This is a genomic window from Saccharothrix longispora (genome assembly GCF_030852425.1).
Taxonomy (GTDB): Bacteria; Actinomycetota; Actinomycetes; order Mycobacteriales; family Pseudonocardiaceae; genus Actinosynnema; species Actinosynnema longispora.
Window position 1 is genome coordinate 279,068 of the sequence record NZ_NSDM01000004.1, and the last position, 56,464, is coordinate 335,531.

Here is a 56,464-nt window from a genome sequence, read left to right on the forward strand (position 1 = left end):
GGCTCGTGCTGCGGCCCGAGCAGGTGCCGCACGGCGCGCTGGTGGTGGTGCTGTCGACGTTCCTGGACGCGGACGCGGTGGAGCTGGCCGTGCACGCCGCCCGGCGCGGCAACGTCGTGCTGGCGGTGGACGTGCTGCCCTCGCCGCTGCGCGCCGACCGGGACTCCCCGTGGGGCGAGGCCGCGGCGGCGGTCGTCGGGCTGGAGCACGAGGTGCGGCTGGAGGCGATGCGGCGGCACGGCGTGGCCGTCGTCGCGTGGGGCGCGCCGATCGCGGACGTGCTGCGGCAGGCGCGCGGTGCGCGGAGGGTGGCGCGGAGGGTGGCGCGGTGAGCGCACGGGAGACGGACCCGGGGGAGACGAGCCCGGGGGAGGGCCGCGGGGCCGACCGGGGGCGACCGGTCGCGCGGCTGGGGCGGGGCCTGCCGGGGTGGACCCTGCGGGCGGCCGTCGTCGCGGTCTGCGCCGCCGTGGCCGGGGTGCTCGCCGCGAACGGCGTCGAGGGGCTCGCGCTCGTCCTCTACCTGGTGCTGGCCGCCGCCGCGGCGGCGATCCCGGCGTCCGCGGCGGTCGCGCTGCTGATCGCCTACCCGGCGGCGGCGATCGTGTTCGTGTCCGACGAGCCGCGCTGGCCGGCGGTGTTCGCGCTGGTCGTGCTGCTGCACCTGCTGCACCTGCTGGCGGCCTACGCGGCGCTCGTGCCGGTCCGGTCCCGCGTTCACCCGGAAGCGTTGAGGGCGCCGGCGAGGAGGTTCGCCGGCGTGCAGCTGGGGGTGTTCGCCCTCGGCGGCGTGGTGCTCCTGTCGCCGGGCGGCCGGACGGACGCGCCGGTCGAGGTGATCGGGCTGCTGTGCGCCGTCGGCCTCGCCGTCGGGGTGGTCCTCCTGCTGCGCCGGAGGGGCTGAGGAAAAGGGCTCCCGGGCTCAGCGCGAGCTGGTCGTCTGGATCGTTCCTCTCAGCGGGTTCGCCTCTCCGCCCTGGTCAGCGGCGGGGTGGTCACCGTCACCCGGCGACAGTGGTCACAACGGGCCTCGTCGATGCGCGCCGGTGCCCCTCCCGGTGGGACCATGTGTGTATGGCTGCTGTGAAGTCGCAACCCACACGGATCGTGATCGTCGGCGGTGGGTACGTCGGTATGTACACCGCGCTGGGTCTGCAGAGGAAGCTGCGCTCCGGCGAGGCGTCCGTGACGGTGATCGACCCCCAGCCGCACATGACCTACCAGCCGTTCCTCCCCGAGGCGGCGGCCGGCTCCATCGAGCCGCGCCACGTCGTGGTGCCGCTGCGCAAGGTGCTCAACCGCTGCCACGTCGTCACCGGCCGCGCGACGAAGATCGAGCACTCGCGCAAGACCGTCACGGTCTCGCTCGCCGACGGCCACGTCGAGGAGTTCGAGTACGACGTGCTGGTCTCGGCCCTGGGCGCCATCTCGCGCACCCTGCCGATCCCCGGCCTGCCCGAGGTCGGCATCGGCATGAAGACCATCGGTGAGGCCATCTACCTGCGCAACCACGTGCTGTCGCGGCTGGACCAGGCGGCCAGCACGAACGACCCGGAGCTGCGCAAGCGCCTGCTGAGCTTCGTGGTCATCGGCGGCGGCTTCGCGGGCATCGAGACGCTGGCGGAGCTGGAGGACATGGCCCGCTACGCGCTGCGCTACTACGAGGGCCTCGAGCACTCGGACATGCACTGGGTGCTGGTCGAGGCGACCAACCGGATCATGCCCGAGGTGAGCGCCCGGCTCGGCGTCTACACGGTCGAGCAGCTGGAGAAGCGCGGCATCACGTGCTACCTCGACACCCGGGTGAAGTCGATGGAGGGCGGCCGCGTCGTCCTCGACGACGGCACCGAGTTCGACTCGGACACCATCATCTGGACGGCCGGCATGAAGGCCAACCCGATGCTGCGCGACACCGACCTGCCGCTGGACCCGCGCGGTCGCGTGCAGTGCACCGCCGCCATGCAGGTCGTGGGCCTGCCGGGCGTGTGGGCCGCCGGCGACTGCTCGGCCGTGCCGGACCTGTCGCGCACCGAGGAGGACCCGACGGCGACCTGCGTGCCCAACGCGCAGCACGCCATCCGCCAGTCGAAGCTGCTCGCGAAGAACATCGTGGCGAGCCTGCGCGGCGGCAAGCCGAAGGACTACCACCACAAGTACGTGGGCTCGGTGGCCGGGCTCGGCCTCTACAAGGGCGTCGCGGACGTGTACGGCATCCGCCTCAAGGGCGTCGTCGCGTGGTTCATGCACCGCTCCTACCACGTGATGTTCATGCCCACGGTCAACCGGAAGTTCCGGGTGTTCGTGGACTGGACGCAGGCGCTGTTCTCGGGGCGCGAGGTCGTCGCGCTCGGTCAGATCCACGAGCCGAAGGCCGAGTTCGACCGCGCGACCAAGAGCTGAAATGCGAACGGTCCTCGTGACGCTCCGCCGTTCGGGCGCGGTGATGCGGGAGCCGTCTGGCTCAGCGTCTCAACTTGAGCGCCCGATCGGGCTAATGTCCACGCTGTTGTCTTGACATTGCGTAACGTGAACCCGAGAATACGGCTGGTGTATCGCCTGAATGCGTGATGCACAGTGGGAGAGAGGTGACCGCGATGTCTCTCGAGGAGCTGGCCGCACAGCTTCGCCGCGGTGAGATCGAGGATCGCGCGCTGGCAGAGTACTCCGCGGAGTACGCCACCGCGGAAAAGCGTTTCAACAGCAAGAAAGACGACTGAGCATGACCGCTGCCGGCCGGGGGGACGAACCAGTCCCCCCGGCCGACGCCGTCAGAGCCGTGCCCCCGGTCAGGCCCACCCCGCTGCTGCTGCAAGGCCAGGACTACCTCTTCCGCTCCCAGCCGAAGAACCTGGACTTCCAGGAGCAGGTGCACAAGCTCGGGATGGTCGACGAGGGCGACGGCAGTCCCGTGCCCTGCGTGCTCGTCCTGGCCCGCGCCGCCGACATGGAGATGAACGAGCTCTCCATCGCGCTCGCCGAGCGCGGCATCCGGATGGCCCGCATCGACGCCGACCGCTCGACGGACCTCCCCCTCACCGTCTACACCGACCAGCCGCTGCTGGAGCTGGACCGCTGGCTGCTGCGCCCGCTGCTGGTCTGGCGCAGGCACTTCGAGCTGGCGTCCATCCCGGTCGAACCCGGCACGCTGGCCGGCGCGTACGCCGTGGACCAGTGGGGCGCGGTGGCGAACTGGCTGGCCAGCCGGGGCGACTGGGCGCACGTCAACCCCAGCCGGGCGACCGCCCACCTCGACCGGCTCACCCAGCTGTCGGACGCCGCCGCGTTCGGGCTGCGCGTGCCGCGCACCGCGGTGACCACCAGGCCCGGTCGCACCCGGCCCGGCGGCGCGCGGTGCATCGTCAAGACCTCCGGCCGCCACCTGCTCGAACCGCGCCCCGGCATGCAGCACGGTCTGTTCCCGCGCCCGCTGGAGACCAGCCGCGCCGGTGACGTGCCCGAGTCCGCGCCGGTCATCGTGCAGGAGTACGTGCCGTCCGAGACCGAGCTGCGGGTGTTCGTGGTCGGGGAGGAGTGCCTGGCCTTCCAGGTGGACAAGCTGGACCCGGCGCAGCTGTGGGTGGACCCCGGCGCGGTCCGGGTGAGCCCGGTCGACGTGTCGCGCGGGCTGGCCGACCGGCTGCTGGCGCTGGCGCGGCACTGGCGGCTCCAGGTGGCCGCGTTCGACCTGCTCGTCGCGGGCGGCGACCACGTGTTCCTGGAGGTCAACGTCAACTGCGACTGGCGCTGGTTCGAGCACCGCGCCGGTGACGACCGGGTGTCGCAGGCCGTGCACGGGTGGGTGGCGGCGCGGTTCAAGGAGCTCCTGGGTGCGGGCAAAGGTCGCTGAGCACGCGACGCTGTTCTACCAGGACGGCGCCGTGGTCTGGGACGACTACCTCCACCACCGGCAGTTCGCGATCAGCGAGACCGCGGAGCTGCTGTGCCGCAAGTTCACCGGGTTCACCGACGTCGACGAGCTGCTGGCCCCGCTGGAGGAGGCGGACCGGGTCGCGCTGCGCAAGGTGGTCGACGAGCTGGTCGAGGCGGGCGTGCTGGTCGTGGAGGGCTCGCCGCGCCACGAGGAGGAGCGCCGCCTGATCGCCGGCTGGCGCGGGTGGGGGCCGTCGGCCCGGCACTTCCACTTCGCCAGCCGCACCCTGGCCGACGCCCCGTACCAGGGCTCCGACGAGCACGACGCCGCGCTGGAGGCGAAGCTCGCCGTGGAGCCGCCGCCCCCGCCGTTCCGCAGCACCGGCGGCCCCGCCGTGCCGCTGCCACCGCTGCCGGAGGAGCCCGACTGGGGCGGGCGGGGCCTGCTGGACGTGCTGCTGGCCCGTCGCACGACGCGCGAGTTCGGCGACGCCCCCGTCACCGCGGCGCGGTTGGGCGAGCTGCTGGCCGTGCTCGGCGGCCCGTCCCCCGCCCGGTCGCGCATCGGGCGCACCGGGACGGTGTTCAAGACCAGCCCGTCCGGCGGCGGGCGGCACCCGGTGGAGCTGTACCTGCACGCGCGCGGCGTCGTCGGGCTGGACGACGGGTGGCACCACTACGACGGGCTCGCGCACGCGCTGGAGCCGATCGGGGTGTGCTGGGGGCCGGCGGAGATGGCCGCGGCGGCGGGGGACCAGGACTGGGTCGGGGGCGCGCCGGTGGTGATCGCGTACACCGGACTGCTCGAACGGACTAGATGGCGTTACGACACGTCACGGGCTTACCGTGTTGTCCAAATGGACGTCGGCCATCTGTCGCAAACCGCATATCTGGTTGCTTCTGCTCTGGGTTTTGGTATCGGCTTCACCGCAGCATTGCGGGATGAGCTGCTGGAACAGGCACTCGGCTGTGACGCTTATCACGAAGTCGTACTCGGGATGAGCGCGCTGGGGCCATTACCCGAATGAGCGCAATAGCGGTTGGCATTGAGCCGTGCGGGCGACTTGTTGTGAACCCGCCCCACGAACGCTGGGTAACGGCTTAAGCTCCCGGCTGCCCCCGTAGCCCAATGGGCAGAGGCAGGCTCCTTAAAAGAGTCACAGTACGGGTTCGAATCCCGTCGGGGGCACGTCAAGCGTGCTTCGAGTTCACCCATCCGCCTGGTGGCCGAACACGGCACCCATACGACGTGCCGGTTTCACCCGCACCGGTATCGGCGTGCCGCGTGGGGGACCCCGTTCCGGGGTCCCCCACGTGCCGTCACCCGCGGGCGCGCACCCAGTCGGCGACGACCTCGCCGAGCACGGACAGCGGCAGGGCGCCGCCGCCGATCAGCACGTCGTGGAACGCCCGGATGTCGAACCGGTCGCCCAGCGCCCGCTCGGCCTCCTCGCGGATGCGCAGGATCTCCAGCCTGCCCACCATGTACGCCAGCGCCTGGCCGGGCGCGGCGAGGTAGCGGTCGACCTCGTTCTCGATCTCCACGAGCGCCAGCGGCGTGTTCTCGCGCAGGTAGTCCACGCCCCGCTGCCTGCTCCAGCCGTGCGCGTGCAGGCCGGTGTCCACGACGAGCCGCCCGGCGCGCATCGAGTCCAGCGCCAGCATCCCCAGCCGGGCCACGTCCGAGGAGTACAGGCCCATCTCGTCGGCCAGCCGCTCGGTGTAGAGGCCCCAGCCCTCCGAGTAGGCCGTGAAGCCGGCGACGCGGCGCAGCAGCGGCAGGTCGGTGAGCTGCTGGGCGAGCGTGATCTGGAAGTGGTGCCCCGGCACGGCCTCGTGGAACGCGATGGCCTCGGCCTGGTAGCGGAACCGCTCCTCGACGCGGTGGGTGTTCGCGAAGTAGGTGCCCTGCCGCGTCCCGTCCAGCGACGGCGGCATGTAGTACGCGGTGGGCGCGCCCGGCGCGTCGGCGGCGGGCACCGCCTCGACCTGGCAGCGCTGCTCCGGCAGCCTGCCGAACCAGCGCGGCGCGGCCTCCTCCGCCCTGGTCACGGCCTCGCGGGCGGCGCCGAGCAGCTCCTCCTCGGAGGCCCAGCGCAGCTCCGGGTCGGTGCGCATCCGCTCGAAGACCTCGGCCGGGTCGGACGTGCCGAACACGCGGGCGCCCAGCTCGGCGTACTCGTCGCGGAGCTTCGCCATCACGTCCAGGCCGGTCCGGTGCAGCTCCTCCGGCGTGCGGTCGGTCGTCGTCCGCACGCGGGCCAGCGCCGCGTACGTCGCGTCGCCGCCGGGCAGCCAGCTCAGGCCCGCGCGGTCCTCGGGCCGGGCGTCGAGGCCGGCGACGACGTCGCGGTACTCGGCGAACGCGGGCCGCACGACCTCGGCGAGCAGTCGGTCCCGCTGCGTGGTGAACGCCTCGCCGCCCGCGGGCCGGGCCAGGGGGTCCTCGTCGGCGGCCAGGTAGCGGTCCAGGTGCGCGACGGCCGCGTCCACCAGGTGCCGCACGGGCGTGCGGCCCGCCGTCGCGCCGTCCAGGTGCCGCTCCGCCACCCGGCGCAGGAACTCCGGCACCGCGGCCAGCCGGTCCAGGTAGGCCCGCTCGGACTCCTCGCCGGACAGCGCGGTCATCGGCAGCACGGTCAGCACCTCGCCCGCCGGGGCGAAGAACGAGTCGGTGATGGTGTACTCCACGCCGCGCGCGTCGAGGTGGTCCACCAGCGCCTCGGCCTGCCGCACGACCACGGACGCGGTCACCGGGTCGTCGTCGGCGGGCAGCGCGCGGGCGCGGGCGGCGATGTCCAGGGCCCGCGCCCGGATCGCCTCCTCGGTCCCGGCCCGGTGGTCGGGCAGGAGGTGGTCGTAGCCCGGCACGCCGTTCACCGTCGCGCCCAGCGGCGAGTGGGACAACACCAGGTCGAGCAGTTCGTCGGCCAACTCGGCGGTCGTAGCCATGCGCTCCCCTTGGTCCGTGGTGGGAAACCGAATGGTACTTAGCCTAAGAAACGATTTACACCCCGTCCAAATAGGCGAGGACCGCGAGCACCCGCCGGTTGTCGTCCTCGGACATCGGCAGCCCGAGCTTCCCGAAGATGTTCGCGATGTGTTTGCCGACCGCTTTCTCCGTCACGAACAGGCGCGTCGCGATCGCCCCGTTCGAACGGCCCTCCGCCATCAGCGAGAGGACTTCCCGCTCCCGCGGGGTCAACGTGGTCAGCGGGCGGTCGCGCGCGCCCCGCGCGAGCAGTTGCGTGATGACTTCCGGGTCCATCGCGGTGCCGCCCGCGGCGACCCGGCGGATCGCGCCCACGAACTGCCGCACGTCCGACACCCGGTCCTTGAGCAGGTAGCCGACCGCGCCGCCCCGGTCGGACAGCAGCTCCCGCGCGTACAGCTGCTCGACGTACTGGGAGAGCACCAGCACGGGCAGGCCGGGCACCTGCTTGCGCGCCTCGATCGCCGCGCGCAGGCCCTCGTCGGTGAACGTCGGCGGCAGGCGCACGTCGACCACCGCCACGTCCGGGCGGTGGTCGAGGAGGGCGTCGAGGAGCGCGGGACCGGAGCCGACCGCCTCGACGACGTCGAAGTCGTAGGCCCGCAGCAGCCGGATCAGGCCGTCCCGGAGGAGGACGAGGTCTTCACCGAGGACAACTCGCACGGCAGCTCCATGGTCACGATGGTCGGCCCGCCCACCGGGCTCGCGACCCCGAGTGTGCCGTCGAACGCGGCGAGCCGGCGCTCGATCCCGCGCAGACCGCCGCCCTCGGCCGGTTCCGCCCCACCGCGCCCGTTGTCGCCGATCATCAGGGCCAGCCTGCCGCCCTCGTGCCGGACGCGGACCCACGCGCCGGTCGCGCCGCTGTGCTTGGCCACGTTCGTCAGGCTCTCGGCGACCGCGAAGTAGGCGGCCGACTCGACCGGCGCCTCGGGGCGGCCGTCCAGCTCCAGGTCCACCTCCACCGGCAGCGGGTGCGCCAGGGCCAGGGCGCGCACCGCGCCGTCGAGGCCCCGGTCGGCGAGCACCGGCGGGTGGATGCCGCGCACGAGGTCGCGCAGCTCGGCCAGCGCCAGCGACGACGACTGCCGGGCCTCGACGAGCAGCTCGCGGGCCGCCCGCGGGTCGCGGGCCAGCAGCTCCTCGGCCATGCCCAGGCTCATGCCGAGGGCGACGAGGCGGGCCTGCGCGCCGTCGTGCAGGTCGCGCTCGATGCGGCGCAGCTCGGCGGCCTGGGCGTCGACCGTGTCGGCGCGCGAGTCGGACAGCGCGCGGACCCGGTCGGTGAGCGCGGCGGTCGCGCTCGGCGCGAGCAGCAGCTTCACCACGCGGGCGTGCAGCACGGCGGCGCGCGGCGTGGCCCACCAGGCCGCCGCCAGGTAGGCCGCGCCCAGGAACGGGGCCACCACGAAACCGCCGGGGGTGTCGGCGTCGACGAGGTTGAACTCGACCTCCCGCGCGCCCGCCAGCCACAGCAGCGGCACCAGGAACCCGAAGGCGCCGCCCAGCCACAGGGCCGGGGGCAGCACGCCGAAGAACACGCCCGCGACCGCGTTCGCCGGCAGGAACGCCAGGTCGCGCCACGTCGCCGGGTCGGTGGCGATCGTGCGGACCCGGGTCATCGGGCCCCGGTTGGCGGGCAGCCGGTAGGGCGGCGGGACCTCGGTGTCGAGCACCCTCCCCGCCCAGGCGCGGAAGAACCCGGCGTAGCGCCGGACCAGGGCGGTCACCAGGAGCAGCAGCGGCACCCCCACGGTCACCAGGATCATCGGGTAGGTGACCAGTTGGAGCGGGACGAGCGGCAGCCCCACCAGGCACAGCGGTGTCCGCACGAGCCCCCGTGCGGCCTGGGCGATCCGGGCGCGGGCGTCGCGCACGAGGTCGTGGTCCGTCATGCCCCGGATTCTTCCGGTCCGACCCCGCCGGCGCGGTGGGGCCAACCCCCCGACTCGCGTCCCCGCGGACCCCGGGTCAGTTGATCGCGGCCGGGATGCGGCGCAGGTGGTCGAGCACCACCGGGTCCTGCAACTGCATCCACTGCACGACCTCGGTGTAGGTCGCGCACACCGTCTCGGGCTTCGCGCACACCTCGCCGAGGAACCCCTCCACCGCACCGCTGAACGCCCCGCCGGCCCACTCGTTGAAGTGGTTGCCGATCACGATCGGCGCGCGGTTGCCGTTGAACGCCGCCTGGTGCACCGAGCGGTACGTGTCCAGCACGACCTGCGTGAAGTCCGCGGCCCGGTGCGGCTCCTCCTTCGCGCCGTTGAGCGCGAACCAGAGGTTGTAGTCCATCATCACGACCTGCTTGCCCAGGGCGGGCACGCGGACCTCGGGCATCGGGAACTCCCACACGCCGTCGCGCACGTAGGGCCACACCACGCCCAGGCTCACGTGGCTGGTGTCGTAGACCAGGCCGTGGCCCCGCATCGCCGGGAACGCCTGGTCCCAGTCGCCCTCCAGGCAGGGCGTGCGCCCGCCCCGGACGTTCGCCGGGTCGAGCGCGAAGCCCCGCTGCCGCGCCTGCTCCACGATCGCGAAGAACCGGTCCAGCTCGTCGTTCCACTGCGCGGTGTCCCAGCTGCCGACGTTCGGCTCGTCGCCCGTGCAGTAGTGGCCGTTGTAGTGGGTGCCGATCTCGTGGCCGGCGGCGATCGCGGCGTTGAGGTAGCCGATGCGCAGCTCCACGTCGGCGCGGGACCCGCCGAACCCGATCGACGAGTAGCCCGGCCGGTGACCGGGGCCGGTGTAGGTCGCGGCGTCGTCGTCCGGGATCAGGTAGACGCCCGACAGCAGGCCGGTGACGTGCGCGCCCACGCCGGCGGCGAGCGGCATGATCCGGTCCCAGTGCGGCTTGGACGCCGCGCCGTCGAAGGAGAACAGCACGAACTGGGGCGGCTTCTCGCCGGGCTGCATCCGGCGCATCCAGGACGGCGGGGTGGCGGGCATCGGGACGGTCGGCGCGGCGGCCGCGGACGTGCCGCCGGTGGGGCGCGGCGCCATCGGGAGGGGGGCGGCGAGGTCGCCGGCGTCGGTGGTCGGCCCCGGGTCGCGGGCGCCCAGCACGGCCAGCACCACGAGGGTGAGCGCCAGCGCGACGCCCGTCGACAACCAGCCCCATCGCTTCACAACCACAGGACGACCCGGTGCCGTCGGAGGTTGCCTCGCGTCACGCCGGCGTCGCGATCACCACGCGGTTCTCCTCGTAACCGGTGCCGCCGCCGACCCACCGGCCGCCGCACGTCACCAGCACCAGCCGGTGCGGCCCGCGCGGCCCGAACAGCTCGACGGCCCGGTTCGGCAGGTCGTCCTTGCGGACCGCCTCGACCTGCGTGACGGTGAAGGCGAAGGACTTCCCCGCGGTGTCGACCACGGTGACCCGCTGCCCCGCGGCCGAGCGCCACAGCTCGTCGAACGGGCCGGTCATGCCCTTCCAGTTCACGTGCCCGGCCAGGACCGTGGCGCCCTCGGCCGCGCCCAGGTCCACGCCCCACCACGTCGCCTCGCCCACGCCCTCCGGCACCGGCAGCACGCCGTCGGCGGTGACCTCCTCGCGGACCAGCGTCGCCAGCCCGCCCTGCGGGAGCCGGACCGTGCCGGGCCGCTGCTGCGCCGGCTGCTGTTGCTGCTGTTGTTGCTCCTGCTGGGCGGGCGGCTGCGCGGACGGCGGCGGGGGCGACGCGGGCGCGTTCGCCCCGACCGGCAGCCCGGCCAGGTCCGCGCCCCGGCCCGAGCGGGCGCTGTCGCCCAGCGGGTGCGGCACGACCGCGTCCGCCGGGACGGGTGCCCCGGCGGGCACGACCTCGGCGGAACGGGTGACGACCAGCGCGGCGGAGGCGAGCAGGGCCGCCACCGCCACGCCGGTCACCAGTGCTCTCACGTGCGCGTCATCCGGTCTCAGGCCCGCTCGGCGGCCCGACGCCGGGCCAGCAGGCCCAGCAGCGCGACGCCGACCAGCAGCACGCCGCCGAAGCCGACCAGGCCGCCGGTGCGCACCTCGGACGTGAACGACGCCGTGGCCACGACGCCCGCGCCGTCCGCGCCGGCCGGGATCGTGATGGGCACGATCGGCTTGTCCGGCTTGTTCTTCAGCGCCACGGACAGGGTCTGCCCGGGTTCCACCCGGCCGCACGCCTTCGGCGGGGCGTTCGGGTCGAAGTGCTCCTGGTAGCCCTTGGCCGCGGCGACCTCGATGACGCAGATCTCCTGCGGGGTGCGCAGGTCCGGCACCGTCGCCAGGCCGTCCGCGCCGCTCTGGAGCACGATCGGCTGGCCCTCGGGGCCGGTCAGGTCCGTGTCGTCCTGCCGCTTGGCCGGCGTCGTGCCGTCGGCGGCGGTGACCTTCAGCGCCACGCCCGCGATGGCCTTGCCGGTCTCCTCGTCGGTCTTGGCGACCTGGACGACGCCGGGCGCGGTCTTCGCGGTGGTCGACGCGTTCGCCGCCAGCGGCTTCTCGCCGCCGGTGGTGACGATCCGCTGCATGTCCGCGTTGTTCGCGGGGACCTGCACGCGCGGCCGGTCGGCCGGGCCGTTGAGCGAGACGCTGAACGACGGGTTCGGGCCGGTCGGCACGACCTTCACGGCGAGCGCCTCGCCGTCGGTCGGCGTGGTGAGCTGCCCCGTGGTCGAGCCGTCCTCCAGGGTGGCGTCGGTCAGCTCGACGGTCACCGGCAGGCCGGTGACCTGGCCGCCACCGGTCTTGGTGACGTCCACCACCCACGTGTCGGGGCTGCCGATGACCTGGTCCTCCTCCGGCGCGCTGACCTTGGCCGCCCACGGCCCGCGGTTGGCCTCGGCGTCGGCCCGCAGCCGGTCCACCGCCTTCTGCGCCTGCCCGAACTCGGGCCTGCCCAGCTGGTCGTAGTGGAACTGCTCGTTGTAGGCGATGTGCCGGAAGTCGCTCGCCGGGTCCAGTGAGATGCCCCGCGCGGGGTCCGGGGCCGCCGTCCACGTGTGCAGCAGGTGCGCGAGCGCGGCGGCCTCGTCGGGCGAGGTCGTGTTCGCGTAGCGGAGCAGGAGGTAGGAGATGTTCGCGGCGAGGTCGGCGGGCAGCGGCGCGCCGCCCTTGGTGAGCAGTTCGTCACCGTCCTTGTAGGGGACGTCGCTGTCCGGGGCGAGCAGCGAGTACTGCACGCACCAGACGCGCTGGCCGTTCCACTCGTAGGAGCCGAGCCAGTCCCCCCGGCCCGCGGGCTTGCCCTGGTAGCCCTGGGCGGCCACCTCGTACCCGAGGCCCTCCTTCGGATCGGCGTCCGCCGTGGCGGGCAGGGTGAGCAGGGCCACGCCGGCGGCCAACGCGGCACCGGCGAGTCGTCTCCGCCTCATGATTTTCAGTTACCCCTCGGGCGCGTCCGTAAGAGCTGCCGCTGGCAGCCTTACGGGTGGGTGATCGCCGCGACAAGCCTCCAGGGGGGTGGATCTCCGACTACGCTCCGCCACAGGGGTGTGGATGTGAGATCGACAGCCCGAGTAAAGTCACTTTTACCCGACGGGAACGAATCGACTCGTGTGGTCGTTGGACCCCGTGACGGCGTAAGAACGCCACAGGAGGACGAGGTGCGCACCACCAGCAACCCCGCGTTCCGCAACCTGCCGACAGGCGGCGGACAGCAGGCAGGATTCGGCCAGCCCTACGACCAGCCGTACGGGCAGCAGCAGTACGGGGCCGAGCAGTACGGCGGCTACCAGGGCGCGCCGCCGGTCGCCGGCGAGCGCCCGATCACCATCGACGACGTGGTGACCAAGACCGCGATGACCCTCGCGCTCACCCTGGTCACCGGCTTCATCTCGGCGTGGCTGGTGCTGTCCGGCCAGGTCGCGCCCTTCGCGCTGATGCTGCCGGGCCTCATCATCGGCCTGGTCGTGTCGCTGGTCATCATCTTCAAGCGGAAGCCGAGCGCTCCGCTGGTGCTGACCTACGCGGCGGCCGAGGGCGTGTTCCTCGGTGGCATCACCGGTGTGTTCGAGAGCTTCTTCCCGGGCATCGCCTGGCAGGCCATCCTCGGCACGTTCGGTGTCTTCGGCGCCATGCTCGTGGTCTACAAGACGGGTGCGATCCGCGTCACGCCGCGCCTGACCAAGTGGATCATCGGCGCGACCGTCGGCGCCGCGGTGCTGATGCTCGGCAACCTGGTGATGGGCCTGTTCGGCGTCAACATGGGCCTGCGCGACGGCGGCACGCTCGCCATCGTGTTCTCGCTCATCGTGATCGGCATCGCCGCGTTCAACTTCCTGCTCGACTTCGAGTCGGCGAACGAGATGATCCGCTCGGGCGTCCCGTCGAAGTGGGCCTGGTGGGCGGCGTTCGGCCTGATGACCACCCTGGTGTGGCTCTACCTGGAGATCCTGCGCCTGCTCTCCTACCTCCAGAGCGGCGACTGACCTCCCGCACCGCGCACACGACGAGGGCGCCCCGGCCGATCGGCCGGGGCGCCCTCGTCGTCCACCGAGTGTCGTACGTCCAGGCCCCGCGAGTCGTACGTCCAGGGCCCGTGAGTTCTACGTTCACGACCCCGTGGCACGTCCTAGCTGAGCCGCTCGATCACCATCGCCATGCCCTGGCCGCCGCCCACGCACATGGTCTCCAGGCCGAACTGCTTGTCGTGGAACCGCAGCGAGTTGATCAACGTCGTGGTGATCCGGGCGCCGGTCATGCCGAACGGGTGGCCCACCGCGATCGCGCCGCCGTTGACGTTCAGCCGGTCCAGGTCGATGCCCAGGTCCCGGTAGGACGGGATGACCTGCGCGGCGAACGCCTCGTTGATCTCCACCAGGTCGATGTCGCCGATGGACAGGCCCGCGAGCTTCAGCGCCCGCTTGGACGCCTCCACCGGGCCGAGCCCCATGATCTCCGGCGACAGCCCGGACACGCCGGTCGACACGATCCGCGCCAGCGGCGTGATGCCCAGCTCCTTGGCCTTGGTGTCGCTCATGACCACCAGGGCCGCCGCGCCGTCGTTGAGCGGGCAGCAGTTGCCCGCGGTCACGCGGCCGTCGGGCCGGAACACCGGCTTGAGCCCGGAGACGCCCTCCAGGGTGACGCCGGCGCGCGGGCCGTCGTCGGCGGACACCGTGCTGCCGTCCGGCAGGGTGATCGGGGTGATCTCGCGGGCCCAGAAGCCGTTGGCGATGGCCTGCTCGGCGAGGTTCTGCGAGCGGACGCCGAACTCGTCCATCTCCTGGCGGGAGACGCCCTTGAGGCGGGCGAGGTTCTCGGCGGTCTGGCCCATGGCGATGTAGATGTCGGGCAGCGAGCCGTTCTCGCGCGGGTCCACCCACTCGTCCGCGCCGTCCTGGGCGGTCGTCGCCGTGCGGCCCTCGGCCTCGGCGAACAGCGGGTTGTGCGTGTCGGGCCACGAGTCCGACGAGCCCCGGGCGAAGCTCGACACGGTCTCGACGCCCGCGCTGACGAACACGTCGCCCTCGCCCGCCTTGATGGCGTGCAGGGCCATGCGGGTCGTCTGCACGCTGGACGCGCAGTAGCGGGTGACGGTGGTGCCGGGCAGGTTGTCGTGCCCGGCGAGCACGGCGACGACGCGGGCCATGTTGAAGCCCTGCTCACCGCCGGGCAGCCCGCAGCCGAGCATGAGGTCGTCGATGTCGGCGGGGTCCAGCTCCGGGACCTTCGCCAGCGCGGCCTCGAGGACCTGCACGGTGAGGTCGTCGGCGCGCACGTCCTTGAGCGATCCCTTGCCCGCGCGCCCGATGGGCGACCGGGCGGCGGAGACGATCACGGCTTCCGGCATCACGGAACTCCTTTGTTTCGCCGCGGCGTGTGACGTGCAGCCTAGTTAACGCCTGTTCAGCGCGGCCACCACTCGTGACCAACGACGCCGCGTCCGACCCCCCTCCCACCTCGCCCGTCCATCGTCCACCGGGCCGGCGGCCGCTGCCGCGATATACGCTCAGCGGGTCGTCTCAAGAAGTGGAAGGGCCGTCGTGGAGTACGTCGAGAGCGTCGTCGACCTGGTCGGCAACACCCCGCTGGTGAGGCTGAACGCGGTGGCCGAAGGGCTCCGGCCCCTCGTGCTGGCCAAGATCGAGTACCTCAACCCCGGCGGCAGCGTGAAGGACCGCATCGCGCTGCGCATGGTCGAGGCGGCCGAGCGCAGCGGCGAGCTCAAGCCCGGCGGCACGATCGTCGAGCCCACCTCGGGCAACACCGGCGTCGGCCTGGCGCTCGTGGCCCAGCGGAAGGGCTACCGGTGCGTCTTCGTCTGCCCGGACAAGGTGTCGGTGGACAAGCGCAACGTGCTCAAGGCGTACGGCGCCGAGGTCGTGGTGTGCCCCACCGCCGTCGCGCCCGAGCACCCCGACTCCTACTACAACGTCTCCGACCGGCTCGTCGCCGAGATCCCCGGCGCCTGGAAGCCCAATCAGTACGCCAACCCGGAGAACCCCGCCAGCCACTACCACGGCACCGGCCCCGAGGTGTGGCGGCAGACCGAGGGCCGCATCACCCACTTCGTCGCGGGCGTCGGCACCGGCGGCACCATCTCCGGCACCGGCCGCTACCTCAAGGAGGCCTCCGGCGGCCGGGTCAAGGTCATCGGCGCGGACCCCGAGGGCTCCGTCTACTCCGGCGGCACCGGCCGGCCCTACCTCGTCGAGGGGGTCGGCGAGGACTTCTGGCCCGACGCCTACGACCGCTCGGTGTGCGACGACATCGTCCCGGTGTCCGACGCCGACTCCTTCGAGCTGACCCGCCGGCTCGCCCGGGAAGAAGGGCTCCTCGTCGGCGGCTCGTGCGGCATGGCCGTCGCCGCCGCGCTGCGCGTCGCCCGGACCGCCGGGCCCGACGACGTGATCGTCGTGCTGCTCCCGGACGGCGGGCGCGGCTACCTGTCGAGCGTCTTCAACGACAAGTGGATGGCCCAGTACGGCTTCCTGTCGCCCGACACCTCCGGCGCCACGGTCGGCGACGTGCTGCGCCGCAAGGACGGCACCATGCCCGACCTCGTGCACGGCCACCCCAACGAGACGGTCGCCGAGGCCGTCGCGATCATGCGCGAGTACGGCGTGTCCCAGATGCCCGTCGTCAACGCCGAACCGCCCGTCATGGCCGCCGAGGTCGCGGGCGCCGTCAACGAGCGCGACCTGCTCGACTCGCTGTTCACCGGCAAGGCGCAGCTGACCGACCGGCTCGACCGCCACATGTCGCCGAAGCTGCCCACCATCGGCGCGGGCGAGTCGATCAGCTCCGCGATGACCGCACTGTCCTCAGCGGACGGTGCCCTGGTGCTGGACGACGGCAAGCCCGCCGGCGTGGTCACCCGGCAGGACATCCTGGGTTTCCTCGCTGGTCGTTGAACCGGCGAGGTGTGGACGCGTTGCCCGGTTGCCCGTGGCCCGGGCGGCGCGATCCGCTAGCGTTGGCCACCGACTCACTCGCCTACGGCCCGTGCCAAGGGGGTTGGAAACTCCGATGAACGCTCCGCAGCCGCCAGGGAACCAGCAGTTCGGCGGCAACGACCAGCAGGAGCAGGGGCAGGGCGCCCAGCCCGCGAACGCCGACGCGACCCAGGTCGTGCCGAGCGGCGGGCAGTCCCCTGCGTTCCCGCCCCCGGAAGCCACCCACGTGATGCCCACCGGCCAGCCCACCACCGGCCAGCAGCCCGCGGCCAACCCGGAGGCCACGCAGGTCGTGTCGCCCGGTGCGACGCAGCAGCCCACGCCCGGCTTCGGCCAGCAGCCCGGTTCCGGCAGCTTCCCGGCACAGCCGGCGTCGGCGTCCGGCGGCTTCCCGGCGCAGCAGCCGCCGCAGTACGGGCAGCAGCCGCCGCAGTACGGCCAGCAGCCCTACGGCCAGCCCGGTTACGGTCAGCAGCCCCCGCAGTACGGCCAGCAACCGCCGCAGTACGGGCAGCAGCAGCCCTACGGCCAGCAGCCGTACGGCCAGCCCGGCTACGGACAGCCCCAGCAGTACGGCCAGCAGCCCTACGGCCAGCCCGGCTACGGACAGCCCGCCGGGTACCCGGCGCCCGCCGGCGGCTACGCCGAGTGGGGTTCCCGCGCCATGGGCTTCCTCATCGACGGCCTGGCCCCCGCCGTCGTCGTCGGCCTGGTGGTGCTCCTCACCCTGGCCATCGGCGACCCGACCGTGACGCTGGTCGTCGGCGGCATCGGGTACCTGGCGGTGATCGCCTTCGCGATCTACAACTCGCTGTACCTCCAGGGCACCACCGGCCAGTCGTACGGCAAGAAGCTCGCGAAGATCAAGCTGGTCAGCGAGGAGACCGGCCGGCCCGTCGGCTTCGGCAACGCGTTCGTGCGCCAGTTGTGCCACGTCGTCGACGGCATCCCCTGCTACGCGGGCTACTTCGCGCCGCTGTGGGAGCCGAAGAAGCAGACGTGGGCCGACAAGATCATGAAGACGGTCGTGGTGAACGCCCCGGAGACGGCGTCGCCCGGCGGGTACGGCCAGCCCGGCGGCCAGCCCGGCCAGTACGGCCAACCGGGGCAGCAGGCGTACGGACAGCCGGGCCAGCCGGGGCAGTACGGTCAGCCCGGTCAGCTGCCGGGCCAGCCCGGCCAGTACGGCCAGCAGCCCGGCCAGTACGGCCAGCCCGGCCAGCAGCAGCCGCCCCAGCAGTGGTGAGGTAGTCCGTTTTTCACCCAACCGCCCGTCGGTCGTCAGCCGGCGGGCGGTTGCTTTTTCCGCGGGTCGTACCCTTGAGCGCATGACGGACAGCGGTCACCACGGTTTCGCGACCAGGGCCATCCACGCAGGGCAGGCGCCCGACCCGACCACGGGCTCGGTCATCGTGCCGATCCACGCCACCTCGACCTACGCGCAGGACGGCGTCGGCGGCCTGCGCGGCGGCTTCGAGTACTCCCGCACGGGCAACCCCACCCGTGCCGCGCTGGAGGAGTGCCTGGCGGCGCTGGAGGGCGGGCGGCACGGTCGTGCCTTCGCCTCCGGCATGGGCGCGACCGACACGGCGCTGCGCGCGATGTGCCGGCCCGGTGACCACGTCGTCATCCCGAACGACGCCTACGGCGGCACGTTCCGGCTCATCGACAAGGTGCTGTCGCAGTGGGGCGTCGAGCACACGCCCGTCGCGCTGTCCGACGTCGACGCGGTGCGCGCCGCCGTGCGGCCGAACACCAGGGTGATCTGGGTCGAGACCCCCACCAACCCGCTGCTCAACATCGCCGACATCGCCGTGTTGGCCGAGGTCGCGCACTCCGCCGGCGCGCGGCTGGTGGTCGACAACACGTTCGCCTCGCCGTACCTCCAGAGCCCGCTGGAGCTGGGCGCGGACGTCGTGCTGCACTCGACGACCAAGTACGTGGGCGGCCACTCCGACGTCGTCGGCGGCGCCCTGGTGACCTCGGACGACGACCTGGACGCGGCGTTCGGGTTCCTCCAGAACGGCGCCGGGGCGGTGCCCGGCCCGTTCGACGCGTGGCTGACGCTGCGGGGGATCAAGACCCTCGAGGTGCGCATGGAGAAGCACTCGGACAACGCCGAGAAGGTCACCGAGGCGCTGCTCAGGCACCCCCGGGTCACGCGCGTCCTCTACCCGGGCCTGCCCGACCACCCGGGGCACGACGTGGCGGCGAAGCAGATGCGCCGCTTCGGCGGGATGATCTCGTTCACCGTCGAGGGCGGCGAGGAGGCGGCGCTGCGCGTGTGCTCCCGCACGGAGCTGTTCACGCTGGCCGAGTCGCTGGGCGGCGTCGAGTCCCTGATCGAGCACCCGGGTCGCATGACGCACGCCAGCACCGCGGGCTCCCTGCTCCAGGTGCCCGCCGACCTGGTCCGCCTCTCCGTCGGCATCGAGTCGGCCGACGACCTGGTGGCGGACCTGGTCGCCGCGCTCGACTGACCCGGTCCGGGTTCCCCGCGGCCGACCGGGCGCCCGCCCGGTCGGCCGCGGGCGTTCACCGGGGGCCGTAGCGCACGGCCGCGCGTTCCCTGGCCTTCGCGGCCTCCACCTCGCGGTCGCGCGGCGGGGCCTTCGTCACCAGCGCGTCCAGCAGCACGCGGGTGGCCTCCGCGACGGCCTCGACCGCCGCGTCGAACGCCTCCTGGTTGGCCGAGGAGGGGCGGGTCGCGCCGCTGACCTTGCGCACGTACTGCACGGCCGCGGCCTGGACCTCGTCGTCGGTGGCGGGTGGTTCGAAGTTGTGGAGCACCCTGATGTTGCGACACATGACACCACTATCGCGCACACCGGCGCGCGCCACGACGGATTGCCTGCGCCGACCTCCGCGCGTCAGGGGCGGGAGGGCCGGCTCACGGCTTGGCGTCGCCGAGCCGCGCGTTGTCGACGCGGGGCGGGACGGTCGGCAGGTCCTCGGCGTCCACGCACCCGCCGACGAACTCGACCACGCCCCCGCGCTCCACGAAGCGGCCGGTCTCCGCGCAGCCGGCGTGGGCCACGGAGAAGAAGGCCGCACCGGTCAGCGCCGCGGCCGTGGCCACCACTCCGACGAGCGGGAGCACCGCGGTGACCCGAACCGCGAGCGCCATGCCACCCTCCAGGTGAATGCTGTGCGAGGTACCACCGAGGGTACCGGTCCCGGAGCACCGGGTAGGGCATCGTCAGCCTTCCTACAGGAAAGGCCGGCCCGGGGGTACCCGGACCGGCCCGTCGCCTGCCACAACGCGGGGAGCGCCGGCGGAGTTCCGCCGGGACCCGTCACAGGTTGCCGCGGCGCTCCTGCTCGCGCTCGATCGCCTCGAACAGGGCCTTGAAGTTGCCCTTGCCGAAGCCCAGCGACCCGTGCCGCTCGATCAGCTCGTAGAACACGGTCGGCCGGTCGCCGATCGGCTTGGTGAAGATCTGGAGCAGGTACCCGTCCTCGTCGCGGTCGACCAGGATGCGGTGCTCCTTGAGCACCTCGATCGGCACCCGCACCTCGCCGATGCGGGCCCGCAGCTCCGGGTCGTCGTAGTACGAGTCCGGCGTCTCCAGGAACTCCACGCCCGCCGCGCGCATCGCCTTCAGCGTCGTCACGATGTCGTTCGTGGCGAGCGCGATGTGCTGCACGCCCGCGCCCTCGTAGAACTCAAGGTACTCGTCGATCTGCGACTTCTTCCGCGCGATCGCGGGCTCGTTGAGCGGGAACTTGACCCGGTGGTTGCCGTTCGAGACGACCTTCGACATCAGCGCCGAGTAGTCGGTGGCGATGTCGTCGCCGATGAACTCCGCCATGTTCACGAAGCCCATGACGCGGTTGTACCACTCGACCCAGTAGTCCATCCGGCCCAGCTCGACGTTGCCCACGCAGTGGTCGACCGCCTGGAAGAGGCGCTTCGGGGCGCCTTCGGGGCGCTCGACCGTGCTCTCCTTCGCCACGTACCCCGGCAGGTAGGGGCCGGTGTACTTCGACCGGTCGACCAGGGTGTGGCGGGTCTCGCCGTACGTCGCGATGGACGCCACCCGCACGGTGCCGTGCTCGTCGCCGAGGTCGTGCGGCTCCACGAGCACGGTGGCGCCCTGGCTGCGCGCGTGCTCGACGCACCGGTCGACGTCGGCGACCTCCAGGGCGAGGTCGACGACACCGTCGCCGTGCCGCCGGTGGTGGTCGAGCAGCGGGCTGTCGGGCGAGACGCCGCCGTTGATCACGAAACGCGCGGACCCGGACTTGAGCACGAAGGACTTGTGGTCCCGCTGCCCGGTCTCGGGGCCGGCGTAGGCGACGAGCTGCATCCCGAAGGCCACCTGGTAGAACCACGCGGTCTGGGTCGCGTTGCCGACCACGAAGACCACGGCGTCCATGGAGCGGACGGGGAACGGGTCCCGCGTCCCGTCGTAGTCGACCAGGCCCACGAGTTGGCGGAGCTGGTCGTAGCTCACGTCGTCAAGCTGCTGCGTCATGCTCCCAGGATGTGCACGCTGGTCAGGGTGAGCAACAGTCCGTTGTTTCACTGGTCGTTTTGTATAGTGCGCCATGGTTGAACGCGAGCAGGTTGAACACTCTGACCAGGTCGTGGACGCGCTCGACGCGCGGCTGTTGCTGCTGCTCACCGACGAGCCGCGGCTGGGCGTGCTGGAGTGCTCGCGCCGGCTGGGGGTGGCGCGCGGCACGGTGCAGGCGCGGTTGGACCGGCTGGTGGCACGGGGTGTGCTGACCGGCTTCCCGCCGGCGCTCGACCTGGCCGCGATGGGCTACGGGCTGACCGCGTTCGCCGTGCTGGAGATCGCCCAGGGCAGGCGGCAGGAGGTGTGCGACGGCCTGGCCGCCATCAACGAGGTGTGCGAGGTGCACGCGACCACCGGCCAGGGCGACCTGTTCGCGCGCCTCGTGGCCCGCTCGAACGCCGACCTGCAACGGGTGATCGACTCGATCGTGGACGTGCCGGGCGTGCAGCGGCTCTCGACCTCGATCGCCCTGTCCACGCCCGTCCCGCCCCGCGTGCGCCCCCTGCTGGAGCGCATCCGCTGAACCGGCGCCCGACGAGCAGGAGGGGCGGCCACCTCCGCGTGGTGGCCGCCCCTCCCGGTGTCTGTGGGGCTAGCCCGCGTAGGGCACCGCCTTGATGAGCGTCACCTTCATCGTGCTGCCGTTGGGCAGTTCGTACTCCCGCGTCTCGCCGTCCTTCGCGCCGAGCAACGCCTTGCCCAGCGGGGACGAGGGGGAGTACACCTCCAGCGCGCCGTGCGCGCCCTCCTCGCGGGTGGCGAGCAGGAACTCCTCGGTCTCGTCGTCCCCGGCGTAACGCACCGTGAGCACCATGCCGGGTGCGGCGATGCCCGCGACCGTCGGCGCCTCGCCGACCTTCGCGACGCGCAGCAGCTCCTGCAACTGGCGGATGCGGGCCTCCTGCTTGCCCTGCTCCTCACGGGCGGCGTGGTAACCACCGTTCTCGCGGAGGTCACCCTCTTCCCGACGCGCGTTGATCTCCGCGGCGATGACCGGGCGGTTCTCGATCATCTCGTCCAGCTCTCCCTTGAGCCGGTCGTAGGCCTCCTGGGTCAACCAGGTCACCTCAGTGTCGCTCACGGTCACCAACTCCTTGTCTTGCGCCGGCCCACGGCGTGGGCTGGCTGTTCCCGGGCGCACCAACCCGGAACGGAAAAACACGGCCCGCGTCGGGGCCGTGCTGAAAGGCCAGAGTAACACGCACTGAACGTTCGGCGACGGTGTTTTGTTCCCGGATCGGCCGCCGAAAGCGCAGATCACCCGCTTGGCCGCTACCTCGTGGACAGGTAGGGCGGGACCTGGTACGAGCAGCCGAAGACCTCTCCGGTGACGGGTGGTTTCGACGTCCTGAGCACGGTCTTCTCGCGGACCGTGCGGGCTCCCGGGGGGACGAGGACCTCGTGCCGGCCGGACTCGTCGCCGTCTTCGGAGCGCGCCCGGACGATGCACACGACGGCCTGCTCCGGTGTCTCGCGGACGACCTCGAAGGTGATCTCCACCGCGTTGTCGTCCCGCACCGTGAACGCGGTCTGCTTCGCCTCCACAGGCATGGTGCCGAGGTTGCGGTAGCCCACCCAGGCGATGACGCCGCCGACCAGCACCGCGATCACGGGGAGTGACCAGCGCGCCCACTTCGGGAGAGGGCGCCGCCGGGCGCCGTACCGACCTTCGGGCAGTGCCACGTGCGAACGCCTTCCTGCCCGTGGGGAACAATGACCGCTTGCGACCGGTTGAGTGTCGCAGGGGGCAGATCGGCCCCGTCCGCCAGGTCCCCGGGACCGGGTAGTGGAGGAGGAGCACCACCGTCATGGTTGAGAAGCTGCGCCTGATGGCGGTGCACGCGCACCCCGACGACGAGTCCAGCAAGGGCGCCGCCACGATGGCCCGCTACGTCGCCGAGGGCCACGAGGTCATGGTCGTCACCTGCACGGGCGGTGAGGCGGGCAGCATCCTGAACCCCGCCATGGACCGCCCCGAGGTGCTGGAGAACATGGCGGAGATCCGCCGCGCCGAGATGGCGCGCGCCGCCGAGATCCTCGGCGTGCGGCACCGCTGGCTGGGCTTCGTCGACTCGGGCCTGCCCGAGGGCGACCCGCTGCCGCCGCTGCCCGAGGGCTGCTTCGCGCTCGTGCCGCTGGAGGAGTCGACCCCGCCGCTGGTCCAGGTCATCCGCGAGTTCCGCCCGCACGTGATCGTCACCTACGACGAGAACGGCGGCTACCCGCACCCCGACCACATCCGCTGCCACGAGGTGTCCGTCGCCGCGTTCGACGCGGCGGGCGACCCCGACCGCTACCCCGACCTGGGCGAGCCGTGGCAGCCGCTGAAGCTCTACTACAGCCACGGCTTCTCCCGCGCGAAGCTGATGGCGTTCCACGAGGCCCTGCTCGCGGCCGGCGAGGAGTCGCCGTACGCCGAGTGGCTGGCCGGGTGGGGCGCGGACCGGCCCGACGTCATGGAGCGGGTCACCACGCAGGTCGAGTGCGCGGACTGGTTCCCGGTCCGCGACGAGGCCCTGAAGGCCCACGCCACCCAGATCGACCCGACGAGCCGCTGGTTCGCCGTGCCGCTGGAGACGCAGCGCGAGGTGTGGCCGACGGAGGAGTACGAGCTGGCGAGGTCGCTGGTCGACAGCACCGTGCCGGAGGACGACCTGTTCGCGGGCGTCCGGGAGAAGGTGACCGCGTGACGACCCCGATCCTTCCGGCCCTGCCCGCCCTCGCCCCGGTCCCCGCGGAGGGGACCACGGCGCTGGTGCTCGCGCAGCAGCCGTCGACCGACAAGGACCCGGGTGGCCAGCAGGAGGACTTCGGCAAGTCCTCCCCGCTGGGCCTCCTGGTCCTCGTGCTGTTCTTCATCGCCGTGTTCTTCCTGGTGCGCTCGATGAACAAGCACCTGAAGAAGCTGCCCGCGTCGTTCGACGAGCCGGACGCCGAGGCCGGTACCAGGACCGGCACCGACGCCGGGGCCGGGGTCGCGAAGAAGGACTAGGGCCGCGCCTGCTCGTACCAGGTGCGCCGGGCCGGCACGGAGACCAGCTCGCGCTCCGGGTAGCGCAGCGCGGTCAACCGGCCGCCGAACACGCAGCCGGTGTCCAGGCACAGCGTCCCGTTGACCCACTCGGGCTCCTCGACCGGCGTGTGTCCGTAGAGGACCATCGCCGCGCCGGAGTACTCGCGCGCCCACGGGTGGCGCACGGGGAAGCCGCGTTCGTCGTGCTCGCCGGTCGACTGGCCCCACAGGGCCAGCGCGCGCATCTTCGGCGACCGCACGCCGTGGTAGCGCTCGGGCAGTCCCGCGTGGGCGACGACGAGCCGGCCGCCGTCGAGGACGTGGTGCGGCTCCAGGGAGTCGCAGAACTCCAGCACGCGGGCGCGGAACGCCGGGGTCTCGCGCGCCAGTTGGTCCAGCGACTCGCGCAGGCCGTGCGCGACCTGGACGTTGCGTCCCTGCAATGCGCGCACCAGCTTCTCCTCGTGGTTGCCGCGCACCGACAGCGCGGTGCCCGCCTCCACCATGCCCATGGCCAGCCGCAGCACGCCCGGCGTGTCCGGCCCGCGGTCGACGAGGTCGCCCAGGAACACGACCGTGCGACCCTCCGGGTGCCCGCCGTCGGGCGAGTGGCCCAGCTCGCGCAGCAGGTGGTCGAGTTCGACCCGGCACCCGTGGACGTCGCCGACCACGTCGAACGGGCCGGTCAGGTGGCGCAGGTCGTGCGGCTGCCGCGTCGGTTCGTCGATCACGGGGACAGTCTCGCCGAGCGGTCGGCCCGGCGCGGGGGAATTACCGTGGGTCCATGACGAACCGGCTCGCGTCCTCGACCAGCCCGTACCTGCTCCAGCACGCCGAGAACCCGGTCGACTGGTGGGAGTGGTCGCCCGAGGCGTTCGCCGAGGCGCGCGAGCGGGACGTACCGGTGCTGCTCAGCGTCGGCTACGCGGCCTGCCACTGGTGCCACGTCATGGCGCACGAGTCGTTCGAGGACGCGGAGACCGCCGCGTACATGAACGAGCACTTCGTCAACGTCAAGGTCGACCGTGAGGAGCGGCCGGACGTGGACGCCGTCTACATGGCCGTCACGCAGGCCCTGAGCGGGCACGGCGGGTGGCCCATGACGTGCTTCCTCACCCCCGCCGGCGAGCCGTTCTACGCGGGCACCTACTACCCGCCCGCGCCGCACGCCGGCATGCCGTCGTTCCGGCAGGTGCTGGAGGCCGTCGAGCACGCCTGGCGCGAACAGGGCGACGAGGTGCGCGAGTCGGCCGCCGGGATCGTCTCCCAGCTGGCGGTCCAGCCCCTTCCGCAGTCCACTGTGGACGAGGAGGTGCTGTCGGGCGCGGTGGTGTCGCTGCTCGGTCACTTCGACCGGGCCGACGCCGGGTTCGGCGGCGCGCCCAAGTTCCCGCCGTCGATGGTGCTGGAGTTCCTGCTGCGCCACCACGAGCGCACCGGGTCGGTGCAGGCGCTGTCGATGGCGCGCGCCACGTGCGCCGCGATGGCCTCCGGCGGCCTCTACGACCAGCTCGCCGGCGGGTTCGCGCGGTACTCGGTGGACGCGGCGTGGGTCGTGCCGCACTTCGAGAAGATGCTGTACGACAACGCCCTGCTGCTGCGCGTCTACACCCACCTGGCCCGCCGCGACGACGACCCGGCGCACGCGCGGGTGGCGCGGGAGACCGCCGAGTTCCTGCTCCGCGACCTCGGCACGCCCGAGGGCGGGTTCGCCGCGTCGCTCGACGCCGACACCGACGGGGTCGAGGGCGCCACGTACGTGTGGACGCCCGCGCAGCTGGTCCAGGCGCTCGGCCTGGCCGAGGGCGCCCGCGCCGCCGCGCTGTACGGCGTCACGGACGAGGGCACGTTCGAGCACGGCACGTCCACCCTGCGGCTCCTCGGCGAGGCCGACCCCGAGCTGGCCGCGAGGCTGCTGGCCGTGCGGTCCCGCCGGCCGCAGCCGGGCCGCGACGACAAGGTCGTGACCGCGTGGAACGGCCTGGCGGTCGCGGCCCTGGCCGAGGCGGGCGCGGTGTTCGGCGAGCCCCGCTGGGTCGACGCGGCGGTGCGCGCGGCCGACCTGCTCCTCGGCACGCACGTCGTCGGCGGCCGGCTGCTGCGCACGTCCCGCAACGGTGTCGCGGGCACGGCGGCGGGCGTGCTGGAGGACTACGGCTGCCTCGCCGACGGCCTGCTCGCGCTGCACCAGGCGACCGGCGACGCGCGGTGGTTCACCGAGGCGTGCGGCCTGCTCGACACGGCGCTGGCCCGGTTCGCGGGCGACGGGCCCGGCGTCCACCACGACACCGCCGACGACGCCGAGGCGCTCGTGCAGCGGCCGTCGGACCCGTCGGACAACGCCACGCCGTCGGGCGCGTCGTCGCTGGCGTCCGCGCTGGTCACGGCATCCGTGCTGGGCGGGCCGTCGAGCTACCGGGACGCCGCGGAGGCCGCCCTGTCGCGGGCCGGGCTGCTCGTCGCTCGGGAACCGCGCTTCGCCGGGCACTGGCTGAGCGTCGCCGAGGCCCTCGCGCTGGGACCGGTGCAGGTGGCCGTGGTCGGCCCCGGCGACGACCTGGTCCGGGCGGCGTGGGCCGGGGTGCACGGCGGCGGCGTGGTCGTCTCCGGCGAACCCGGCGGCGCGCCGCTGCTGGAGGACCGGCCGCTGGTCGACGGCCGCGCGGCGGCCTACGTGTGCCGCGGCTACGTGTGCGACCGGCCCGTCACCTCGGTCGACGAGCTGCGCGAGGCCCTGTCCGCGCGCCGGTGAGCCGCCGGCCCGCGGGCGGGCTGTTCGCCGTCGGGGAACCGCCTGGACTTCACGCGGTGCGCGCGTAGCGTCGGTTACGTCGTAATCATGTAATCGAGGTGGTGCCGGATGCGACGTGGATGGGGAAGCAAGGGCGGTTGGCCGCAGGCCGACCAGCCGCCGGCGGACGACGCGGGGGCCTGGTTCGCGGGCCGTCTGCCCGACGGGTGGTTCACCGGGGCGCCCGAGGTGAGCGTCGACCGCGAGGAGATCGTGGTGGTGGGCGTCCTGCCGCCGCTGGAGGACGGGTTCGCCGACGACGCCGAGCGCGCCGCCGCCGAGTCCGGCCGGATCAGCCGGTTCCGCGAGCAGACCCGCGAGGAGCGGATCGGGATCGCGCGCCAGGCCGAGCACCGCTACCGGCGCAAGGTCGCCTGGGGCGCCCGGCTCGGCGACACGGAGGAGCTGTTCACCACGCTGTCCGCGCCCGTGATGACGCGGCTGCGGCAGCCCGAGCGCAAGGTGCTGGACACGCTCGTCGCCGCCGGCGTCGCCCGGTCCCGCTCCGAGGCGCTGGCCTGGGCCGTGCGCCTGGTCGGCGAGCACGCCGACACGTGGCTCACCGAGCTGCGCGACGCCATGACCGCGGTGGACGACCTGCGCCGCCGGGGACCCGACCTCGCGTGACGGGACCCCCGTCCCCCGGCTACTTTGGGGGACGGGGGGATCACCGTGTTCTCAGTAGACTCCTACGCGCTGACCTGGCACCTCGACCCGGCCGGACCCGAGGTGCGCGGGCGCACCACGGTCCGCTTCCGCGGTGGCCGCGACTACGTCGACCTCGCCGCCGCCGAGGTGCTCAGCGCCACGCTGAACGGCCGGCCGGTGCGGTGCGACGCCCCGCTGACCGACCTCGGCCCGGCCAACGTGCTGGAGGTCGACGCGCTGTTCCCGTTCTCCGACCGGGGGTTCCGGCGCGTCACCGACCCCGTCGACGGGTGCGTCTACCTCTACGCCAGCAGCTACCCCAACGCCGCGCCGCGCACCATGTGCTGCTTCGACGACCAGCGGCTGCGCGCCCCCGTGACGCTGACCGTGACCGCGCCGCCGTCCTGGACGTGCCTGGCCAACGCGCCCCTGCGCGACCGCGCCGGCGCCGTGCGGGTGTTCGAGCCGACGCACCCCATCCCGCCGCTCGTGGTCACCGCGGCGGCCGGGCCGTTCGCCGCCGTCACGCCCTCGGTGCACGTCCCGGCGTCCCGCGCGGCGGTGGACGGCGCCGTCGTCACCGAGCTGCTGGCCAGGGCCGTGCAGTTCTTCGAGGACCTGCTCGTGCCGTACCCGTACCCGAAGTGCGAGGCCGTGTTCGTGCACGAGTTCCCGTCGCTGGCGATGTCCTCGCCGGGGCTGGTGCTGTTCGACCAGGTCGTGCTCGACCGGCTCGACGTGCCGCGCTACGCGATGACCGTGGTCAGCCACGAGGTGGCGCACGCCTGGGTCGGCAACCTCGTGAGCACGTCGTCGTGGCTCGTCGAAGGGCTCGCGGTGTACCTGAGCAGGCTGTTCGTCGAGCGGTTCCTGCCCGGCGGCCGGCCGTGGGACGACCTGCCCGGCGAGCCGCTGCCCGACCGCCCCTACGCGCCCCACTTGGACCGCGTGCTGGCCGTCGAGGCGCGCGTCGGCCGACCCGCCCTGCTGAGCGGCCTGAGGTCGCTCCTGGGGGAGTTCGCGCACGGCCACGCCACGCCGGCGGAGTTCGAGGCGCGCTGCGCGGCGTGACCGCCGTCCCTAGCGGGCCTGGTCGAGGTCCCGGACCTGGTCCACGTCCACCAGGAACTCGGTCCGCCCGTCCGCGGCCTCGATGCCGAACGGCAGCCGCGTGGACACCGTCAACACCTCCGTGCCGTCCGCCAGCTGCCCGCGGCCCACCACCTCGCACGCCACGTCGACGTCGACGGGATAGGCAGTGTTCCCCCGCAGCCGCCCCTCGTCGTCGAACGCCGTGGGCTTGTCGAACAGGCTCCACTCCGCCCCGTGCGCGTCGGTCAGCAGCACCTCGACCCACCCGGGGAAGGGCTCGTCGCTCACCCACCGCACCGCACGACCGGTCACGAACGCCACAGCGGTCCCCTGTCAGGAGTAGATCGCGAACCAGATGGCGATGTAGTGGCAGATCGCCGCCACCACCGTGGCCGCGTGGAAGAACTCGTGGTAGCCGAAGACCTGCGGCCAGGGGTTGGGCCAGCGGGTGGCGTAGAAGATCGCGCCCGCCGTGTAGAGGAGGCCGCCCACGACGATGAGCACCAGGGCCGCCACGCCCGCGTGGTGCAGGAGGTCGGGCAGGACGAAGACCGCCACCCAGCCGAGGGCGATGTAGATGGGCACGCCCAGCCAGCGCGGTGCGTGGGGCCAGGCGAGCTTCAGCGTCACGCCGCCCAGGGCGCCGATCCACACCACGGCCAGCACGACGTTGCCCGTGGACGGGGGCATCGCCAGCAGGGCGAACGGGGTGTAGGTGCCCGCGATGAACACGAAGATCATCGAGTGGTCGAGGCGCTTCATCCACGTGCGCGCCCGCACGCTCACCCAGTTGACCCGGTGGTACAGGGCGCTCACGCCGAACAGGCCGAGCACCGTCACCCCGTACACGGACGTGGCGAGGGCGGCCTTGGCGGACACGGTGGAGGCGGCCAGCGCGATCAGCACGGCCCCCGTCGCCACCGAGACGACGAAGGACCAGAGGTGCAGCCAGCCGCGCAGGCGGGGCCGCAGTGAGGGCTCCGGCTGGTTCGAGTGCGTCGACGTGCTCACCTGCCCGAGGTTACGGGACCGTAAGTACGCCGGCAGCACGCGGCGGCGTGACCAGGACCACCCGGCGTACGCTCTGCCAGCGTGGGTCTTCGCGAGCGCATCAAGGACGGGTTCCTCCTCCCGATTTACGAGTACCGGCTCACCCGGTGGCTCGACGGCAGGCAACGACCTCGCCACGTCGGCGTCGTGCTCGACGGCAACCGCCGCTGGGCCAAGGAGGCCGGTTTCACCGATGTCGCCCACGGCCACCGCGCCGGCGCGCGCAAGATCCTGGAACTGCTGACCTGGTGCCGCGAGGCCGAGGTCGAGGTGGTGACGCTGTGGATGCTGTCCACGGACAACCTCGACCGCCCGGCCGAGGAGCTGGTGCCGCTGCTCGACATCATCGCCGACATCGTCGACGAGCTGGCCGAACCCGGCAACCCGTGGCGCGTGCGGCACGTCGGCGCGCTCGACCTGCTGCCCACCGAGACCGCGGCCAGGCTGTCCGCCGCCTCCCTGCGCACGAGGGACCGCACGGGCCTGGAGGTCAACGTCGCGGTCGGCTACGGCGGTCGCCAGGAGATCGCCGACGCGGTGCGCAAGCTGCTCCAGAAGCACGCCGAGAGCGGCGGCACGATCGAGGAGCTGGCCGAGGTCCTCGACGTCGACCACATCGCCGAGCACCTCTACACCTCCGGCCAGCCCGACCCCGACCTGCTGATCCGCACGTCGGGGGAGCAGCGGCTGTCCGGGTTCATGCTGTGGCAGTCGGCGCACTCGGAGTTCTGGTTCTGCGAGGCGTACTGGCCGGAGTTCCGCCGCACCGACTTCCTGCGCGCCCTGCGCGACTACGCCGTCCGCCACCGCCGCTTCGGCTCCTGAGGAGCGCCACTCCTCCTGAGGTCGGCGGCCCCGGTGCCGAACCGGTCGTGCGGGCCTGGCTGGACGAGGAGTACCCGGTGATCGAGGCACGGTCGAACGCCGTGGGCGCCGCGGTCGCGCGGATGGACCAGTGCGGGTCGCGCTCGGACAGCGCACCACCCGGCCGCGTCATGGGTGTCCGAGGTCCGCACGCCGGTCGTCCGGGTGACCGGCAAGCGACTGCGGGTCGACGTCATGTCGGCGGTCGCCTCGCGCGGCGTGTTGCGGTCCGCCGCGTTCCTCGCCGCGTGGACCGGAAAGTGCACGTCGTCGCCGACCGCCCCGGTGCACCGCAGCAAGGTCGTCCGATCCTGCCTGCGGGCCAACGCCGAGCGTGTCGAACTGCACCTGGTGCCTGGCTACAGCCCTGAGCCCGACCCCGACGAGTCGCTCGACGTGGACCTGAAGCGCGACGTCAACGCCTCCTGTGCCCACAACGTCGACCGATTCGCCCGCGGGACCCGACGGTTCCCCGCGCCGCCCAGTCGGCGCCCACCCATCGTTCGCGGCCGGCTACTTCCGGGTTCCACACGTCGCTACGCCGTCGTGCGGGCACCGAACCCCTTCGGTTCGATGAGCCGTATCCAACCTGGTGGTGCAGGCTGCGGCCGTGCTGGAGACGTGACGAAGCTCCTGGTGGGTGACTCCTCGACCAAGAGCAACGCCATGGCCGACAGCTTGGTGTGCTCGTGTGCTCGACATCAGGAGTCCGCTGTTGCGCCGGCTTCGCGGCTGCCCGACACCCGAAGGGCGGCACCCCCGCGGGGGTGCCGCCCTTCGGGCTTCATCAGTGCAAGCCCACGGGCCGTCGACTTACTTGTCGCCGTGGACGACGACGTTCTCTTCGTCGCCGTTGTTGTCGTTGTTGTCGTTGTCCTCGTTGATGCAGTAGGTCTCGTCGTCCGAGAGGATCGGGATCGGGATGATGTCGCAGACGTTGATGTTGCTCAGGATGGTGATCGACTCCGTCTCGCCCTCTTCGAACTCGTCGTGGTCGGAGAAGTTCACCTCGTCGTACTCGGAGTAGTACTCCAGTTCGCCGATGGCGGTGCTGCCGCCCCAGCCCTCGTGGTCGTCACCGGCGGTCGCGAAGGCCGGGGAGCCCAGCAACATGAGGCCGGCAGCGGCCATGGCGACGACGCCTGCCTTCTTGAACATGTGCAAACACACTCCTCTGGTGGGAATTGCGATGTCCCCCGTGATCCCTGTCGAGCATTCGGGGAGTCTGGCGGCTCAGGCGTGATGCCCTCGCATCGGTAATTTACCCGGTACGCGCCCCGGCGCCAGTCCGATAACACCATCGTGTGAACTACTTTTCTGTCGGTCTATTGGCTATGTCCCACAGGGGCGACCTGTGTGCCCGTTCGGGCGCGCACGTATTGGTGAGTGCTTCTTTCTCGACCGTGTTACGCCCTGGTGGGTGATTGGTCGGAAACTTCGACACGCTCGGTGGCGAGCATTCCCTCGGCCGTCCTGAATCGTGGTAACGTGCGCAGACTTGGGCCCCGATGGGTGCGGTGTGTCGCCGCGAATGACCTCGGGTGTCGGAGCGTGCCAAAAGCTCGCCGGTTTTGCGCGGTTCGCGTCGGCATCAGATGTGCTTTCAGCCGTGCGGAACTGCGGGCGTCCGGGTGTGGGAAACGTCTGGTGTCGGCGCGGACACCGACCTGATCGGTGACGAACCGGAACGGTGGCCCGCCGGGCGGGATCGTCGCTCGACGAGGCGGCCGGCACCGCCTCGGCCCAGTCGTTCTCGGTCCCGTTGTCGTGGGCGACGCGGAGAATTCAGTCGTTCCGCAGGCCCAGTGCCTGAATGGTGTGGCGAATACCGGAGCCGTTCGACGGTTCCGGACCGTTGCCGGAATCGACGAGGTCCACCAGGAGGTCACCCCGCTCCTCCGGCACCGGAGTGGTGGCGGTTCGAGTTCAGTTCGCGCGGCGGGTTCGCTGCCCCGACCGGACCCGGAGCCGCGCTCCGGTGGTTCGCCGGCCGAAGCGGGCGGGGGGGCCGACCGCCGTGCCCCCGGTCGGGACCGCGCCGACAGCGCTTGCCTTCCTCGGCACTTCTGCTCTCCTGTTCGCGGGTTCCCGGTCGGTGCGGTGCCGCCCAAGCTGGATCGTCGCGGGCAAACTACCGAACGTCGGTCCACGATCGAATACCTCTAACACCATCGTGTGGTTGGGTGTGGATGAACTCCCACCTGGCGGGTGTTTTCATCGGTGTGGCTCGCGACGGCTTGCGGCTCTGTGGTAGATCACGCGCTCTTCTCGTATCGTCTCCTGCCCGTGGACGGTGACGGGATCGTGCGGGAGTACCTGCTGCTCGGGTTGAGGCTCGGGAAGCTGGCACCCGGCCTGGTGGACTCCTTCACCGGCGACCGGGCGCTGCGGCGCCGGGTCGACGACGAGCCGCGCCCGCACCCGGCGACCCTGGCCGAGCGGGCCGCCCTGCTGCGCCGCGAGCTGCCCGGCACCGACCTCGACCCCGTGCGCAAGCGCTTCCTGGACGCCCAGCTGGTCGCCGCCGCGACCAGCGCCCGCAGGCTGGCGGGCGCGCGCGTGCCGTTCGTGGAGGAGGTGCGGGCGTACTTCCAGGTCGACGTCGCGCCCGGCCACCCGGACACCTACCGGCGGGCGCACGCCGAGCTGGACGAGCTGCTGCCGGGGGCCGGATCGCTGGCCGCGCGGCTGGCCGACCACCGCGTGCTGGACGAGGTGCCGCCGCGCAAGCTCGGACCGACCGTGCGGGCCCTGTCCAACGCCCTGCGCGACCTGGTCCGCCGGGACCACGAGCTGCCGCCGGAAGAGGTGGTCGAGTACGAGGTCGTCACCGACAAGCCGTGGAGCGGGTTCAACTACTACCTGGGCGACTTCCGCTCGCGGGTGGCGATCAACGCCGACCTCGGCCACCGCACGTCCAACCTGCCGCACCTCGTGGCGCACGAGTCCTACCCCGGTCACCACACCGAGCACTGCCGCAAGGAGGTCGGCCTCGTCGGCAAGCGCGGCCACGCCGAGCAGTCGATCTTCCTGATCAACACGCCGCAGTGCCTGATGTCCGAGGGCATGGCCGAGCTGGGCCTGCACGCCGCGGTCGGCGCGGGCTGGGGCCGCTGGACCGAGGCGATCGTCGGCGACCTGGGCCTGCGGATGGACGGCGAGCTGACCGAGCGCGTGGAGAACGCGCTGTCCGGGCTGCTCACCGTGCGCCAGGACGCCGTGCTGATGCTGCACGACCGGCGCGCCCACCCCGACGACGTGGTCGACTTCCTGTGCCGCTGGCTGCTGGTCCCCGAGCGGCGCGCCCGGCACATGCTGCGGTTCCTCGCCGACCCGCTGTGGCGGGCGTACACCACCACGTACGTCGAGGGCGTGCGCCTGATCCGGGCGTGGCTCGACCTGCGGCCCCCGGCGGACACCCTCGGTGACCGGTATTCGAGGCTCCTCGACGAACCGCTCGTGCCGAGCACCCTCCGGGAGGAGATCGACGACGGCGTCCCCTGGCTGCCCCGCGACCCTGCGTGACCGCCTCCCCGGGATGGTCGAAAGGCCCCTGAACTGCGTGGACGAGGGCGTGTTGCGCCGAGGTGACCGTTTCCGTGCGCGCGCAAGCACCCGTTGTGGCCATCTTGCCCCCGCTTTGCGACCAGGTGACGAATCGGCGAATCACCTGTGTGGCTGCCTGCATAAGGGGGACCTGCGGAGGTAACTTCCGGGTTGGCGGGACGCGTCCACTGCGGACCGCGCAGGGAGGCCCTGATCGTGGCGGTGAGCGCGAGGGGGCCGGCACCCGGCCCTCGTGGTCGGTGCGCCAGAGCGTGACGGCGCGCCGGTCGATCGGGGTGGTGCCTGGCCCAGCGAGGAGCGGACGCGGGTGCCGCGTTCGTGAGGGAGTTGCCGTGAACGCACGACGACCCGCGAGCCGTTCCTCAGGCTCATCGCGCAGCACTTCTCGGCGCCGTGGCGCGCCCACGACCAACACGTACGTGGTGGACACGTCCGTGCTGCTCTCCGACCCCCTGGCCACCACGCGGTTCGCGGAGCACGAGGTCGTGCTGCCGCTCGTGGTGATCAGCGAGCTGGAGGGCAAGCGGCACCACCCCGAGCTCGGCTGGTTCGCCCGGGAAGCGCTGCGCCTGCTCGACGACCTGCGGCTCCAGCACGGCCGCCTGGACAACCCGGTGCCGATCGGCGAGCACGGCGGCACCCTGCGCGTCGAGCTCAACCACTCCGACCCGGAGGTGCTGCCCGCGGGCTTCCGCACGGACTCCAACGACGCGCGCATACTGGCCTGCGCCCTCAACCTCGCGGCCGACGGCGACAACGTCACGCTGGTCACCAAGGACATGCCCCTGCGCGTCAAGGCCGGTGCAGTCGGCCTCGCCGCGGAGGAGTACCGGGCGCACGACGTCACGCTGTCGGGCTACTCGGGGATGTCCGACGTGGACGTCGACCAGTCCGTGGTGGACGCCCTCTACCGGGAGGGCGTGATCGACCCGGCGCTGCACGACCTCGCCCGGGTGGCCGAGCTGCCGTGCCACAGCGGCCTGCGGATGCTCGCCGGCACGTCGTCCGCGCTGGGCCGGGTCACGGCGGACAAGCAGGTCAGGCTGGTGCGCGGCGACCGCGAGGCGTTCGGCCTGCACGGCCGGTCCGCGGAGCAGCGCGTGGCGCTGGACCTGCTGCTCGACACCGAGGTCGGCATCGTCTCGCTGGGCGGACGGGCCGGCACCGGCAAGTCGGCGCTCGCGCTGTGCGCGGGCCTGGAGGCGGTCATGGAGCGCCGCCAGCACCGCAAGGTCGTGGTGTTCCGCCCGCTGTACGCGGTGGGCGGCCAGGAGCTGGGCTACCTGCCCGGTTCCGAGAGCGAGAAGATGCAGCCGTGGGCGCAGGCGGTGTTCGACACCCTCGGCGCGCTGGTCAGCCAGGACGTGGTCGAGGAGATCATGGACCGCGGCATGCTGGAGGTGCTGCCGCTGACCCACATCCGGGGCCGGTCGCTGCACGACTCGTTCGTGATCGTCGACGAGGCGCAGTCGCTGGAGCGCAACGTGCTGCTCACCGTGCTGTCGCGGCTGGGCTCCAACTCCCGGGTCGTGCTCACCCACGACGTCGCGCAGCGCGACAACCTGCGCGTCGGGCGGCACGACGGCGTGGCGGCGGTGATCGAGAAGCTGAAGGGGCACCCGCTGTTCGCGCACGTCACGCTGACCCGGTCGGAGCGCTCGCCGATCGCGGCGCTGGTGACCGAGATGCTGGAGGACTACGCCTCCTGACCCGCGGGAGGGGCCTCCCGCCGGGGAGGCCCCTCCCGCTCCGGCACCCCGTCCGCCCGGAGTCGGCGGGCGCGGGCGGGAGCCCCTTCGGGTCCGGGAGGAGTCACCAGCCGGCGGGCAGGGGCCGTCCCTCGGCGAAGCCCGCCGCGCTCTGGACGCCCAGCACGGCCCGCTCGTGGAACTCCTCCACGGTCTGCGCGCCCGCGTACGTGCAGGCCGAGCGGACACCCGCCGTGATCGAGTCCAGCAGGTCCTCCACGCCGGGGCGGACCGGGTCGAGCCGCATCCTCGACGTCGAGATGCCCTCCTCGAACAGGCCCTTCTTGGCCCGGTCGAACGCGCCGTCCGCGCGGGTCCGCGCGCTCACCGCCCGCTTCGACGCCATGCCGAACGACTCCTTGTACAGCCGGCCCTGCTCGTCGCGCTGGAGGTCGCCGGGCGACTCGTAGGTGCCCGCGAACCACGACCCGACCATGACGCTCGCCGCGCCCGCCGCCAGGGCGAGGGCTACGTCCCGGGGGTGCCGCACGCCGCCGTCGGCCCACACGTGCCTGCCGAGCCGCCGCGCCTCGGCCGCGCACTCCGCGACCGCCGAGAACTGCGGCCGGCCCACCCCGGTCATCATCCGCGTCGTGCACATCGCGCCCGGCCCGACACCGACCTTCACGATGTCCGCGCCCGCCTCGACCAGGTCGCGCACGCCCTCGGCGGTCACCACGTTGCCCGCCACCACCGGCACGGCCGGCCGGGCCTCGCGGACCGCCTTCAGCGCGGCGAGCATCTTCTCCTGGTGGCCGTGCGCGGTGTCCACCACCAGCACGTCCACGCCCGCCGCCAGCAGCTGCTCGGCCTTCGCCGTCACGTCGCCGTTGACGCCGATCGCGGCCGCCACCCGCAGCCGGCCGCCCGCGTCCAGCGCCGGCGCGTACACCTCGGCGCGCAGCGCGCCCAGCCCGGTCATGACACCCGCGAGCCGGCCCTCGCCGTCCACGCCCAGGGCGACCCGCTGCGTGCCGCCGCCGAGCCGGTCGAACACCTCGCGCGGCGCGGTGTCCAGCGGCAGGGTGACGAGCGGTTCGTCGGCCACGTCCCGCAGCCGGGTGAACCGGTCGACCCCGGCGCAGCCCGCCTCGTCCACGACGCCCACCGGCCGCCCGTCGCCGTCGACGACCACCACGGCCCCGTGGGCGCGCTTGTGCAGCAGGTTCACCGCGTCGGCGACCGAGTCGTCCGGGCCGAGCGTGAGCGGCGTGTCCCACACCGCGTGCCGCTCCTTGACCCACCCGACGATCTCCCCGACCGCCTGCGGTTCCACGTCCTGGGGCAGCACGACCAGACCGCCGCGCCGGGCGACCGTCTCCGCCATCCGCCGTCCCGCCACCGCGGTCATGTTCGCGACCACGATCGGGATCGTCGCCCCCGTGCCGTCCGGGGTCGACAGGTCGACGCCGAACCGCGAGTCCACGGCCGACCGGCCGGGCACGAGGAAGACGTCGTCGTAGGTCAGGTCGTAGCTGGGCCGATGCCCTTCGATGAATCGCACAAGACTCCGACGATACTTCTCCGGCGGCGGAACCGCCCTGGTGGCGAGCACGAACCCGGACCCCGGTACGGGGTCCCGTCCTGTGCTTTCCGCCAAGTCCGCACTACAGCGGGCCCGGTGCGCCGGGCAGCAGCGCACGCACGGAGTCGATCGTGTCGGCCTCGCCCGCGTCCTTGTCCGGGCGGTAGCGCAGGACGCGGGCGAACCGCAGCGCCACGCCGCCCGGGTAGCGAGGGCTGACCTGGACGCCGTCCAGTTCGATCTCGACGACCAGGTCGGGCCGGACCGCGACGCCCCACCCGCCCCGGTCGGTGGCGCGGTCGAGGAGTTCGCGGGTCTGCCACCTGAGCAGCTCGTCCGTGAGGCCCTTGAACGTCTTGCCGACCATGACCGGCGGGCCGCCGCCGGGGTCGCGCGCGCCCAGGTGCAGGTTCGACAGCAGCCCCTCGCGCCGGCCGCTGCCCCACTCGACGCCGATCACCACCAGGTCGAGCGTGTGCACCGGCTTGACCTTCTGCCACGCCCGGCCGCGCCGGCCCGCCGCGTACACCGAGTCGAGGGACTTGACCACCACGCCCTCGTTCCCGGCGGCCAGGGCCTGTGCCTGCACCCCGGCGGCCGTCGCCTCGTCCGGTCCCACCGCTCCCGGGACGACGTGGTCGCCCGCCACCCGGCGCAGCGCCGCCAGCCGGTCGCGCAGCGGCTCGTCCAGCAGGTCGACGCCGTCGAGGTGCAGGCAGTCGAAGAAGAACGGGCTGAGCAGCAGCTCCCGGGCTTTCGCCGCCGACGTGCCCCTCCCCGCGGAGGCGGCGTCGAGCAGGGCGCCGAAGCGGCTCATCGTCTCCTGGAACGGGCGCGGCTTGCCGTCGTCGGTCAGGGCCAGCGTCTCGCCGTCCAGCACGACCGACGTGCACGGCAGGCCGCGCACCAGCTCGACCAGCTCGGGGACGGTCCTCGTGATCTCGCGCAGGGTGCGGGTGAAGATCCGCACGTCGTCGCCGTCGCGGTGGACCTGGACGCGCGCGCCGTCGAGCTTGTGCTCGACCACGCAGTCGCCCAGCTCGGCCAGCGCGTCGCGCAGCGACTCGGCGGGGGAGGCGAGCATCGGGCGGACCGGGCGGCCCACCTCCAGCCGGAACGCGGCCAGCGCCGCCTCGCCGGTCATCGCGGCCACCGCCGTCTCCGGCAGCCGGCCGGACAGCATGAACGCCCGCCGCACCAGCTCGCCCGGCACGCCGGCGGCCTTGGCGACGGCGTCCAGCATCACGCCCTCCAGAGCGCCCTGCCGCAGCTCGCCGGTGAGCAGGCGCTTGAGGAAGTCCTGCTCGGCGGCCGTGGCGCGGGAGAACAGCGCGCGCAGGGCCTCGACCCGCCGCGCCGCCGCGCCCTTCCCGCCGATGGCCGCGTAGGCCCCGAGAGCGTCGTCCACATCGGACACGCCCAGCCCCGGCCGGGCGGCCGGCGGCACGTCCAGGTCGAGCACCGTGCGCCACCCCGCGCCGATGCGCCCCTGGCTCGGCACCCCGACCAGGAACGACACGACGGCGGGTGTGGTCATCCGGCGCAGCACCCCGGCCAGCGCCTCCACCTTGGCCAACCGCGACCGCGTGGCCCCGACCGAGGCGGACGTCTCGACGACTTCGCTGAACAACACCCCCACATGGTCCCCCGTCCCCCGACCTCCCACCGATCAACCGCGGGAGTCCGACCCGGGGGTCGGACTCTCGGGTCAGTGGGGGGTGGCCATGCGGAGGACGTCCAGGGCCTCGTCCAGTTGGGACTCGGTCAGCTTGGCGGGGACGTGGCCGCGTTCCAGGACCACCTCGCGGATGGTCTTGCGCTCGCGCAGCGACTGCTTCGCGATGGACGCCGCCTCCTCGTACCCGAGGTAGCGGTTGAGCGGGGTGACGATCGACGGCGACGACTCGGCGTACTCGCGCATCCGCTCGACCTGGGGTTCGGCGCCCACCAGGACCTTGTCGGCCAGCAGGCGGGCCACGGCGGCCAGCAGGCGGGCCGACTCCAGGACGTTGCGCGCGATCACCGGCAGCATGACGTTGAGCTGGAAGTTGCCCTGCGACCCGGCGAACGCCACGGTCGCGTCGTTGCCGATGACCTGGGCGACCACCATCATGGTCGCCTCCGGGATCACCGGGTTGACCTTGCCCGGCATGATCGACGACCCCGGCTGGAGGTCGGGAAGCGCCAGCTCGCCGAGGCCGGCGCGCGGACCGGACCCCAGCCAGCGCAGGTCGTTGGCGATCTTGAACAGGCTCACGGCGGTCGCGCGGAGCTGACCGGAGACCTCCACCACGCCGTCCTGCGTGGCCTGCGCCTCGAAGTGGTCGCGCGCCTCGGTCAGCGGCAGGCCGGTCGCCGCCGCCAGCTCCGCCGACACGGCCGCGCCGAACCCCGCGGGCGCGTTCAGGCCGCTGCCCACGGCCGTGCCGCCGATCGGCAGCTCCGCCAGGCGGGGGAGCGACGACGTCAAGCGCTCGACGCCGTTGCGGACCTGCGTCGCCCACGCGCCGACCTCCTGGCCGAGGGTCACGGGCACCGCGTCCATCAGGTGCGTGCGACCGGACTTGACCAGCGACGTCCAGTCCGCCGCCCGCGCCTCCAGCACCGACGCCAGGTGCTCCAGCGCCGGGATCACGTCGGTCGCCACGGCCTCGGTCGCCGCCACCCGCACCGTCGTCGGGAACGTGTCGTTGGACGACTGCGAGGCGTTGACGTGGTCGTTCGGGTGCACGTCGCGGCCGAGCGCCCGGCTGGCGAGGGTGGCGATCACCTCGTTGGCGTTCATGTTCGACGACGTGCCGGACCCGGTCTGGAACACGTCGACCGGGAAGTGGGCGTCGTGCTCGCCGGCGGCCACCTCGTCGGCGGCCGCGGCGACGGCGGCGGCGACTTCGGGTTCCAGTACCCCCAACCGCTCGTTGACCCGGGCCGCGGCGGCCTTCAGCAGGCCCAGCGCGCGGATCTGCGCGCGTTCCAGGCCACGTCCGGAGATCGGGAAGTTCTCCACCGCGCGCTGCGTCTGCGCACGCCACAGCGCGTCGACCGGCACCCGGACCTCGCCCATCGTGTCGTGCTCGACGCGGTACTCCTGTTCACCCATACCACCGAGTCTGGACCGCCGCGCCTCCCTGGGCACGGTGGCGCGGAACACCTATGGTCGTGGTCATGGACCTTGAGGTCGACCTGCTCATCGTCGGTGCGGGCCCCACGGGGTTGTTCGCCGCCTACTACGCGGGGTTCCGGGACCTGTCCGTGGCGCTGGTGGACGCGCTGCCGGAGGCGGGCGGGCAGATCACCGCCATGTACCCGGAAAAGATGATCTTCGACGTGGCGGGCTTCCCGGCGGTGCGCGGGCGCGACCTGGTGGCCGCGCTCGTGCAGCAGGCCGACCAGTGGCGCCCCACCCACCTCATGGGCCGCCAGGCCCGCACCCTGTCCACTGTGGACGACCGCCTGCACGTGGGCCTCGCCGACGGCGCGACGGTCAGCGCGGGCGCGGTGCTCATCACGGCGGGCATGGGCGAGTTCACGCCCCGCCCGCTGCCCGCCGGCGACGGCTGGCTGGGCCGCGGCGTGGTGCACTTCGTGCCCGCCCTCGCCGCGCACGCCGGCCAGGACGTGGTGGTCGTCGGCGGCGGTGACTCGGCGTTCGACTGGGCGCTCGCGCTGGCCCCGATCGCCTCCAGCGTCACGGTCGTGCACCGCCGGGCGACCTTCCGCGCCCACCCGCCGACCGTGCGGCAGGTCCGAGACCTCGGCGTGCCGATCATCACCGACGCCCAGGTGCTGGAACTGCGCGGCGACCCCCACCTGGCGGAGGTCGAGCTGGGCCTCAAGGGCGGCGACCGCAAGACCCTGCCCGCGGACACCGTCGTGGCCGCCCTCGGCTTCACCGCCGACCTCGGGCCGATCGAGTCGTGGGGCCTGGAGCTGGACCACCGGGCGGTGCTGGTGGACACCACCATGCGCACCGCGCGGGACCGCGTCTACGCGGCCGGCGACGTCGCCCAGTACCCCGGCAAGGTGAAGCTGATCGCCACCGGCTTCGGCGAGGCCGCCACCGCGGTCAACAACATCGCCGTGCTGCTGAACCCGGACGCGCACCTGTTCCCCGGCCACTCCAGCAACGCGTGACGACCCGGCGACCCCGGTGGCGACCGCCCCCGTCACGGGGGCGGTCGCCACCGGGGTCGGGCCGCTACGCGACGACCTGGACCTGCTCGCCCGGGAACAGGTTGTCGTAGAACACCAGGGACTCCTGCGGGCCCAGGCGGACGCAGCCGTGCGACCCGGTGTTCGTGTCACCCTGGTGGAACGCGATGCCGCTCGTGGTGAAGTACACCGCGTTCGGCATCGGACCGTCGTAGGGGATGCTCCAGTCGTCCTTCACCTTGCGCAGCACCGGGTAGGTGCCCACCGGTGTCTCGTAGCCCGGCATCCCGTGGGACACCCGGACGGGGCCGTAGCTGGCGCTGCCGTCGTAGACCAGCCAGGCCTGGTTGGTGGAGAGCTGCACGCACGCGCCGTTCCGCACGGAACAGGGTGTGCCGGTCGCCGCGGAAGCGGGACTCGCGAGGCCGAAGGTCAGGGCCGCCGCGGCTAACGCCGTCGTGCCGATCGTCTTCTTCATCTCGAATCACTCCCTCACCCGTTCGTGTACCCGACCCGTGAACGGCTCAACCGCTCAGGCGGTGACCTGGACCCGGTCGCCGACGGAGAGCGCCTCGAAGTACGTCGACGCGGCCTCGCGCGACAGGTGGATGCAGCCGTGCGACTGCTCGGTGAGGCTGCCCTCGTGGAACGCGATGCCGTTGGCCACGAAGTACGTGGAGAACGGCATCGGGCCGTCGTACGGGATGCTCCAGTCGTCGCGGACCTGCCACAGCACCGAGAACGTGCCCACGGGCGTCTCGTAGCCGGGGCGGCCGGACGTCGTCGGCACCGGGCCGTAGCTCACCTCCCCGCCGCTGATCAGCCACGACTCGTTCGTGGACAGCCGCACGCACGCGCCGTCGGTGATGTCGCACGGCGTGCCGGGCACGGTCACCGGCGGGGCCGGGGCGGGCTGCGGCTCCGGCGTCGTGGTGACCGCCGGCACGGCCGGGGTCGACGGCCTCGCACTGTCCGGAGTGGACGGGACCGGGGGAGCGGGTGGAACGGGCGGGGTGGGCGCGGACGAGGCCGTGGACGAGGCCGTGGCCGGGGCGGCCGGCGGTTCGGCCGCCGTCGGTCCGCCGGCGCCGCAGGCCGTCGTCATCGTGGCCAGGACGGCGATCGCCGCCGTCGCCAGTGTCTTCGCGCGCATCGCGCACCCCCGTGTCGCAGCTGTTGGTGCCCTTGATGACGCCCCTTCGCCGTGCTCCGTTGCAGCGCGCTCCATAACGAATCGGCGAGGGCCGCCCCACCCGGAGGTGGGACGGCCCTCGAACTCCGGTGCGAGCGGGTTACACCGCGCCCGCGTACTGGCCGATCCACGAGCGGAACGCCGGCACGTCCATGTAGATCGACGGGCCGGTGGCGCAGGTGGAGCTGTTGTTGCCCGCGCGGCTGGTGGCGCCGACCAGCTGCCACGTGCCGCCGACCGACTTGATCTGCGGACCACCCGAGTCGCCGTAGCAGGCGCCCGAGTTGCCACCGGGGTTGTTCGTGCAGATCTCGTACGAGCCGTAGATCCCCAGGCAGTTGCCGTCCGCCACGATGGACGTGTTCAGCTCCTGGAGCGTCACCGGCGCGCCGCAAGCACCGCGCGGGGCGCAGGTCTGGCCCCAGCCGATGATGCGGGTGGCGGTGCCCGTGGCGCCGGAGGACGACGCCACCGCGATCGGGGTCTGGCTCACCGAAGTGGCCAGGCGCACGAGCGCGATGTCGTAGCTCGGGTGGTTCACGATCTGGGCGCCCGACGCGACCGTGCCGCCGCTGGTGCGGTTGGTCGTGCCGATGCGGGCCCGGATCGAGGACGCCGAACGGCCCTGGACGCAGTGCTTGGCCGTGACGACCCAGTTGGCCTTGATCAGCGAGCCGCCGCAGAAGTGGCTACCCGCGGTGCTCTGCAGGGACACCATGAACGAGTAGGTCTGCGTGGCGTTGCCGCCGCCGACGATGAACGGGGTGACCTCGCCGTCCGCCGCCGGGGCCGCCGCCGCCCCGGCCGCGCTCGCGAGGGCCGCGCCGATCGCCACCGCGAACGCGGTGAACAGGGTACGAACCTTCATCACTTCCTCTCCGTCCCCGGCGCAGGGTGCTCGGGGACGAAAGGGAAAGTAGGGATGAACACCGTGTGATCACCACAGCCGATCGGCCGGTCCCGGTCGGTTGACTGTTGACATCCCGCTCACGAACCGTCACGCACGGCAGTGATCAGGGGAGCGGCGGGAGCGCGTCCTCGCCCGCTCGGGGGACGTCGAAGTCCACCGACGCGTACTCGCGCAGCTTCTCCAACCGGTGGAAGCCGTCGATCATCCGCACCGTGCCCGACTTCGACCGCATCACGATCGACTGGGTGGTGCAGCCGCCCGCCCGGTAGTGCACGCCGCGCACCAGGTCGCCGTCGGTGACGCCGGTCGCGCAGAAGAACACGTTGTCGCCGCGCACCAGGTCGTCCGTGGTCAGCACCTGGTCCAGGTCGTGGCCCGCGTCCAGCGCCCGCTGCCGCTCCGCGTCGTCCTTCGGCCACAGCTTCGCCTGGATCGCGCCGCCCATGCACTTCAGCGCCGCCGCCGCGATGATGCCCTCCGGCGTGCCGCCGATGCCCACCAGCAGGTCGATGCCCGTGTTCGGCCGGGCCGCCGAGATCGCGCCCGCCACGTCGCCGTCGGAGATGAAGTGGATGCGCGCCCCGGCCGCCCGCACGTCCCGCACGACCTGCTCGTGCCGCGGCCGGTCCAGGATGCACACGGTCACGTCGGAGACGTCGATGTGCTTGGCCTTCGCCACCCGCCGGACGTTCTCCGCGATCGGCGCGGTGATGTCGAGGACGTCCGCCGCCTCCGGCCCCGTCGCCAACTTCTCCATGTAGAACACCGCCGACGGGTCGAACATCGCGCCCCGCTCGGCCACCGCCAGCACCGCCAGCGCGTTCGGCATGCCCTTCGCCATCAGCGTCGTGCCGTCGATCGGGTCCACCGCGACGTCGCAGTCGGGGCCGTCGCCGTTGCCGACCTCCTCGCCGTTGAACAGCATGGGCGCCTCGTCCTTCTCGCCCTCGCCGATCACCACGACGCCCCGCATCGACACGGTGCCGATCAGCTTGCGCATGGCGTCCACCGCCGCGCCGTCCCCGGCGTTCTTGTCACCGCGGCCCACCCAGCGCCCGGCGGCCATCGCCGCCGCCTCGGTGACCCGGACGAGTTCCATCGCGAGGTTCCGGTCCGGTGCTTCGCGACGACGCTCGGACGGGCTGCTGCTCATGGGGCGCTCCCTCGTGCGGGTTGATCTTGGTCTACCGGTCGGTAGACCAATCCTCGCACGTCGCGGGGGTCGCGTCAGGGCTGAGCGACGTCCTCCTCGGTCACACTGAGAGCTTGATCGATCCTCTCGCGGGCACCCGCCAACCGCTGCTCGCAGGTCTTCGCCAGGGCCTCGCCGCGTTCCCACAGCGCCAGCGACTCCTCCAGCGACAGGCCACCCGCCTCCAACCGGCGGACCACCTCCACCAGCTCGTCCCTCGCCTGCTCGTAGCCCTGCTCGCTCACGTGACTGACTTCCCCAATCGGTTCTGGACGTGCACCACGACCGTGGCCACGGCCTGGTCGTAGCCGATGAACGCCTCGGCGAACTCCGCGCCGTCGCCCTCGCGCACCGCGTCGTCGATGCGGTGCTCGGCGTCGGACACCCGCCGCCGGTGCAGCGAGCCGTGCCCGAGCCACCAGCGCAGGCCCGCGTAGCCGCACGTCGCCTCGGACAGGTCGTGCAGGCTGGTGATCAACGCCTGGCGGCCCGACGTGCAGCCCGCCACCAGGGACAGCCAGCAGTCGGCCGCGGCCCGGTCGGCCGACTCGGCCCGGTCGCGCACCGCCCGGGCGCCCTCGTCCCCGGCCCCGCCCGCGGCGGCCATCGTCAAGGGCAGGAACGTGGGCTCACGTGCCGGGTTCGGCACCACCGCCTCCTTCCTCCACCCCACCACCGGGGCCGTCCGCCCGGCCACCGTCCGCCCGGCCACCGGGGCCGACGACCGCGTGCACGGCCCCGTCGGCCACGCGCACCCGCAGGTGGGTCCCGGCCGGCGCCTGGGCCGCCGAACGGAGCACGCCGTCCACCCCCTCGGGTGTGACGAGCTGCACCACGGCGTACCCGCGGGCCAGCGTGGCGGCAGGTCCGAGGGTCGTCAAGCGCGCCGTGGTCGCCACCAGCCCGGCGGTTTCCGAGTCGAGGCGGTTGCGGATCGCCCGGCGGACCCGCTCGCGCAGCTGGTCGACCTCCTGGGCGCGCCGGTCCAGCGGCCCGTGCGGGTCCGCGAGCGCGGGTCGGGTGCGCAGCGCGGCCAGCAGCTTCCGCTCCCGGTCCACCCACCCGTGCAAGGCGCGGCGGCTGCGGTCGCGCATCTGCCGGACGCGCTCGGCCTCCTCCGCGACGTCCGGCACGACCCGCTTGCCCGCGTCGGTCGGCGTGGAGCAGCGCACGTCCGCCACGTGGTCCACCAGCGGCGTGTCCGGCTCGTGCCCGATCGCCGACAGCACCGGCGTGCGGCACCGCGACACCGCCCGGCACAGCGCCTCGTCCGAGAACGGCAGCAGGTCCTCGACGCTGCCGCCGCCGCGCGCCAGCACCACCACGTCCACCTCGGGGTCGCGGTCCAGGGTCGCGAGCGCGGTCAGGATCTCCGGCACCGCCGACGCGCCCTGCACGGCCACGTTCACCACCCGGAACCGGGCGCCCGGCCAGCGGGCGTGCGCGTTCGTCAGCACGTCCCGCTCGGCCGCCGACGCCCGCCCGGTGATCAGGCCGATCTTGTTCGGCAGGAACGGCGGCCTCCGCTTGCGCCGCGGGTCGAACAGGCCCTCCGCGTTCAGCAGCTTGCGCAGCCGCTCGATGCGGGCCAGCAGCTCGCCGATGCCGACCTGCCGGATCTCGTCCACGCGCAGGCTCAGCGTCCCCCGGTTGGGGAAGAAGTTGGGCTTGCCGTGCACCACCACCCGGCCGCCCTCGGTCAGCCCCAGTTCGCGCACCAGCCCCACCGGGGCCGTGAGCTGCATGGACATGTCCACCGACGGGTCGCGCAGGGTCAGGAACGCCGTCGACGTGCCCGGTCGCGCGCTCAGCTGCGTGACCTGGCCCTCCACCCACACGTCGCCGAGCCGGTTGATCCAGTCGAAGATCTTGCGCGCGACCGTCCGCACCGGCCACGGGTTCTCGGGACTGGACTTCTCGTCGCTCACCGGTCCTTCAGGTTCGCGAGGCGCCGGGTCAGCATCCCGGTGAACTCCGGCCGCGCGGCGTGCGTGCGCTCGTGCGCCAGCAGCTGCTCCAGCTCCTCGGCGGTCAGCGAGCGCAGCTTCGCCCGCAGCTGCGGCAGCGTCAGCGCGTCGTAGTCCGGCAGCGCGGCGGGCGGTTCGGCGGCCAGCGCCCGCTCCTCCCGCGCCCACGGGTCGCCGTCGTCGTCCGGCCCGTCCAGGTCGTCCGACCCGTGCGGGTAGTCGGCGGGGTCGTCCGGCTCGTCCTCGTCGAACGTCGCCCACTCGGGCTCGTCGTCCACCGGCCGGAGCACGGACAGCGCGTCGTCACCCTTGATTGCGAGTTCCGTCACCGTCTGCTGGACCCGCATGGACAGCTGCAACGCCTCGCTGACCACGGTGACCGGCAGCCCCGCGAGTTGCTGCGGCAGCTTCCTGGCCTGCTCGACGGCGGTGACCGCCAGTCCCGCGGCGAGGCGGACGGGCAACGGCAGTGGCTTCATGCCGTACAGCCTGCCGCAGTCGGGCGGCGGATGCCCACATCCGGCACGCCGTACCCTGGACGCCATGGACAAGCGAGTGCTCCTGGCCAAGCCGCGTGGCTACTGCGCCGGCGTGGACCGCGCCGTCGTGACCGTCGAGAAGGCGCTGGAGCAGTACGGCGCGCCGGTCTACGTGCGCAAGGAGATCGTCCACAACAAGCACGTCGTCGAGACGCTGTCCGCGCGCGGCGCGATCTTCGTCGACGAGACCGACCAGGTGCCCGAGGGCGCCCTGGTGGTGTTCTCCGCGCACGGCGTGTCGCCGGCCGTGCACGAGGAGGCGGCCGAGCGCTCGCTGCGCACCATCGACGCCACGTGCCCGCTGGTCACGAAGGTCCACAACGAGGCCAAGCGGTTCGCGCGCGAGGACTACGACATCCTCCTCATCGGCCACGAGGGCCACGAGGAGGTCGAGGGCACCTACGGCGAGGCGCCGTCCCACATCCAGCTGGTCGACACCGCCGAGGACGTCGACAAGGTCGTGGTGCGCGACCCGTCCAAGGTGGTGTGGCTGTCGCAGACCACGCTGTCGGTCGACGAGACCATGGTGCGCGTGCGGCAGCTCCAGGACCGGTTCCCGGACCTCCAGGAGCCGCCGTCGGACGACATCTGCTACGCCACGTCCAACCGGCAGACCGCGGTGAAGACGATGGCGCCCGAGTGCGACCTGGTGCTGGTCGTGGGGTCGAAGAACTCGTCCAACTCGGTGCGGCTGGTCGAGGTCGCGCTCCAGGCGGGCGCACGGGCGTCGTACCTGGTCGACTACGCCCGCGAGGTCGACGAGGCGTGGCTGGAGGGCGTGACGACGGTCGGCGTGACGTCGGGCGCGTCGGTGCCGGACATCCTCGTGATGGACCTGCTGAAGTGGCTCGCCGAGCGCGGCTACGGGCAGGTCGAGGAGATCACGACGGCGAACGAGAAGATCGCCTTCGCCCTGCCGCGCGAGCTGCGCAAGGACATGGTGCGCTGACGGACCAGCCCCGGGGGGACCGGGGGCCGCCGCGGCGGTCCGCTCCTCCCGGGGCTCGGACCGTCAGGACCACCGCTTGTGCCACAGGTCGTTGTCGGTGCCCTCGACGAAGACGTCGATGCGGTCCGGTCCGCGGGAGACGGCCGCGGGGTTGTGCAGGAACACGCCGCCGAGGTCCTCCCAGCCGGACCACGAGGAGCCGTTCCACCACTTGTGCCACAGGTGGTTGTCGGCGCCCTTGACGAAGACGTCGAGCCGGTTGGCGGCCCAGGACGAGACGGCCGGGCCGGCGGTGATGACGCCGCCGAGGTCCTCCCAGCCGGACCACGAGGAGCCGTTCCACCACTTGTGCCAGAGGTGGTTGTCGGTGCCTTCGCCGAAGACGTCGATGCGGCCGGGGCCCCAGGAGACGGCGGCCGGGTTGTCGATGATGACGCCGCCGAGGTCCTCCCAGCCGGACCACGAGGAGCCGTTCCACCACTTGTGCCACAGGTGGTTGTCGGCGCCCTTGACGAAGACGTCGAGCCGGTTGGCGGCCCAGGACGAGACGGCAGGGCCGGCGGTGATGACGCCGCCGAGGTCCTCCCAGCCGGACCACGAGGAGCCGTTCCACCACTTGTGCCACAGGTGGTTGTTCGTCCCTCTGCCGAACAGGTCGATGCGGTCGGGCCCCCAGGAGACGGCGGCCGGGTTGTCGATGATGTTGCCGCCCAGGCTTTCCCAGCCGGACCACGAGACACCGTTCCACCACTTGTGCCACACCGCGGAGTCGGTGCCCCTCACGAAGACGTCCAGGCGGTTGGCCGACCAGGACGAGACCGCCGGGCCCGCCGTGACCGCGCCGCCGAGGTCCTCCCAGCCGGACCAGCGCCTCTCCGCCTGGACCTCCGCCTGCACGTGCCGCCCGGGTTCGGCGGCGGCCGTGGCGACACCGGGTGAGAACGACAGCAGGAGGATGGCTATCACGGATTTTGCGAATGCGGAACGCATTGGTTTCCTTCCGTCGGGCGGTGATTCCTTCCTCAAACAAATGCAACGTAACACCTTTGTATGGTTTCAAAGGCTGAACATTTATTCACCCGCTATGGCCGGAGATCTCCGCAGAAATGCCTTTGTTCGGATGGGTCGACTACCGAGCGCTGTTTCCCGGGATGAATTGGATCGAGCGGGGGAACCCCGAGCGGGGGACCGGTCCCGGCGGGCCGGTCGGCGACCGCGGACCACCGGCCCGCGCGGCCGTCCGGCTGCGCCGACGGCGAAAGCGTTTGGCGGACAACGGGGGTTCGCGTTTCCTGGTGGGATGGGTCCCGCCGGGTCGAACACCACCAGCACCGCCACGTCGAGCAGCGCCACGTCGAGCACCGCGCCGGGCACCACGCTGATCGGCGTCGAGAACGTCGCCACGCCCAAGTGGGCGCGCCGGCGCTCCGGCGAGACGTCGGTGAGCCTCGGCAAGGCGTTGCGCAGCCTGCCGGCGGCGGTGGCGATGGTGTCGCGCGTCGCGTGGCGCACCTCGCCCCGCCTCACCGTCCTCGCGGGCGTCGTGCACGTCCTCTCGGGCTGCGTCACGGCGTTCGGCCTGCTCGCCACGGCCGACGTGTTCTCCGCCCTCCTGCGCGACGAGCCGACCCCCGACCGGCTGGTGCAGGCGCTGCCCGCGCTCGCCGTCGTGATCGGCTCGTTCGTCGTGCGCGCCCTGCTGGACACGGCCGTGTCCGCGGTCGAGAGCAGCCTGCGCCCGCGCGTCACCCGGGCCGCCAACGACGAGGTCACCGCGGTCCTCGTGCGGGCCGAGCTGCTGGCGTTCGAGGACGCCGACTTCCGCGAGCTGGCCCGGCAGGGCGGGCGGCGGGGCGTGCGGTCGCTGGAGACCAGCCTCCGCTACCTGGCCGCGCTGCTGTCCGGCGGCATCTCGCTGGTCGCGGCGGTGGTGACGGTCGCGGTGCTCAACCCGTGGCTGGCCCCGGCGCTGCTGCTGGCGGCCTTCGCGAACGCCTGGGCGGCGGCCCGCGCGTCCAAGATGCGCTACGAGCACTTCCTCGGCTCGGTCACCCGCAACACGCGCAAGGGCGTCGTCGAGGAGGTCGCCACCGAGCGGGACTTCGCGCTCGAACGGCACGCGCTGACCCTCCAGGAGCAGCTGCTCGCGGAGCACCGGCGGATTTCCGACAGCCTCGTCGTGGACGAGATCCGCATGGCGCACCGGACGAACCTGGTCGGCCTCGCCGGGCGGGCGCTGGCGGGCGTCGGCACGGGCGCCGCCTACCTCGTGCTGGGCCTGCTGCTGCACACCGGCGCGATGGAGCTGGCGCTGGCCGGCACGGCGGTGCTCGCGATGCGCACCGGGTTCTCGTCGCTGGCGAGCACGACCCGCGCCGTGAACAGCCTGTACGAGGACTCGTTCTACATCGACTTCTACAAGAAGCTGCTGGTCGAGGGCGCGGAACGGGCCCAGGGGAGGCGCGTGCGGGGCGGTTCGCCGACCACCGCGCCCGCGGACCCGGAGCTGATCACCCTGGACGGGGTCTCGTTCACCTACCCGGGAGCCCCGAAGCCCGCGCTGCGGGACGTGGACCTGACCGTGGCCCGGGGCGAGGTGATCGCGCTGGTCGGCGAGAACGGCTCCGGCAAGACGACCCTGGGCAAGGTGCTGACCGGCCTGTACCCGGCGTCGTCGGGCGCGGTGCGGTGGGACGGCGTGGACCTCGCGGAGGCGGACCCGACGTCGGTGCACTCGTCGATCGCGGTGATCGCGCAGGACCCGGCGCAGTGGCCGATGACCGCGCGGAACAACGTGACGGTCGGCCGGCTGGGGCGCGACGACGAGCGCGCCTACGAGGAGGCGGTCGTGAAGTCCGGGGCCGACGAGGTGCTCGCGACCCTGCCCGCCGGTCCGGACACGGTGCTGTCCCGGCAGTTCAACGACGGCCAGGACCTGTCCGGCGGCCAGTGGCAGCGCATGGGGATCGCGCGCGGCATGTTCCGCGACGCCGCGGTGCTGGTGGCCGACGAGCCGACGGCCGCCCTGGACGCCAAGGCCGAGGCCCGCGTCTTCGAGGGCCTGCGCGAGGCGACGGCGAGCCGCACGACGATCCTCGTCACGCACCGCCTGGCGAACATCCGCAACGCCGACCGCATCGTCGTCCTCGACCAGGGCCGCGTGGTCGAGCAGGGCACGCACGAGGAGCTGATGTCCCTGCGCGGCCACTACCACGAGCTGTTCGAGCTCCAGGCGTCCGCGTACCGGGGTGGCCTGCTCGCCCCCGCCGCCGAATAGACCGCCGAAGAGGCCGTCCGACGGACCGCCGGCGAATCGTCCGCGGAACCCGACCCTGATCGCACCGGGGAGGTGGCACCTCGGATCGCCGCCGTGGTCCGGCGCGGCGAAGCCCGTCCCGCCGAGGACGACGGCCGGCCCGACGCGGGGCTGGTGGACGAGTGGGCCCCGCGCCCCGCGAGCGTGGTCAGGACGCGGCGAAGTCCAGGCCGAACCCGACCACGAAGGCGACGAACGCGAACCACTCCACCGCGTGGCTCGGCCGGGCCTTGACCAGCACGGTCGCCGCCAGTCGCATGAGGGCCGCGACGGGCGCGGTCCGCAGCCGCACCACGACCCGGAACACCGCCACGCCACGCGGTGTGCGGGGCGGGCGGTCCGCGTCGCCCACGACCGCCGCGATCGCCAGGGCGCACAGCAGGACGGCCGCGGCCGGCAGCACCGGGATTTCCGACCCGGGGCTCGCCAGGTGGAGCATCGCCACGAGCAGCAGGACGGACAGGAGGAGCCCCACCATCGTGAAGAAACCCTCCCGGACGTCCAGGGCGTCCTGTCCCGCGCCGCCCAGCTCCTCCCACCGCTCGGGGCCGAGCCGGTCGCGCAGGAACCCGCTTACCGCGGCGCGGGCGGCGTCGACCTGCGCCTCGCACACGTCCGGCGGGTGCGGCGCGCAGGTGTGCGCCGCCGCCACGGCCTCCGCCGCACCCGGGTGCCACGCGTCGACGTCGGCCTGCGCGAGCGGGGCCGTGCCGACCGCCGGCGGCCCGCTCGTGGACACCTCCCAGCGCGCCACGCCCTCACCGCCGGGGCCGGGCTGGAAGTGCAGGTGGACCAGGCTGTCCTCCATCGCCCGCCGCAGCGACGCCAGCGGGTACAGGGCGATGGCCCGCTCCGCGCGGGCCAGCGCGCGGTCCCGGCGCTCGTCCCACCGCGCGCCCCACGCGGAGAACCGCTCGGAACCGACGAGCTTCAGCACCACGGTGGCGCCCGCGACGAACTGGAGCAGCTTCCCGATCCGCGCCCAGTTGCGCAGCGGCAGCCCCCAGACGACGGTGTCGCCGGTCAGCGCGCCGTGCCACCACGCGCCCGAGAACCGCCACAGCGCGGCGGCGTTCGCCACCGGCACCACGAGGACCGCGAGCACCGCCACCCACCGGGCGACGCGCGACAACCGGCGTCTCACGCGGTCAGTTCGAGCGTGGAACCCGCCCGCGCCTTGCGCACCCGCAACCGGGTCGGGATGCGCTGCCGCAGCTCCTCCACGTGCGACACCAGCCCCACCACGCGCCCTCCCGCCCGCAGCTCGTCGAGCGTGGTCATGACCAGCTCCAGGGTCTCCGCGTCGAGCGTGCCGAAGCCCTCGTCGATGAACAGCGTGTCGAGCACCGCGCCCGCGGCCACCACGTCCGACAGGCCCAGCGCCAGCGCCAGCGACGCCAGGAACGACTCGCCGCCGGACAGCGTCTTGGCCGGTCGGCGCTGCCCCGAGTAGTCGTCCAGCACGTCGAGGCCCAGGCCGCCCCGGGTGCCGCGCGGACCGGCCTCGACCGAGTGCACGAACCGGTAGCGACCTTGGCTCATGTGCTCCAGGCGGGTGCTCGCGGCCGCCGCGACCTCCTCCAGCCGCGCCGCCAGCACGTAGGTGCGCAACGTCATGCTGCGCGAGTTCTGGCCCCGCCCGTTGATCACGTCGGTCAGCGCGTCCAGCTCGGCGTACTCGGCCTGCACGGGCTCCAGCCGCGCCCACGCCGCGTGCAGCTGCGCGGCCAGCTCCCCGGCCCGCGCCGCGCGCCGCCGCGCCTCCTCCCACGCCCCGGACTCCCTCGTCGCCACCTCGGTGGCCTCCCGGAACAGCCGTTCGGCGCCCGCCACGTCCACCTCGGCGGAGGCGTCCACGTCGGGCAGCTCGGCCAGCGTGCTCTCGGCCGCCGTCCGCGACTTCTCCGCGTCGCGGACCCTGGCCTCCAGGGCGGCCACCACGTCGTTCGGGCGGGCCGCCGCCAAGGCCTCGGCGACGTCGGCGAACCCGGCGTCCGCCGCCAGCCGCGACACCTCCACCCGCTGCTCGGCCAACCGCTCCTCGTGCTCGGCCACGGCGACGCGCCGCGCGTGCAGGTCGGTCAGCGCGTCGGCCAGGCCGGACAGGTGCGCCCGCCGGGCCACCACGTCCGGGAAGTCGCCGCGCGCCTCCTCCAACCGCGCGCCCCGCTCCTCGACGGCCGCCACCAGCTCGGCGCGCTGCGCGCCCTCCCGCTCCAGCTGCCGCTCCAGGCGACCGCGCCGGTCCTGCGCGGCCTCGACCTCGCGCTCCAGCTCCGCCAGCTCCGCCCGCCGCGCCTCCAGCTGCCCGGCCAGCGCCGCCACGGCCCGGTGCTCGCGCTCCAGCTCGTCGGGGGAGCGGTCGCCCAGCTGCTCGCGCAGGTGGCCCAACCGGACCTCCAGCTTCTGCGCCTCCTGCTCGGCCCGCGCGCGCCGGCCCGCGGCCCGCTGCTCCGCGTCGGCCGCCGCGTCCTCGTCGACCGCCGTCACGGTCGTCGGCACGGGCCGCGCGGGTCCGGGGTGCTCGGCCGACCCGCACACCGGGCACGCCTCGCCCGCGCGCAGCTTGCCCGCCAGCTCGACGGCCATGCCCTCCAGCCGCTCCTGCCGCACCCGCAGCAGCCCGTCCCGGGCCCGCTGGTGCTCGTCCACGGCCGCCCGCCGCGCCTCGTCGGCCGCGCGGAACGACGCCTCGACGCGCGGCAGCTCCACGGCCGCCGCCGCGAGCCCGGCGGCCTGCGTCAGCCGGGCGGCGGCCTCCCGCGCGTCGTCCACCGCCGACCGCTGCGCCGACAGCCGCGCGGGCACCTCGTCGAGCTGCGTCACCAGCGACGCCAGGTCACGCGACGCGGTCGCGATCGACTGGTCCAGGTACGCGACGCGCCGCCGGTCGTCGTCCTGCTTCAACGCCTCGGCGGCCAGGCCGGTCAGCGCGCCGGACTCCTCCCGCAACCGCTCCGCGTCGCCGCGCAGGTCGTCCGGGGTCCCGTCGTCGGCGTACCCGAACGCCGCCACCGCGCCGGCCGCCGCGCGCTCCTGCGCCACGGCGGCGTCCAGCGCGCGCGCCAACCGCTCCGCGGCGGCCTGCGCGGGCACCACGACGGCCGCCTGCCGGGCGGCGTCGCGCTCCGCGACCCACACCCGCAGTTCCGGCTCCACCCGCGCGTACCGGTCGAGGGAGCGCCGCGCCTCGCGCACCCGCCGGACCCGCTCGTCCAGCGCCCGCGCGTCCTGCCACACCCGCTCGGCCGCGGCCCGGTCCGCCAGCGCCGCCGCGGCCCGCTGCTCGGCCTCCCGGCCGTCCTCGTCCAACCGCTTGAGCAGCGAGCTGAGCCACTCGTGGTCGCCCACCGGGGGCGGCTCCTCGGCCGCCGCCTCCGCGACCCGCTGCACGAGGCCCTGGTTCACCCGGCCGAGCCGCTCGACCTCCTGCCCCGCCTCCCGCCGCCGCTCCCGGAACCACCTCTCCACGTCCAGGAACCGCTCGGTGCCGAACAGCCTCTCCAGCAGCTTCTCCCGCTCGGCGGTCTCCGCGCGCAGGAACCGCGCGAACTCGCCCTGCGGCAGCAGCACCACCTGGAAGAACTGCTCGGCGGTCATCCCCACCAGGCCCTCGACCTCGCGGGCCACGTCGTCGATGCGGGTGTGGCCCTCGCCGTCCCACCCGCTGACCCAGGTCAGCGACACCTGCGCCTGCTGGCGCGTCACGCCGCCGCCGCGCTTCTTGGGCCGGTCGTACTCGGGGGCGCGGCGCAGCCGGAACCGCCTGCCGCGCACGGTCAGCTCCAGCTCCACGAACGTCGCGGTCTCGGCGCGCGCGTAGTCGCAGCGCAGCCGCTTCACGTCGCCGCGCGCGCCCGGCACCTTCCCGAACAGCGCGAACGCCACCGCGTCGAGCAGCGTCGTCTTGCCCGCGCCGGTGTCGCCGTGCAGCAGGAACAGGCCGTCACCGCCGAGCCGGTCGAAGTCGACCTCCTCCTGCTCCGCGTACGGCCCGAACCCGCTGACCAGCAGCCGGTGCAGCTTCACCTAGTCCTCCTCACGGGCCGCCGCGGCGAACGCCTCGCGCAGCAGCAGCAGTTCCCGGTCGCCGGGTCGGTCGCCGCGCACGTCCTCCAGGAAGCAGCACGCGACCTCCTCGTCGGTGCGGCCCCGCACGCGCTCGGCGAACCGCAGCTCGCCGGGCCGCCCGCCCTCCGGCCGCCACTCGACGTGCACCGCGTGCGGGAACCGCGACTGGAGGCGGCGCAGCGCGTCCAGCGGGCGCACCCGGTCGGTCAGCGTCACGGACAGGAAGTGGTCGACGACCGCGTCGTGCTCGGGCCGCAGCAGCAGGTCGTCCAGCGCGCCGGTCAGCGCGGACAGCTCCCGGGGCACCGGCAGCGCCCGCCCCTCCACGCCGGCCAGGCCCTCGGGCCCCAGTTCCACCAGCCACACCTGCTTGGTGTGGCGGGCCTCGGAGAACGAGTACGCCACCGGGCTGCCCGAGTAGCGCAGGTGGTCGGCCAGCGTCTGCTGCCCGTGCAGGTGGCCCAGCGCCGCGTAGTCGACCCCGGCGAACACCGAGCCCGACACGTCCTGCACGCCGCCGACCGCGATGGTCCGCTCCGACTCGCACGGCTCGCCACCGGTGACGAACGCGTGCGCCAGCACCACCGAACGCGCGCCGGGTCGGGCCGCCAGGTCCTCCCGGACCCGCCGCATCGCCTCGGTCAGCACGCCGCCGTGGCCCTTCGCGTCCGGCACGCCCAGCGCGTGCCGCGCCGTCTCCGGCTCCAGGAACGGGATGCCGTACACCGCGACCGGGCCGTGGTCGTCGGCGAGCAGCACCGGCTCGGCCAGCTCCGCGATCCGCGTCCGCAGGTGCAGGCCGCCGGCCTCGGCGAACGCGCCGAGGAACCCCAGCCGTGCCGCCGAGTCGTGGTTGCCGGGCGTGACGACGATCTGCGCGCCCGCGTGCCTGATCCGCTTGAGGACCCGCGAGCACACCGCGACGGCCTCGGCGTTCGGCACCGCCCGGTCGAACAGGTCACCGGACACCACGACCACGTCGACCCGCTCGTCCGACACCGCGTCCGCGAGCCCCCCGAGCACCGATTCCTGCTCTTTCAGCAGGTCACGGCCGTGGAAGGTGCGCCCCACGTGCCAGTCGGACGTGTGCAGGATCTTCACGCCGGCCACGGTAGGCGCGTGCGGGCGACACGCCGGTAACC

52 protein-coding genes, 1 tRNA gene and 1 pseudogene (1 of these 54 only partly in view) are annotated in these 56,464 nt (G+C 73.1%); 23 read left to right on the plus strand and 31 right to left on the minus strand.

Translation table 11 applies throughout. From position 1 onward, the window contains the following. From CKY47_RS12110 to CKY47_RS12140, 7 genes are all read left to right on the plus strand, one after another. Positions 1 to 332 carry the final stretch of a DUF58 domain-containing protein gene (locus tag CKY47_RS12110; RefSeq protein ID WP_306745821.1) on the plus strand. It extends 1,024 nt beyond the left edge of the window, so 332 of the gene's 1,356 nt are visible here — the last part of the coding sequence; the start codon falls outside the window, past its left edge; its stop codon occupies positions 330 to 332. After that, on the plus strand, positions 329 to 904 hold the full coding sequence (locus tag CKY47_RS12115) for a hypothetical protein (protein WP_306745822.1): 576 nt from the start codon (positions 329 to 331) through the stop codon (positions 902 to 904). The genes CKY47_RS12110 and CKY47_RS12115 overlap by 4 nt, the downstream gene beginning before the upstream one ends. Positions 905 to 1,074: 170 nt before the next feature. Further along, on the plus strand, positions 1,075 to 2,400 hold the full coding sequence (locus CKY47_RS12120) for an NAD(P)/FAD-dependent oxidoreductase (protein ID WP_306745823.1): 1,326 nt from the start codon (positions 1,075 to 1,077) through the stop codon (positions 2,398 to 2,400). Between the two features lie 194 nt (positions 2,401 to 2,594). Continuing rightward, the gene (locus tag CKY47_RS12125; protein WP_306745824.1) at positions 2,595 to 2,717 is read left to right on the plus strand and encodes a hypothetical protein; all 123 of its coding nucleotides are present in this window, start codon (positions 2,595 to 2,597) and stop codon (positions 2,715 to 2,717) included. Between the two features lie 59 nt (positions 2,718 to 2,776). Further along, positions 2,777 to 3,847 carry an ATP-grasp domain-containing protein gene (locus CKY47_RS12130; protein ID WP_306745825.1) on the plus strand — a complete coding sequence of 357 codons (1,071 nt, stop codon included), beginning with the start codon at positions 2,777 to 2,779 and terminating at the stop codon, positions 3,845 to 3,847. After that, complete coding sequence (locus CKY47_RS12135) at positions 3,828 to 4,898, plus strand: SagB/ThcOx family dehydrogenase (protein WP_306745826.1); 1,071 nt, start codon at positions 3,828 to 3,830, stop codon at positions 4,896 to 4,898. The genes CKY47_RS12130 and CKY47_RS12135 overlap by 20 nt, the downstream gene beginning before the upstream one ends. An 87-nt stretch (positions 4,899 to 4,985) precedes the next feature. Beyond that, positions 4,986 to 5,059, plus strand: a tRNA-Leu gene (locus tag CKY47_RS12140). 131 nt (positions 5,060 to 5,190) lie between these two features. On the opposite strand, the gene CKY47_RS12145 is transcribed toward CKY47_RS12140, so the two are convergent. From CKY47_RS12145 to CKY47_RS12170, 6 genes are all read right to left on the minus strand, one after another. Next, positions 5,191 to 6,822 carry a DUF885 domain-containing protein gene (locus tag CKY47_RS12145; RefSeq protein ID WP_306745827.1) on the minus strand — a complete coding sequence of 544 codons (1,632 nt, stop codon included), beginning with the start codon at positions 6,820 to 6,822 and terminating at the stop codon, positions 5,191 to 5,193. Positions 6,823 to 6,877: 55 nt separating this feature from the next. Continuing rightward, positions 6,878 to 7,525 (minus strand): LuxR C-terminal-related transcriptional regulator, encoded by a 648-nt coding sequence (locus tag CKY47_RS12150; RefSeq protein ID WP_306745828.1) that lies wholly within the window; start codon positions 7,523 to 7,525, stop codon positions 6,878 to 6,880. Further along, entirely contained in the window at positions 7,477 to 8,757 is a 1,281-nt protein-coding gene (locus CKY47_RS12155) for a sensor histidine kinase (RefSeq protein WP_306745829.1), read from the minus strand. Before CKY47_RS12155 ends, CKY47_RS12150 begins: the two co-directional genes overlap by 49 nt. A 76-nt stretch (positions 8,758 to 8,833) precedes the next feature. Beyond that, a complete protein-coding gene (locus CKY47_RS12160; protein WP_306745830.1) occupies positions 8,834 to 9,997 on the minus strand; it encodes a polysaccharide deacetylase family protein in 1,164 nt (387 codons plus the stop codon). A 34-nt stretch (positions 9,998 to 10,031) separates the two neighbouring features. Then, the gene (locus CKY47_RS12165; protein WP_306745831.1) at positions 10,032 to 10,742 is read right to left on the minus strand and encodes a class F sortase; all 711 of its coding nucleotides are present in this window, start codon (positions 10,740 to 10,742) and stop codon (positions 10,032 to 10,034) included. Positions 10,743 to 10,759: 17 nt separating this feature from the next. Next, a complete protein-coding gene (locus CKY47_RS12170; RefSeq protein ID WP_306745832.1) occupies positions 10,760 to 12,187 on the minus strand; it encodes an MSCRAMM family protein in 1,428 nt (475 codons plus the stop codon). Between the two features lie 231 nt (positions 12,188 to 12,418). On the opposite strand from CKY47_RS12170, the gene CKY47_RS12175 reads away from it, so the two are divergent. Then, a complete protein-coding gene (locus CKY47_RS12175; RefSeq protein WP_306745833.1) occupies positions 12,419 to 13,243 on the plus strand; it encodes a Bax inhibitor-1/YccA family protein in 825 nt (274 codons plus the stop codon). A 143-nt stretch (positions 13,244 to 13,386) separates the two neighbouring features. On the opposite strand, the gene CKY47_RS12180 is transcribed toward CKY47_RS12175, so the two are convergent. Then, a complete protein-coding gene (locus tag CKY47_RS12180) occupies positions 13,387 to 14,607 on the minus strand; it encodes an acetyl-CoA C-acetyltransferase (protein WP_306745834.1) in 1,221 nt (406 codons plus the stop codon). A gap of 193 nt (positions 14,608 to 14,800) precedes the next feature. On the opposite strand from CKY47_RS12180, the gene CKY47_RS12185 reads away from it, so the two are divergent. The 3 genes from CKY47_RS12185 to CKY47_RS12195 all read left to right on the plus strand — a co-directional run bounded on the left by CKY47_RS12185 (position 14,801) and on the right by CKY47_RS12195 (position 18,693). Beyond that, complete coding sequence (locus CKY47_RS12185; protein WP_306745835.1) at positions 14,801 to 16,171, plus strand: cystathionine beta-synthase; 1,371 nt, start codon at positions 14,801 to 14,803, stop codon at positions 16,169 to 16,171. A 115-nt stretch (positions 16,172 to 16,286) separates the two neighbouring features. Next, the gene (locus CKY47_RS12190; protein ID WP_306745836.1) at positions 16,287 to 17,459 is read left to right on the plus strand and encodes an RDD family protein; all 1,173 of its coding nucleotides are present in this window, start codon (positions 16,287 to 16,289) and stop codon (positions 17,457 to 17,459) included. An 82-nt stretch (positions 17,460 to 17,541) separates the two neighbouring features. Next, a complete protein-coding gene (locus CKY47_RS12195) occupies positions 17,542 to 18,693 on the plus strand; it encodes a cystathionine gamma-synthase (RefSeq protein ID WP_306745837.1) in 1,152 nt (383 codons plus the stop codon). Between the two features lie 55 nt (positions 18,694 to 18,748). Here CKY47_RS12195 and CKY47_RS12200 read toward each other — a convergent pair whose 3' ends face one another. From CKY47_RS12200 to hppD, 3 genes are all read right to left on the minus strand, one after another. Beyond that, a complete protein-coding gene (locus tag CKY47_RS12200; protein WP_306745838.1) occupies positions 18,749 to 19,021 on the minus strand; it encodes a DUF2277 domain-containing protein in 273 nt (90 codons plus the stop codon). Between the two features lie 82 nt (positions 19,022 to 19,103). Continuing rightward, positions 19,104 to 19,340, minus strand: a complete 237-nt coding sequence (locus CKY47_RS12205) for a hypothetical protein (RefSeq protein WP_306745839.1) — start codon at positions 19,338 to 19,340, stop codon at positions 19,104 to 19,106. A 169-nt stretch (positions 19,341 to 19,509) separates the two neighbouring features. Then, positions 19,510 to 20,691 (minus strand): 4-hydroxyphenylpyruvate dioxygenase, encoded by a 1,182-nt coding sequence (gene hppD / locus CKY47_RS12210; protein WP_306745840.1) that lies wholly within the window; start codon positions 20,689 to 20,691, stop codon positions 19,510 to 19,512. Between the two features lie 73 nt (positions 20,692 to 20,764). Here hppD and CKY47_RS12215 point away from each other — a divergent pair, with 73 nt between their 5' ends. Next, a complete protein-coding gene (locus CKY47_RS12215; protein ID WP_306745841.1) occupies positions 20,765 to 21,259 on the plus strand; it encodes an Lrp/AsnC family transcriptional regulator in 495 nt (164 codons plus the stop codon). A 69-nt stretch (positions 21,260 to 21,328) separates the two neighbouring features. Here the strand turns inward: CKY47_RS12215 and greA are convergent, their stop codons facing one another. Together greA and CKY47_RS12225 are read right to left on the minus strand one after the other, a co-directional pair. Beyond that, complete coding sequence (gene greA, locus CKY47_RS12220; RefSeq protein WP_306745842.1) at positions 21,329 to 21,823, minus strand: transcription elongation factor GreA; 495 nt, start codon at positions 21,821 to 21,823, stop codon at positions 21,329 to 21,331. 185 nt (positions 21,824 to 22,008) lie between these two features. Beyond that, the gene (locus CKY47_RS12225; RefSeq protein WP_306745843.1) at positions 22,009 to 22,419 is read right to left on the minus strand and encodes a DUF4307 domain-containing protein; all 411 of its coding nucleotides are present in this window, start codon (positions 22,417 to 22,419) and stop codon (positions 22,009 to 22,011) included. A gap of 125 nt (positions 22,420 to 22,544) precedes the next feature. On the opposite strand from CKY47_RS12225, the gene mca reads away from it, so the two are divergent. Beyond that, entirely contained in the window at positions 22,545 to 23,426 is an 882-nt protein-coding gene (gene mca, locus CKY47_RS12230) for a mycothiol conjugate amidase Mca (RefSeq protein WP_306745844.1), read from the plus strand. A gap of 20 nt (positions 23,427 to 23,446) precedes the next feature. Continuing rightward, positions 23,447 to 23,728 (plus strand): hypothetical protein, encoded by a 282-nt coding sequence (locus CKY47_RS12235; protein WP_371320660.1) that lies wholly within the window; start codon positions 23,447 to 23,449, stop codon positions 23,726 to 23,728. Here CKY47_RS12235 and CKY47_RS12240 read toward each other — a convergent pair. Continuing rightward, positions 23,728 to 24,480: pseudogene (locus tag CKY47_RS12240) on the minus strand (metallophosphoesterase); the annotation flags it as partial. The gene CKY47_RS12235 and the pseudogene CKY47_RS12240 sit on opposite strands and share 1 nt — an antisense overlap. 53 nt (positions 24,481 to 24,533) lie before the next feature. On the opposite strand from CKY47_RS12240, the gene CKY47_RS12245 reads away from it, so the two are divergent. The 3 genes from CKY47_RS12245 to CKY47_RS12255 all read left to right on the plus strand — a co-directional run bounded on the left by CKY47_RS12245 (position 24,534) and on the right by CKY47_RS12255 (position 28,259). Then, a complete protein-coding gene (locus CKY47_RS12245) occupies positions 24,534 to 26,501 on the plus strand; it encodes a thioredoxin domain-containing protein (RefSeq protein WP_306745846.1) in 1,968 nt (655 codons plus the stop codon). Between the two features lie 108 nt (positions 26,502 to 26,609). Then, positions 26,610 to 27,167 (plus strand): ATP-binding transcription factor AbmR, encoded by a 558-nt coding sequence (locus CKY47_RS12250; RefSeq protein WP_306745847.1) that lies wholly within the window; start codon positions 26,610 to 26,612, stop codon positions 27,165 to 27,167. Positions 27,168 to 27,212: 45 nt separating this feature from the next. Next, positions 27,213 to 28,259, plus strand: coding sequence for a M1 family aminopeptidase (locus CKY47_RS12255; protein WP_306745848.1), 1,047 nt, complete (start codon positions 27,213 to 27,215; stop codon positions 28,257 to 28,259). A 9-nt stretch (positions 28,260 to 28,268) separates the two neighbouring features. On the opposite strand, the gene CKY47_RS12260 is transcribed toward CKY47_RS12255, so the two are convergent. Together CKY47_RS12260 and trhA are read right to left on the minus strand one after the other, a co-directional pair. Beyond that, complete coding sequence (locus CKY47_RS12260; RefSeq protein ID WP_306745849.1) at positions 28,269 to 28,568, minus strand: hypothetical protein; 300 nt, start codon at positions 28,566 to 28,568, stop codon at positions 28,269 to 28,271. A gap of 45 nt (positions 28,569 to 28,613) precedes the next feature. Then, positions 28,614 to 29,291, minus strand: coding sequence for a PAQR family membrane homeostasis protein TrhA (trhA, locus tag CKY47_RS12265; RefSeq protein WP_306745850.1), 678 nt, complete (start codon positions 29,289 to 29,291; stop codon positions 28,614 to 28,616). Positions 29,292 to 29,414: 123 nt separating this feature from the next. Here trhA and CKY47_RS12270 point away from each other — a divergent pair, with 123 nt between their 5' ends. Continuing rightward, positions 29,415 to 30,155, plus strand: a complete 741-nt coding sequence (locus CKY47_RS12270; RefSeq protein ID WP_306746015.1) for an isoprenyl transferase — start codon at positions 29,415 to 29,417, stop codon at positions 30,153 to 30,155. A gap of 852 nt (positions 30,156 to 31,007) precedes the next feature. Here the strand turns inward: CKY47_RS12270 and CKY47_RS12275 are convergent. Next, positions 31,008 to 31,352, minus strand: a complete 345-nt coding sequence (locus tag CKY47_RS12275) for a hypothetical protein (protein ID WP_306745851.1) — start codon at positions 31,350 to 31,352, stop codon at positions 31,008 to 31,010. Positions 31,353 to 32,480: 1,128 nt separating this feature from the next. On the opposite strand from CKY47_RS12275, the gene CKY47_RS12280 reads away from it, so the two are divergent. Together CKY47_RS12280 and CKY47_RS12285 are read left to right on the plus strand one after the other, a co-directional pair. Continuing rightward, on the plus strand, positions 32,481 to 33,719 hold the full coding sequence (locus tag CKY47_RS12280) for a DUF885 domain-containing protein (protein WP_306745852.1): 1,239 nt from the start codon (positions 32,481 to 32,483) through the stop codon (positions 33,717 to 33,719). A gap of 461 nt (positions 33,720 to 34,180) precedes the next feature. After that, positions 34,181 to 35,470 (plus strand): RNA 5'-3' helicase PhoH2, encoded by a 1,290-nt coding sequence (locus CKY47_RS12285; RefSeq protein WP_306745853.1) that lies wholly within the window; start codon positions 34,181 to 34,183, stop codon positions 35,468 to 35,470. A gap of 103 nt (positions 35,471 to 35,573) precedes the next feature. Here the strand turns inward: CKY47_RS12285 and CKY47_RS12290 are convergent, their stop codons facing one another. From CKY47_RS12290 to CKY47_RS12300, 3 genes are all read right to left on the minus strand, one after another. Then, positions 35,574 to 37,013 (minus strand): GuaB1 family IMP dehydrogenase-related protein, encoded by a 1,440-nt coding sequence (locus CKY47_RS12290; protein ID WP_306745854.1) that lies wholly within the window; start codon positions 37,011 to 37,013, stop codon positions 35,574 to 35,576. Positions 37,014 to 37,116: 103 nt separating this feature from the next. After that, positions 37,117 to 38,667 carry an ATP-dependent DNA ligase gene (locus CKY47_RS12295; RefSeq protein ID WP_306745855.1) on the minus strand — a complete coding sequence of 517 codons (1,551 nt, stop codon included), beginning with the start codon at positions 38,665 to 38,667 and terminating at the stop codon, positions 37,117 to 37,119. 75 nt (positions 38,668 to 38,742) lie between these two features. Then, entirely contained in the window at positions 38,743 to 40,134 is a 1,392-nt protein-coding gene (locus CKY47_RS12300) for a class II fumarate hydratase (protein WP_306745856.1), read from the minus strand. A gap of 65 nt (positions 40,135 to 40,199) precedes the next feature. Here CKY47_RS12300 and CKY47_RS12305 point away from each other — a divergent pair, with 65 nt between their 5' ends. Next, on the plus strand, positions 40,200 to 41,168 hold the full coding sequence (locus tag CKY47_RS12305) for an NAD(P)/FAD-dependent oxidoreductase (protein WP_306745857.1): 969 nt from the start codon (positions 40,200 to 40,202) through the stop codon (positions 41,166 to 41,168). Between the two features lie 64 nt (positions 41,169 to 41,232). Here the strand turns inward: CKY47_RS12305 and CKY47_RS12310 are convergent, their stop codons facing one another. The 8 genes from CKY47_RS12310 to CKY47_RS12345 all read right to left on the minus strand — a co-directional run bounded on the left by CKY47_RS12310 (position 41,233) and on the right by CKY47_RS12345 (position 46,926). Further along, on the minus strand, positions 41,233 to 41,664 hold the full coding sequence (locus CKY47_RS12310) for a L,D-transpeptidase (protein WP_306745858.1): 432 nt from the start codon (positions 41,662 to 41,664) through the stop codon (positions 41,233 to 41,235). Positions 41,665 to 41,718: 54 nt separating this feature from the next. Then, positions 41,719 to 42,339: a L,D-transpeptidase gene (locus tag CKY47_RS12315; protein WP_306745859.1), complete on the minus strand. Its 621-nt coding sequence runs from the start codon at positions 42,337 to 42,339 to the stop codon at positions 41,719 to 41,721. Positions 42,340 to 42,478: 139 nt separating this feature from the next. Beyond that, a complete protein-coding gene (locus CKY47_RS12320) occupies positions 42,479 to 43,246 on the minus strand; it encodes a S1 family peptidase (protein WP_306745860.1) in 768 nt (255 codons plus the stop codon). A gap of 145 nt (positions 43,247 to 43,391) precedes the next feature. After that, positions 43,392 to 44,441: a class II fructose-bisphosphatase gene (gene glpX / locus CKY47_RS12325; RefSeq protein WP_306745861.1), complete on the minus strand. Its 1,050-nt coding sequence runs from the start codon at positions 44,439 to 44,441 to the stop codon at positions 43,392 to 43,394. A gap of 74 nt (positions 44,442 to 44,515) precedes the next feature. Next, positions 44,516 to 44,725, minus strand: coding sequence for an exodeoxyribonuclease VII small subunit (locus CKY47_RS12330; RefSeq protein WP_306745862.1), 210 nt, complete (start codon positions 44,723 to 44,725; stop codon positions 44,516 to 44,518). Further along, the gene (locus CKY47_RS12335; protein ID WP_306745863.1) at positions 44,722 to 45,129 is read right to left on the minus strand and encodes a sugar ABC transporter substrate-binding protein; all 408 of its coding nucleotides are present in this window, start codon (positions 45,127 to 45,129) and stop codon (positions 44,722 to 44,724) included. Before CKY47_RS12335 ends, CKY47_RS12330 begins: the two co-directional genes overlap by 4 nt. Then, positions 45,110 to 46,408 carry an exodeoxyribonuclease VII large subunit gene (gene xseA, locus CKY47_RS12340; protein WP_306745864.1) on the minus strand — a complete coding sequence of 433 codons (1,299 nt, stop codon included), beginning with the start codon at positions 46,406 to 46,408 and terminating at the stop codon, positions 45,110 to 45,112. Before xseA ends, CKY47_RS12335 begins: the two co-directional genes overlap by 20 nt. Then, positions 46,405 to 46,926: a lipid droplet-associated protein gene (locus CKY47_RS12345; RefSeq protein ID WP_306745865.1), complete on the minus strand. Its 522-nt coding sequence runs from the start codon at positions 46,924 to 46,926 to the stop codon at positions 46,405 to 46,407. Before CKY47_RS12345 ends, xseA begins: the two co-directional genes overlap by 4 nt. A gap of 64 nt (positions 46,927 to 46,990) precedes the next feature. On the opposite strand from CKY47_RS12345, the gene CKY47_RS12350 reads away from it, so the two are divergent. Next, positions 46,991 to 47,935 (plus strand): 4-hydroxy-3-methylbut-2-enyl diphosphate reductase, encoded by a 945-nt coding sequence (locus CKY47_RS12350; protein WP_306745866.1) that lies wholly within the window; start codon positions 46,991 to 46,993, stop codon positions 47,933 to 47,935. A 63-nt stretch (positions 47,936 to 47,998) separates the two neighbouring features. Here the strand turns inward: CKY47_RS12350 and CKY47_RS12355 are convergent, their stop codons facing one another. Next, positions 47,999 to 48,901: a PLL family lectin gene (locus tag CKY47_RS12355; RefSeq protein ID WP_306745867.1), complete on the minus strand. Its 903-nt coding sequence runs from the start codon at positions 48,899 to 48,901 to the stop codon at positions 47,999 to 48,001. A 334-nt stretch (positions 48,902 to 49,235) separates the two neighbouring features. On the opposite strand from CKY47_RS12355, the gene CKY47_RS12360 reads away from it, so the two are divergent. Further along, positions 49,236 to 51,212, plus strand: coding sequence for an ABC transporter ATP-binding protein (locus CKY47_RS12360; protein WP_306745868.1), 1,977 nt, complete (start codon positions 49,236 to 49,238; stop codon positions 51,210 to 51,212). A gap of 187 nt (positions 51,213 to 51,399) precedes the next feature. On the opposite strand, the gene CKY47_RS12365 is transcribed toward CKY47_RS12360, so the two are convergent. The 3 genes from CKY47_RS12365 to CKY47_RS12375 are packed head-to-tail and all read right to left on the minus strand — an operon-like array spanning position 51,400 to position 56,423. After that, on the minus strand, positions 51,400 to 52,395 hold the full coding sequence (locus CKY47_RS12365; RefSeq protein ID WP_306745869.1) for a hypothetical protein: 996 nt from the start codon (positions 52,393 to 52,395) through the stop codon (positions 51,400 to 51,402). Beyond that, positions 52,392 to 55,280, minus strand: a complete 2,889-nt coding sequence (locus CKY47_RS12370) for an AAA family ATPase (protein ID WP_306745870.1) — start codon at positions 55,278 to 55,280, stop codon at positions 52,392 to 52,394. The genes CKY47_RS12365 and CKY47_RS12370 overlap by 4 nt, the downstream gene beginning before the upstream one ends. After that, positions 55,281 to 56,423, minus strand: coding sequence for an exonuclease SbcCD subunit D (locus tag CKY47_RS12375; RefSeq protein ID WP_306745871.1), 1,143 nt, complete (start codon positions 56,421 to 56,423; stop codon positions 55,281 to 55,283). Between the last annotated feature and the right edge of the window lie 41 nt (positions 56,424 to 56,464).

Excerpts from the sequence above, each read along its gene's own strand:
- CKY47_RS12120 (WP_306745823.1), top strand. The coding sequence starts at position 1,075 with ATGGCTGCTGTGAAGTCGCAACCCACACGGATCGTGATCGTCGGCGGT.
- CKY47_RS12125 (WP_306745824.1), top strand. The coding sequence starts at position 2,595 with ATGTCTCTCGAGGAGCTGGCCGCACAGCTTCGCCGCGGTGAGATCGAG.
- CKY47_RS12145 (WP_306745827.1), bottom strand. The coding sequence starts at position 6,822 with ATGGCTACGACCGCCGAGTTGGCCGACGAACTGCTCGACCTGGTGTTG.
- CKY47_RS12155 (WP_306745829.1), bottom strand. The coding sequence starts at position 8,757 with ATGACGGACCACGACCTCGTGCGCGACGCCCGCGCCCGGATCGCCCAG.
- CKY47_RS12170 (WP_306745832.1), bottom strand. The coding sequence starts at position 12,187 with ATGAGGCGGAGACGACTCGCCGGTGCCGCGTTGGCCGCCGGCGTGGCC.
- CKY47_RS12180 (WP_306745834.1), bottom strand. The coding sequence starts at position 14,607 with ATGCCGGAAGCCGTGATCGTCTCCGCCGCCCGGTCGCCCATCGGGCGC.
- CKY47_RS12190 (WP_306745836.1), top strand. The coding sequence starts at position 16,287 with ATGAACGCTCCGCAGCCGCCAGGGAACCAGCAGTTCGGCGGCAACGAC.
- CKY47_RS12195 (WP_306745837.1), top strand. The coding sequence starts at position 17,542 with ATGACGGACAGCGGTCACCACGGTTTCGCGACCAGGGCCATCCACGCA.
- CKY47_RS12200 (WP_306745838.1), bottom strand. The coding sequence starts at position 19,021 with ATGTGTCGCAACATCAGGGTGCTCCACAACTTCGAACCACCCGCCACC.
- CKY47_RS12205 (WP_306745839.1), bottom strand. The coding sequence starts at position 19,340 with ATGGCGCTCGCGGTTCGGGTCACCGCGGTGCTCCCGCTCGTCGGAGTG.
- hppD (WP_306745840.1), bottom strand. The coding sequence starts at position 20,691 with ATGACGCAGCAGCTTGACGACGTGAGCTACGACCAGCTCCGCCAACTC.
- CKY47_RS12215 (WP_306745841.1), top strand. The coding sequence starts at position 20,765 with ATGGTTGAACGCGAGCAGGTTGAACACTCTGACCAGGTCGTGGACGCG.
- mca (WP_306745844.1), top strand. The coding sequence starts at position 22,545 with ATGGTTGAGAAGCTGCGCCTGATGGCGGTGCACGCGCACCCCGACGAC.
- CKY47_RS12245 (WP_306745846.1), top strand. The coding sequence starts at position 24,534 with ATGACGAACCGGCTCGCGTCCTCGACCAGCCCGTACCTGCTCCAGCAC.
- CKY47_RS12250 (WP_306745847.1), top strand. The coding sequence starts at position 26,610 with ATGCGACGTGGATGGGGAAGCAAGGGCGGTTGGCCGCAGGCCGACCAG.
- CKY47_RS12275 (WP_306745851.1), bottom strand. The coding sequence starts at position 31,352 with ATGTTCAAGAAGGCAGGCGTCGTCGCCATGGCCGCTGCCGGCCTCATG.
- CKY47_RS12300 (WP_306745856.1), bottom strand. The coding sequence starts at position 40,134 with ATGGGTGAACAGGAGTACCGCGTCGAGCACGACACGATGGGCGAGGTC.
- CKY47_RS12305 (WP_306745857.1), top strand. The coding sequence starts at position 40,200 with ATGGACCTTGAGGTCGACCTGCTCATCGTCGGTGCGGGCCCCACGGGG.
- CKY47_RS12310 (WP_306745858.1), bottom strand. The coding sequence starts at position 41,664 with ATGAAGAAGACGATCGGCACGACGGCGTTAGCCGCGGCGGCCCTGACC.
- CKY47_RS12315 (WP_306745859.1), bottom strand. The coding sequence starts at position 42,339 with ATGCGCGCGAAGACACTGGCGACGGCGGCGATCGCCGTCCTGGCCACG.
- CKY47_RS12320 (WP_306745860.1), bottom strand. The coding sequence starts at position 43,246 with ATGAAGGTTCGTACCCTGTTCACCGCGTTCGCGGTGGCGATCGGCGCG.
- glpX (WP_306745861.1), bottom strand. The coding sequence starts at position 44,441 with ATGAGCAGCAGCCCGTCCGAGCGTCGTCGCGAAGCACCGGACCGGAAC.
- CKY47_RS12345 (WP_306745865.1), bottom strand. The coding sequence starts at position 46,926 with ATGAAGCCACTGCCGTTGCCCGTCCGCCTCGCCGCGGGACTGGCGGTC.
- CKY47_RS12350 (WP_306745866.1), top strand. The coding sequence starts at position 46,991 with ATGGACAAGCGAGTGCTCCTGGCCAAGCCGCGTGGCTACTGCGCCGGC.
- CKY47_RS12360 (WP_306745868.1), top strand. The coding sequence starts at position 49,236 with ATGGGTCCCGCCGGGTCGAACACCACCAGCACCGCCACGTCGAGCAGC.